The following is a 57,671-nucleotide window of genomic DNA, read 5'->3' on the forward strand; positions in this document are numbered from 1 at the left end:
CTACACACCAGAATGACAGGGTATACAGTTAAAGAAGTATCAGTTAAAAGTGATACACCAGTATATGAGACTACAGCTAATCTCGAATTAGATTTAAGTCATTTATACCCAGTGAGCGAGGGTGGTTTGTTGGTAGCTGATAATCTTGTAATAGCACCTAGAACCATTAATCGCCAGATGTCTAACAAGACCTACCCTATTGGATTGTATGACACTACAGGTGGCTTGGTTAGTTGGGATGACATCAAGCAGTGGGTTGAAGTTAATAACGACCTGAACGCCATTATGAGGCAGTACAACCTAACACCTAAGTCTGAGCCTAAGTCAGAGTTTAGTGGTGAGAAGTGGACGTTTAATGAGGTTCTGATTAACCAATCTGACAGACTTAAACTGAAAGTTGAGCAACTTGGTTTTGGTGGCTGGTATGACTTATTAGAGGGTAAACTGAGAATCATCACTGATGAAGAGATAGCGCAGCGTAGCTTGATTGAAGTGGTCACACTAGAGCTTGAAGATGAATACCCATTGCTATCGAGTACCAGTATTAAGCAGGTGATTCTAACTGTTAATGCTGACCGAGATCGAGCAGCTATTGAGTTAAATGAACTAATGAGTATTCGTTACCCAAGCACACAGGACTGTGGGTGTATGAGCTTAGATTTTCCATTCTGTGCTGGGTATTGTGAACCCTACCAAGTGAGTGAGTATATTGATTTAGGTGTACCATTTTAGAGTTGGGAAGAGTCCAGTTTTGTCCCATAGGAAATCGCTCTACAAGTGTTTAACCATACGGCTTTACATAGATAAATAACAATAACTTTATGGTTACCTATAGAGGGTGTTCTGAAAGTTTTACTACAGTTTTAAAATGGGTCAATTTACCCACTTAATTTACGGAGAATATTAGATAATGAACAACATAATTATACATAGAAACGCCAGCGGTGTTACTACCCAAATCACACCAGATAACGAGGTAGTTAAAGTTAATAGTGACGGTGTAACAACTGGAACAATACAGCCGTACGGTTTAGGCAAGCAAGTTGATTTACGCAGTTTAGGTCTACGACAGATGTCTGCTAAGTCTTATAGAAACTTTTATGATATGGCAGGCGGTGTCTTAAATAAGATTTACACACTGGTGAACACTGACTGTAGTGCCGAGGCTTTAACTAGTTTACTGTGGTTAGGAGCTGCGCCCGAGGTAGTAGCAGAATGTTACGCATTCCATAGTAACAGGCAATACACACAGGGTGCTGTCTATGGCTTTAATAGTCCATCATGTTATTACACGTTAGCAGGCGCACCATTCACCAAGAGTCAGGTTATTCACATACTAGATTGTATTGAGAGTGGGCGTGAGTATGAACACCTATTCCATGAAAACTTGACTAGAGGTGTAATCAATAACTTTGTAAGTATGGTAGAGAAACATAGTGGATTTAGACCACTGAGTCATCTACTTAATTGGAGTCCAGCAGGTTACGTTATGCCTATGCCGACATACGATGAAGCTTTCCCACAAGCAGTAGCTTAGATAATGAATAGGAGTTAACACCAGATGAAACCAATGACTGACTATTGGCGCGGAGTATTGATAGAGCACTTACAATCCCTAGAGGATGAGCAGTGGCGTACCATAAAGCTACTGGATGACGGTACGTAATAAGCTATCAAGTTATGGGGTATGGGTGTGCAATGCGCCCTACCCGTGACACACAATATAAGTAACCACTAACATTAACCACCATTAACCATTGTTCGCTTATTGTTCCGCCACAAGCAGTACAGAATAAATCATCAACAACATCAACGACTTAAAGATGGTCACTATAGTTAACTTATTTTATTCCAAACCCATGATTGAGACAGGAAGTGGGGAGGCAAACCAGTGTTGGAGTATGGGAAAATAAGCTTTTGTGATTTCAGTCTGGGGTATATTTGAGAATTGTATTATTACTAAGTTTTACCACGCCTGCTCTATAATCACAAACCGCTATATAATGGGGTCTGTAGCTAGGTTTACACCAAAAACGGACACTTCAACAACCCATTTAACGCGCTTTCAATTATGCATGGGATAACCATTGGATAGTCGATTAGTACAGACAGTCCCCCGTCACTATTCCAGTGATATAATTAGATAAATTACTGCACACACAGTGCTGCCCTAGGCTCTAAACCCTTTTATTATCAGTTAGTTATATCACTTATCATCTAAGGCATTATCGTTCAACATAGGGGCTGGTAGTGCGCCTTACCGTGGGTGTGTAGGCGTTGGTAGGGCTGGTTATTGGTGGTTGTGGGGATAGTACAATATGCGTTGAGTTATAAGCGGTTATACATACAGAGGTGTAATGGGCAGACAACCTGAAAAGGGTTGATTTTACACGAGTATTAACAGCAATACGTAGTTTGATATCTGTTAGCTGAACTATATCCATAACGACAAGAGGCTGTATAGCAGCCCCTTCGTTGAGTCCAGTTAAGGTTATTTAGCAGTTAGGTATCCGTTAACCATTGCAAGGTCAAAGTATTCAGTTATTGCGGTATACAAATGATGTGCATAGTCTTCTGTTAGGTTTGTAGCCATAGGCATATTCTCAAACCAATCAATACCGAAGCCGTATGTAACGTTATCTATTACACAGTGTGAATCAGCTATGTTTTGTGCAGATATCTCACAAGTTGTATCAATACCAAATATATCTCTTACGTTAAAAGATGTAGTGTCAGAATCAGCATAATAGTATGCACGTAGCTCTATTGAACCCATATATGTTGATGAATGGTGAGAGAATGTATAGTTACCGTTGCTGTAACTGGTGGCATCTGCTCTAGCAAACAAATTACCGTTATCTAAATACACTGCCTTACGAGCAAAAGATGACAGGATGCCCGGAGTATGCTCTTTATGTTCAATAACTACATTACCAATCATTTTAGGGGTAATCTCAATAGCATCCCAGATGGTTTCAGGCGGTACAAAGTACACTGTAGTGCCTAAGCATGTATTGACGATATCTATATGAACAGTGTATTCATCGACATGACTTAAAGTAGGTACTATAAAACAACCACCTTCAATCGGTTCAACGATAACTTCAATTGGGTCAAGATATACATCACAATCAGTTGTACATTCAACTGGTGGTATTGGCTCAATAACTGGTGGTACAACTGGCTCAATAGGGTCTGCTACTGGCGGTTCTGGTGATGGCTCTACAATAGGTGGTAATGGCTCGGGTGTCACGGGGGCAGAATCATCAGATGAGCTACCACAAGCAGTTAAGGTCAATACTAAGACCATAGTTAACAGATATTTCATTACTTATTTCCTATTTAAAATTACATTTGCTTATGTGTGTAATTTTACAGAATTATAATAATGAACACTTTGCATACAGCGACTTTTAGTGTGCAATTTACGCCAAGTTTCCCTTTATTTTGTTTAATCTACGAAAAGGTAATTAGATAGTGGGGTGGTGATGAAATTAGTAGACGTAAACAGACCATTTACTTTTGGAGTGCATGAAGAGGAAGTGATGAAAGATAGGTTGAGTTATAAGCTTACTTACATTACAAAAGCATCATTTACTGAAAGACAAATAATAGCATCTACACCTTTACTCTTAAGTTCATCTGCTAAGGCGACATAACCAGGTAAATGCGCCGCAGAGCATGTTGGTGTAAAGGCGCCGGGAACAGCAAATAACACAACTTTTTTATTAGCAAAAAGTTGTGCGGTATTATGCGTGGTCATTTCGCCATTTTTTAATTCTTGTAATTCGCCTACGGGCATTAAACTATTTATTTTGATCATGAGAATACCTTTGTTTGTTAATTGCAGTAAGTTTTCGAGTAACTTAACCTGATAAATGTTAATTATACCTAGCTTGATGGACTTAACATAATAACTCTTTAGGAGGCCTTTTTGAGCGTAAGTCCGATATCATAGACTTGATTAGTGACATCAACTGAAATGACATTGGATAATTGTTGCGAGTCAGTCACCTCCTTGTCAACATTAGCCATGGCTTGCTCAAAGGCAATGAAGTGTCTGCGTTGACGGGTAATTTGTTCCAGGGTGTCTTGTGCAACGGTGGCTGAAACTTGCGCCTGCCCTGATACGGCTAATGCTGTTTCTTGCAACTCATCCGCAATTATACGTTGCTTATATGACGCCTTCTCAATGTCGTTGATAATACCTTCAATTGAGTTACTAGCACCCTGTAATTGATTTAAGCGTTGCGATATTTGCTTAAGTGATTGTTGTGTTTTCCCTGCCAGTTGCCTAACTTCATCGGCAACAACAGAGAACCCTCGACCATGATCCCCTGCCCTTGCTGCTTCAATTGCGGCATTAAGTGCTAATAAATTGGTTTGATCGGCAATAGCGCTAATAACATCGACAATAGAAGTAACTGATTCAACAGAGTGAAAGAGTGAGGTAATCGCTAGTTTACTTTCCTTGGCCGCTAAGTTAGTTGATTCACTTGCCGCCAATACTTGTGATACATGGTGTTGGCTTACTGCCATAGCTTGTTTGGTTGCTTGAGCATTGTTGACCACTTGACCTGAGAGTGTATTCACTGTTTCAGTTGCCTCACCTAAGGCTTGCATAATTTTTCTCGCTCCTTGCACGTGCTCACTAGTAGTGTGCGATGACCGATAAATGCTTTTCACCTGACTTTCCATAGTCGTTAAAGCTTTTGCTACTAAATCAAGTTGCTCAGCTTTGTCTTTATCATCTTGTGCAAGCTTATTAACCATATGATTAAAGCTGGTAGATATCTCACCAAACTCAGTATTTTTATCAATATTAGTGATGTTATCAACTTTGCCTAACTCCGTTAATTGCACAAAACTATCACGTAAATTACGCAACGGCTGGAGAATAACACTACGCTGCAACCAATAATTTGCGAGTAGAAATACCACTAAAAACACTAACAAGCCGATGACAATAATATAGAGCTGCTTATTTATTTTATCTTGCTCAAGTGTAATATCAGCTTCACCTCGCATAATCGATTTTTCAATATTGCCCACTTGCTCAGCTAATAACCTTAAGCCCACTTGTTGCTGTTGTTGCTGCGTTAAGGTATTTTCTAGCTCTCGCTGATAACGGTTAAACAGTGATTGTAGCTCTCCAATAGCTTCAAGACTTAAATCTTCTGGTGCTTCGCTATCTCCTAATAAATCATCACTTTCATCATATAAGTCACTATCACTTGCAGCATAAATAGCTAAAGCTGGCGATACTGACAAGAATCGACCTAAGCTTTGCAGTTCTTGCAAAAGAGGTATTATCGATTTTACATTCGGCTGTTGCTGCATAAAAACAGCTTCTCTAGCGTTGACTAAGTCGGCCAGTAACTTGCCTATTGTTTGTGTTTTAATCAGATAATTAAACTGTGCCTGCAATGGTAGTACCGATGTATTTTGCGCATAGGTAGCTAAATTATGATTAAGAGCCAACATTTCTTGCTCACCATTACGCAAAATAACCAAAGGGTCACCACTGAGTTTACCCATAGCGCGAAATTTAGTATTGATATTATTGGCGAGTAACTTGGCTTGTGAATCTATTTTCTTGGATAGTTGATCGATATTCAAATGCTGAGTTTGTTTAACAATTTCGGCTAATTGCTTTTGCGCCTTATTCAATAAGCCCGCATCACCAGTTTGTAAGTACTCAACAATAGTACGATTAAACTCAATGGTAGTTAAGGAAATAAGCGCCTGATAACTCTTATATTGTGCTTGGCTTTTACTCAAAGATTCACCAACGTGATACATAGTTGCTAGAAAAATTGCCGCAAAAATACTGATTGCTGAAACAGACAAGCGGGAGAAACTAGAAACGCGCATAACATGAGTACCTTTAAGGTAAATAAAGGTAATAATCGCTCAGGAATATGACATTATGGTTACATAAATGTGATGATTTTATGTAACCATAAATATGGCCATGTTAAGCCGTAGGTTTTGGTATAGCTTGTTTAACATAAACATCAAAACGGTTCTTCTTCATTTTGATACTCATTGAGGGTTTTTTATCTGCTAACGGTGGTGCATAACTTGGTCGCTTTACCACAACCCGGTATTTCGCTAAAGCGAGTGCCGGTTCAAGCAAACCATCAGCATCAAGGTCTTCACCAACAAGAGATTGAAAAATACGCATTTCTTTTTTTACCGCTGCTGATTTTTCACGATGTGGGTACATAGGGTCTAAATACACCACATCTGGAGCGTCAGCTAAATCCATTTCTTCTAGTGATAAACCGTGAAATAACTGCATGTTGTTAGCAATGTCGGCGACTTCATGATTTAATTTAGCACGCTCAATACCATCATCTAAAAGTGCAGCCACCACAGGCATGCGCTCTAATAAAGTAAGTCTACAACCAAGACCAGCTAACACAAAAGCATCGCGACCAAGACCTGCGGTAGCATCTAGTACGTGTGGGGTAAAACCATGTTTTAAGCCCACCGCTTTAGCAATATCTTGACCTCGACCACCACCAAATTTACGTCGATGAGCAACAGCACCCTCAACAAAGTCTACTTTGATGGCGCCCAATTTCGGTTCATCTAATTTGCACAGCTCTAACGCGTGATGATGCATTTGCAAGAGAAATTCTAGCTGTGGCTGTTTATTTGCTGCGGCAACATGCCCTAGGTAATTAAATCGCCATTTTTTGGCAAGTCGTTTAGCATATTCGCTATCAACACTATCTACGTAACCAAGGGCAATGTTGCTTAAGTGTTCGCTGGCAATAGTTGGGCTCATTCGCTTCCTATAGGCTTGTCTAATACCAATCTCATAAATTATTGCCCTATTGTGCTGGTTAAAATACGCCAAAGCGGCGTTGCTCTCAATCCCAATAGCCAGCTATTGGTCAATCGAGCGCCTTGCTTTGATTTATTTTTCCTGTGCACAACAAGATCACAAACTTAATGAAACTAGTATAAGACAGACAAGATTTATAATTTAACGGGTATATATGTTGGCATTATATACCCGTTACCAATCAAAGTGCAGGATTTCAGTGGGAATTAAAATAGCTTTAGGCAAGGGAAATGATTTAAGCACTGTCGTGCTTTGGTTTACTGATTGAACGCGGTATATCGTCATTTTAACCCCATAGAAGAAGCCTTTGAAAAACAGCGTTAACCAGCTGTGTTTTTTACTATCATTCAGGTAGGGCGTTAATTACTGCATTATCACGTTTTTTGAAGTTTATTGCTTATTTTTTATAACAAAGTATTAACAACCACCCTAAATTCATATTAAAATATAAACACTTGCTCCTTTATTATCACAACGTAATAATAGTTAACGAAGTAATTTAGATACTTTTTTGAAGCCACAGGAAAAAATTTTGTCATTATCAGATGCTGTTAATAAACATTTAGAAGCACCAAGCCCGCAGCTTTGTGCCGTGACCTTATTGGGTAATTTAGTAGCAACACCAGATATTCGCTATCGTGCTAATCCGGCTACTGCCGTGACCGAAATAGTATTAGCGACCTCAAGCAAATGGTTAGATAAAAGTACTAATAAATATAAAGAGTGGACTAGCTATCATCATGTAAAGGTAGAAGGTGAATTGGTCGAACAGGCATTATTACATGCCAACAAAGGTGACATTATTCTTCTGCATGGCTACTTGAGCAACATTAAGCCAAACACTGCTGATAAAAACACTAATCATGCTGGCATTGTGCATGCCAATTTTGTACAAAAATTTAGCAAAGGTTATACTCAAGCAATTAACCAAATTCACTGCAGTGCACAACTAATTTCAAAGCCAAAACTGATGTTAACCGAACAAAACAAAAATATAAGCCAAGCAAATATTGTAATTAATCAGCACATTTATAATACCGACAAACAAACATGGCAAATAATTTCAGTAGAGCGTGCCATTCATGCTTGGGGGAAACAAGCCCAATATATAGCTGAACATGGCGATATTGGCGACGAACTGATGTTAGAGGGAAAATTAAGTTACACCAGCGGTGCTAACAAAGATCAGTTCATAGAAATAAAAAATGTACATTTATTTAAGGGCACTTAGGCATACAAAGAAAGACTAAAAATCGTTAGCAAGACACTGAACTATGGATGACTCAACTAAATGCTTACCGTAAACAAAATACACTTTGTACTTTTCTTGCTGTGCCTGCTATTCACGACGAGTAGTAATGCGAGAAATGCTGCTGTTGAAAAAAACAATTACTTGCTCCAAAAAATAGCCCAAGCACCACAATTAGAAAACCAAGAAAACCAAGATAACCAATGGATTCAATTACTTGAGCAACCTGGAAACAGCCAGCATTATTATCTTGCTAGCAAAGAAGGAAAGATTTATCAGCTAGAGCAAGATAATCCTAACGGTTCTTCTTTATTAGTCGATTTACAACAACGTTCGGCTAAAAATGCAATGTTAGTATTGAGCGCTTTTGCTCTACACCCAAATTTTTCACAACGTGATCAAAGCGGCTATGGTACTTTTTATACGGCTCACGTAGAAAAAACGCAAAAAGTCAATACAACTAAGCGTTTACAAGATTCAGCCATCTCCACGCCTCTCAATTATGATGCTATTGTCACTGAATGGAAATTAACCCAAGCTAAGCAAGTTAACATCTCAAGTCAACGTGAAGTATTGAGAATTGCTATCGCCAACATAAGCAATAATATTAGCCAATTGAGCTTTAATCCATACAGTAAGTCTTGGCATGATGATTTTGCTCAGCTCTATATTGCCCTTTCTCAAAGCCCCAAATTAATACAATATCCACTTTATTCTGGGGTTATCTTGCGTATTGATCCACAGGAAATTTCTACTGCTAGTTATAGCGTGCCTCATGGCAATCCTTTTTTCGCGAATAAAAGTATTGATGAAACAATTTATTTGCTTGGTGCTGGACAAATAAGGCAATTTATCTGGCCGGATAAATATTCTAAAGCCTTGCTGATCTCACATATATATAACTTTAAAGACTCAATAAAAAATTGGTTATCTTATAGTTATGGTGGTGAAGATTGGCGGCTCTATCCTCCTAAGAGTTATATATATCAACACAAGAAACTATTGGCTGCCAATAGCTTACTGGTATATCGAGGACAAAATGCGCCAGCTTTACGCAATAAACTATTATTACTCTCGAAAAACAAACATCACTGGCAGCTCAGTTCACTAGCAAAAGACCATGCCACAACCAATATAAACAGACAAAAAGTACAAAAATTAAAATCGTCTCCTGAGTTAGAATGGCCGCTGCAGCAAGCCGCTTTACTCACTAACCAGCTAACACTCTTTCGTGATAATCGTGGTGAATTGCTTTTTTTCAATCGAGATTCCGGTGCAATATATCAATTATTTCAACAGGATATAACTCAAGGACAAGCTTATTTGCAGGCGAATGAAGAAAGTTCCATAAGTGGTTTTATGCTCTTTTTAGTTATTTTTTTTAGCCTACTTGGTGGCTATATTTATTACCAAGTTAACATTCAACAAAATTCCGCTAAATCATTGGTACGTAGAGAGTTCTCAAACCTAACACTCACTGATGACAAATCAGGGTTAAATTTATTTAGACGACATCAACACGAGGCTGAAAAAGTACTAGCCTTGACTGATATCAAGCAGTGTCAATTTTGGCTGGGTGATTTAGCCATCGAAACAATTAACACTACCCTTGGCCATGGCTTTAACGACCAAAAAGAACAAGCACTACGTAAGATTTTTCATAATGAACAAGTTGCTAAAATGGTAGATGGTAAAGTCCGCCGCATTAGCTTAACAATTAAAAGCAGCGAAAAAAATAAACAGGTCATTTGTTTATACCTACGAAAAGGCAGCGATAGAATAACTAAGAAGGGTTACTTTACCGTTGTCGAAGATGTTATTGATTGGTGTTGGCTAATAGCAAATACAATCAATGCTGAGTACACAGGTAAACGTATTTTTAAATCGAGTACTACTCCCGCAGAGATAGCCCAAACAGACCATAAAATCCATGACGATACCCCTTTGCATGCACAAGCCGCTATTATTAGACCGGCTACTCACCCTAAGCCACTTATAAGTTCGTCTGACAACGAAGATAAGCCTGAGATAAAAGTCCCTCAAGATAAAATTGATGGTAAAACATCACATGAACACCATGACAACAGCGCAATCGAGTCAGCCAAAGTGGAAACAGACTTAGTGAATGCCTTAGAAAAATTAGTTAAACTACAGCAACAAGGTTTTTTGACTGCGCAGGAGTTTGAGCAAGCAAAAACTAAACTGCTACACAGTTTAAATGAAACAGACTAATTAATTCACTTGGTATAACCATGCTTTCAAAGTTTTTATCTTTTGCCTCGCACGCACGTACAACTAAAATATTGATGAGCCTCATTATGCTGACCATTATAGTGATAGCTTTGTATCAATGGTTGATTTATACCCCAGCAGACACAGCAACAATTACCAGTGTAGAAAGCAACTTTGATTTAAGTTTATGGACAATAACGCTAGTTGAGCAGTTTACTTGGCAACAAGAAGGCAGTTCAACGTACTTTAACAGCCTGCTACTGTTTGGCTTTTTATCGCTGGCAACCAGTATTGGCTTACCTAGACAAATTGCCGCTTTAGTTGCGGGTATTAACTTAGGTGCTTTGGTCGGTATGATTATAGCAACATTAGCAACAACACTCGGCTGCTTCATCACCTTTAGTATCTCTCGTTATCTATTAAGCGCAAGAATTGCCCGTAAACATCCTAAAAAATTGGCAACATTATCAGCATTTTTGGCAGAACAAACCTTCTTAAAAGCGGTTGTTATTCGCATATTACCCTTGGGCAGTAATTTTATCACCAATATAATTGCAGGAGTTAGCAAGGTCTCAATGCCTGCTTATGTCAGCGGTTCGTTTGTTGGTTTTATTCCACAGATGCTCATTTTTTCTCTGGCGGGCAGTGGTATACGATTAGGAGCACAAAATGAGCTTATAATTAGCGTGACATTATTTGTTATTGCGCTATTAATAAGCGCATATTTAGTTAAAAAACATAAAACTAAACAAGGTTAAATCTAAGCAATGTGCATCTAAGTAAGCTTAACAGCGGCGAGTCATTATTCATCGCTATTTCAATAAGCTCATAACAGTAATTTCTATAGCAGTAAGCTTTGCTCAATTTTATGGTGAACATCAGTCGCATCGATCAAAGATTTAGCAGTGAGTTGCTCAACACTATAAACCTCAGTGCTTACGCCATACTTTTCACGAACTTTACGTAACAATAAATCGAAATCACCGTCTCCTGAAAGTAATATAACGGTATCAACATCCGCGGCGGCTTCCATAATATCTATAGTGATACCTACATCCCAGTCACCTTTGGCCGAGCCATCGCGACGCTGGATAAAAGGTTTTAGTTTTACCTCAAAGCCAATATGTTTTAACGCTTTTTGGAATTTGTGCTGTTGATCATCACTACGTTGAATAGCGTAGGCATTGGCGACAGTAATATCGCCTTGCGCCATCAGCTCTTGCCACAATAAACGATAATTAAACTGCTTAGAAAAAGCATCTCTGGTGGTGTAATAAATGTTTTGTACGTCAACAAATACTGCTATTTTTTTCAAAATTATCCCTTACGCTTTAGCCAATAAAAAAGGCACTAAATAGCACCTTTTATGGAAAATAAATTAACTCCCCCTGTTTACCTAATGTTACCCCATTACGACCCTTAACATAGCTAACAGTCAACACACTATTTATTCACTTATTTAAAGATATACTTTAATATTCGACCATAATTTTCGATAAAACTAATCTGTTGAGTCTACATTATCATCAATGGTTGGCATTGATAAAGCAATAGTGGGTACAACATAATCGAGGGTATCACCGGTAACAGTAAATGATGCTACATTACTCATTGAACAATCTTCATCAATACATACACTGACTTGTAAGTCATGCTGACCAACAGTAAAATTGGCTGTACAACTACTCGACTGACTAATTTGTCCTTGCGGTGTTAAGTTGCCCTTACATACCTCTACCTGATTGTCAGTTAGGTACCATGAGTCCCCATTCATTCCCCACCACATATCCCAATCAATCTTTACTGCTTCTCCATTTTCAACTTGCCCGGGCAGCCATGCGATACTTGCTATACCAGGTGCAGCGTAGCTGGGTGTAGCTATAAAAAAAAACATACAAACTACTAAAATGACTCTAGTAAGATTCATATAATCCCCCTCATTTATTATTATTTTTATAGAGATAAAAGTCATATTTTTTATGATGTAGACAGCATTACGATATGTTCTTTTATTGTACATAAAACCTAACACGCTACAAACAACCATGTCAAACATCCCGGCAATCTCAGCCGCTTGGGGCTGAATTCCACATTGAGTTAGACTGTATTTTAGAGGCTAGCTAAGGTGACTTATTTAGTCCTATTTATTTGATACTTTAAAATACAATTACTTATATTTTTCAATGTGATTTCCTAATAGCAAAGCTCTAAAATGCATTATCTTCAGCCCACTACCTCTTTGCTTACAAACCAAGACAATTTTAAATAATGATGTTAAAATCTCCTTTTATAGCTGTTAATGACTAATCCGAGCAATACAAAATGTTGGCCTTACGTTCTTTTTTCTATTTATTTTTAAAACTCCCGCTTAAGTTACTGGTTCGCTACAAAATCATTACAGACAGCCAAAGCATAACTGAACAACCAAATAAACCAATTTTTTACATTGTTCGCCACAAGTCAGCATCTGACTTACTGACCCTGCAAAATGCTTGTAAAAAGCAAAACCTGCCAGACCCTTTAGGGCAAGTAAGCATAAACGGAAAAATTTTTAATCGCATCTTATGCTTGACGAAACCGACACCAATTTTCTCATGGCGAAAGGCCAGCCAAACAACAGCAACCAACCAAGGTTTAGAGCTTTTAAATCAACATGCTATTGATGAAAATCTAGATGCTAAATTAATTCCCGCCAATCTAATTTGGGGAAGAACGCCAACTAAAGAACGTAAGAATCTTAATATTGGTACCTTAATAGCAGATCAAGAGTCACCAAGTTGGATACGTAAGTTCTTTATCGTACTTTTTTTAGGTCGTGATACCTTAGTGCGTTTTAGTGAAGCTTTCTCTTTTAGAAATATCTCTGATAATCACGGTACAGATGAAATTGCCGCTCATAAATTCTTACGGGTTGCTCGCTTTCATTTTCATCGTCAAACGATTGCGGCTAAAGGCCCGAGACTAATGCATCGAAAGCAAATGTTTACCGCCTTATTTGCCACTCCCTCGATCAAGCGCATGATCTGTGATGAAGCAAAAAGTAAAAAAACATCTGAAGCTGAAGTTAAAAAGCAAGCACTCGCCATCATGAATGAGATTGCTGGCGACTACAGTGTTTCTTGGGTACGTTTTGGTGAGATTATTTTACATTGGTTATGGGCGCGTTTGTACAGCGCCATTAACGTCAGTAATGCCAAAGTATTACGTAAATTAGCGCAAGATGGTCATGAAATCATTTATGTACCATGTCACCGCAGCCACATGGATTATTTATTGCTTTCTTATGTGATTTTGCAAGAAGGCCTAGTTATGCCACGCATTGCTGCGGGTATAAACTTAAACTTTTGGCCTGCTGGCACGGTATTTAGAAAAGGTGGTGCTTTTTTCATTCGCCGTAGTTTTGGTGGTAACCGTTTATATTCCACTATTTTCCGTGAATATTTAGGGCTATTATTTGAACGTGGTTATGGCGTTAAATACTACACTGAAGGCGGTCGTAGCCGTACAGGTAGAGTTTTATCACCGAAAACAGGCATGTTAGCGATGACCATTCAAAGCTTGTTGCGGGGCATTGATAGACCATTAACTTTAGTGCCTGTTTATTTAGGTTATGAACACGTAATGGAAGTAGGTACCTACCACAAAGAATTAAGTGGCGGCGAGAAAAAAGGCGAGTCAATGTTCGGCGTACTAAAAGCCATAAAGAGCCTACGTAACTATGGCAATGGTTATGTAAACTTTGGCGAGCCAATGAACATTAACGAGTTTTTAAATAAACAAGTACCTGACTGGAAAGACGCAATTGATCCTATTGATCCGCAAAAGCCTAGCTGGTTAACCCCTACGGTAAATGTACTTGCTGAACAAGTGATGGAAAACATCAATAAAAGTGCTGCTTTAAACGGCGTAGCTTTAATTGCCTTGATATTACATGCCAGCAAAAATAAAGCATTGTCTAAAGTAGAGTTAGAAAATCAGCTCGATTTTTTCTTAAACTTACAACGCCAGGCACCCTTTAGTGATCAGCTGACCATTCCCGAAGAAACTGGTGCACAACTGCTGACACACGTCATTTCACTTAATAAAGTAACTATCACAGAAGATAGCTTTGGTAGTTTAGTATCACTTTCTGATACAGCAAAACTCGAAATGCGCTATTACCGCAATAATATTTTGCATACTTTTGTGCTACCGGCACTTATTTGTCGTTTACTTGATAGGCACAACAAAATCAATCAGGATGAGTTAGTACTTAAAGTACAAGCATTAATGGCCTTGCTCAAAGAAGATTTATATTTGTATCAAGACGCTGAACAAGTTGCCAAGCAAGTTCATCAGGTATTGGCCGTGTTACAAACAAATGATACAGCTAAACTAAGCAAAGCTGGCTTTTGGTCATTAACCGACGAGGTTGAGCTACTTAGCCAAGTCCATGCCTTAGCAGAATGTGTTGATGAAAGTCTACAACGCTTAGCCATTATCACCTCACTAACTAGCCGTTTAGCCCCCTTAAGTAAGCGTGACTTAGAAACTAAGGTAGTAGCCATTGCCAAGCGATTATCGGTATTAAACAATATTAACGCGCCTGAATTTACCGATAAACGAGCTCAGTCAACGTTAATCGGTAGTATACGTGAGCAAGGTTATATTAAATTGAATGATGATGGTTTACTTATCGCCAGCGATACCATGACTGACATAAAAGCCACCATCATTAATCTAGTTGATATTGAAGTTTTGCAAAGTATTGCCCGCTAAATATTCAAACGCTATTTGAACCATAAAAAACGCCACAGTGTATTGAACCAGTGGTGTTTTTTTTGGTCTATAGTCGTACTAATTAAAACTAAAAGAATAAATACACTGTGTTAAAGGGAACTTACACTACAATTATTGTTTCTGTATTACTGCACTTAATTTTATTATTTGCATTAACTTATGGCTCAATAAATCCCCCTAAGGTTATCAAACGAGATAAACCTAAAGTCACTTCAATTAAGAGCTTCTTGTATTCTGCGCCCAAGAAAACAATAGCTAAGAAATCCGTGCCGAAAATAATTACTACTGAACAAGTTATCGCGGAAATAAAGCCTCCGAAAAAGACTGCTGCTAAACAGGTTGTACCCAAAAAGGAAATAATCACAAAGCCTACCAATGATTCTCAGCCAAAGGTAACAGCTAAAGTAGCATCTACTAAGGTAGTCTCAGAACCTGCAATAGCACCTATAATTAAGCCACCACCAGCACAAGTCACTAATGCTGTAAAAAGCGACACGGTAACCACTAAAAATAAAGTAGCTGGTGCTAGTCGAGGTGGTTTTTCTAGTTATGATCGTTTATCACGGCTTAGGAACAAGCTGGCTAACCAGCAGCGCGATCAAGCTTTTGTCGAGTTAACACAAAAGCGTTCAGCATCAGGCATGGATGGTGATCCTTTCCCTGTACCAAAGACCCTAGTGCCACTGACAATTGATCAACAATACAAACTTAATACCAGTCAATCTCATGTAGGGTCAATCACCAAAAATGATAACGGTACCTGTACAATTCATCGAGAACAGATACTTGGCAGCCCTGTTGAGGCTTCAACATCTTATTTTGCTTGTGGTGAAAGTAAATTTGATAAAAGTTTTAGGCAGCACATGCAGAAGGTACAAGCGAAACTTCCTATTAGGCGTTAAAGTCTAACGCTTATTGGCTCTTTTCTCTCAATAAAGCAATAAAATCTGCTTGGGCAACTGGTTTAGACCAAAAGTAACCCTGCCCCATATCACAACCTAATTCGGCCAAAATATTTGCAGTAGCTTTATCCTCGATGCCTTCTGCTACATTGGTAATGCTTAAACTTTTACTCATACCTATTATCGCTTTAACAATCTGCAGTTCATTACTTGAGTGACAGATATTTTTAACAAAAGAACGGTCTAATTTAAGTGTGCAAACATTAAATTTTGTTAGATAACCTAGATTTGAATAACCAGTACCAAAGTCATCAATCGCAAACGAAATACCAAATGAGCGCAACTCATTTATTTGCTTCTGAATATAATTGATATCATCCATCAGCATTGATTCAGTAAGTTCTAATTCTAAAAAATGTGCCGGTAAGTTAGCTTGATGTAAGGCACTCATGGTGTATGTTGACAGGTTACCGCGTTTAAAATCTTCTGCCGATAAATTTACCGCAATACATAATTTATTGAATCCTAGCTGATGCCACTCTTTGCAGGCAATAACTGATTGATCAATAACCCAATGAGTTATGTCAGTTATTACCCCGGCTTGTTCCGCTAATGGAATAAATACCGTTGGAGGTATGAAGCCGTGTTCTGGACTAATCCAGCGTATTAAAGCTTCTGCACCTGTTATTTGCTCTGTTGCTAAGTCTATTTTAGGCTGAAAATGTAAAACTAATTCATTATTATCAATGGCGCTTTTTAAATCTTTGGTAAGTTGTAGTTTTTCTTGCTCTTGCACTGCCATTGCTTGATCAAAAAAGCTAAAATCAACTTTTTTATCTTCACCTCTTGCATGCATAGCTAAATGCGAATTATGTCTTAACTCTTCCATCGTACTACCGTCAAAAGGCGCAAGCGCAATACCAATATCAGGCTGTAAAGCAACGTCGAAGTCAGTAACATGAAATATTTTTGCGCAAGCTTGATGTACTTTTTCGGTAAATTTACTGATGCCCCTATAATCCTTGGACTGCTTTAAGATAACAAATTCATTTTGTTGAAACCTATATATAACCGCCTTATCGTTGGCAAAAGTCACCAGTCGTTTAGCCATGACTTTAATTGATTCATCACAAATCTTATGGCTATAATTCATTTTAATTGCATGTAAATTACTAATATTCAAGGTAATAAAAGCTAAGATATCCCCTGAAGATCTTTCTTGTTTTAATTTTTTTTCAAGATCAGTTTTACAAGCGTTTTCATTGGGTAGCTGAGTTAACTGATCAAATCGACTACGCTGTCTTAATTGGCTAATAGCTAATTCGAGCGAAGCATTTTTTTGTAATATTCTTTTAAATCGTTCCCTTATATCCGCAAAGATAAAAAATACACCCACCGAAAAAAAAGTCAATATGATGATATAGCTAAAGACACGCCCCCACAGAGAAAACGCTTCAAAGGGTAATGCAGAGATCAATAAATTTTGCTGTTGGGCAAAAGCAAAAAAACATAAAGCACCAACAAGGTAGCTATATAAAGAGATAAAAATTAGCTTACCTGATAAAACTATGGCGAGCATTAATAAGCAGGGAAAGCCAAAAATAATAGTATCAAAAACACCATTACCTAACCAACAAGCGTAAGTAATAAACACCGCGATAGACCACAATACCATGCCGGATATAACACTGCAGGTATCTGGTGAAGCCCAAAAATAAAAAGCCAATAAAATGGCAATCGATAAAGCCATCGCTAAAGCCAATACAGATTGACCACTAAAAAATAATTCACTCATGAGTAACAAACATAAAATAGTAAGCAATATCTTCAATGTTAACCTAAGGCGGTGAACTCGCGCTGTAGCAGAAAATAGCGTGATTGAAGAGCGACTTACTTTACTAGATTGCGCAATCATTACAGTTTACTATCTTTTTTTTCATGGGTAATATCACTGCAGAATTCCAAATAAAGTGCTTCATTTGCAGACTTATTCTTTTTCACTTGGTACATGGCTTTATCAGCCGATCTAATCAGCTCTAGTAGCTCCACTTGATCATCAGGGTAAAAACTCGCCCCCATACTAGCGGTAACAAAAATACTTTTGTTATGTTGAGATAAATGAAGGGGTTTACTTAACTGTGCTGCCAGTTTTTCACAAACATTTTTAACCTCTTGTTTAGTGGCATTAGGCAGAATAACTACAAATTCATCCCCACCCCAGCGAGACAAAACATCAGCTTTTCTCAAGCTTTTCATCATCTGACTCGATACATGAATAAGCAATTCATCACCTGCATCATGGCCAAAAATATCATTTATCGGTTTAAAGTCGTTCAAGTCCATCATTATCAAAGCAAATGATACGCTAGTAAGCGTTAGTTTCTTTAAGTGTTGCTCTGCCGCTTGGCGGTTAAGTAAATTTGTTAAACTGTCATAATTCGCTCTCTTATCCAATAACGATATTTGCTGTTTACGTTTTGAGATATCATGTAAGGTAATTTGATAATTTTCTTGAAAATCATCAGTGATCAACTGTGTCACCACTACTTGTACCCAAATTTTTTCATCTTGATATGATATTAGCTCTAATTCCACCACCGCTGATTCATTATTCGAAAAGGCGATTTGAACCTGTTCATGTAGGTCTTTTTTCATGATAAAAAGGTCTTGCAAATAATTGCCATAATTCTTTTTCAGTGATAATTCCAGCTTTTCAACCAGTCGCTCAAAAGTCTCGTTATACAGTAAGATATCGCCTTGTGGCTCAACTAATACAATTGCTGATGTGGCATTCTCAAATAACATTCTAAATCTTGACTCAAGTACCTGTACCTCACTTCTAAGGCTTTTTTCTCTTAACATTTGCTGCTCAGCTTTAGCCAATAGACTATTAACATCATCAACTAACAAACCTATCTCACTTTTTTGGTGGGATACTGGCTTATCTATGCGCTGATGAGTTCCGGGGCTGATTAAATGCAGAGCTCTACCAATACTCAAAATAGGTCGAGTAATAACATAATAGGTAACTAAAATTGAAATGATGGTAATAATTAACGCTTCAATTGCGACAACAAAAGCATTGGTTGCACTAATATTATCGGCTTTATTAGCAAGAAATTTTTTATTGATTTTAACAAAAAGAACGCCCACTTTTCTTTTTTTTTGAAAAGGAGAAAACAGTGTAAACTCAAGGATATTTGCCGACTTTTGATAATTATCACTTTGCACCATAAGCACATCGGTTTTAATGGCTGCCGCCGTAATCACATCATTACTAATCAAACCGTTTACCACTTCTTTGGCAAGTTCCTCATCACCTAAGTAACTAGCAATTGAGGCCGTCGGTGAAACCGTGTTAAACAATTGATTAATACTTTGCTCACCAAGAGCTTGTTCATTTAGAAAGGTAAAACGATAGAAAAGCTGGGTAGTAATAAGCCCAACAATAACTGCTGTAAAAATAATGACCACTGCTAATCTAATCACTAAGCCAGATTTATTCATTTAAAATATAAACAACCTTTAAGTCTGCTGTGATTTGTGACTCTGGCAAATAACCAATAGCTTGCTCATTAGCTATAATAAATGCAATTAAGTCACTCTCGTTTGACTGAAACACCGCCGACCGCTTTCTGCCAGTAAAACGTAACCTTGACCAATAGGCATTCACCCGTGATAAAGGTAAACCAACGAGGTTTTGATAAAATTCAATTTTGATTTCATGCTCACCTTTAAGTTCTACAGGTATCGCTTTTTCATCATTAGGGAAAGCTACGTACTTGCCCATAAATAGATCAATCAACTCTGATCGAGATAATTCATCTACCGGATTCTCTTTATTAACCACCACAGCCAAAGACTCTTGCGCATGCACTGAAATACTCAACAGAGTACATATTAGAAAGGTAAGAGTCCGTATAAACTTAGTCATCAGAAAACCATACTCATTGTTAGGAAGACTGTATTAATATTTTCTGCGACATCATGATGATCTGAATTATTTAACCATAAGGTACTACCGTTTTCTTTTAACCTAGTGTAGTTCCATTGTAAGGATGAAGCCACAGAGCTAGTTATATCCCAACGCCAACCTAACGAGATAGTCTCTTGGTTAGCCGCATAGAAGTTCATTAAGCCGGTAGTCGCGTGAATTAGTTCCTCTAGTGCCTGTTCATTGACTCCTGACTCATCAAAAATATAATTATTGGAATTTGTAAAAGCATAAATACAGTAAAGCTGGTGAGCATTAAGCTGATAAGACAAAGCAGCATAACCGCTGGTTATTTTTGGGATGACTTCACTAGCCGACTGTATTCGAGATATTTCGGCTGACGCCAGCCAATTTTTCCAAAAATATTGAGCACTTAATGATGAATAATCGACCTCTTGCCCTTTCATTAACAATGACTGGGAAAAATCTTGTGAATTAGACCATAGAAAGTCAGGAACTTGACTGATACTCGATGCTAAAAGAGCATTAGACTGTGGTTCATTAGAAATACTAACTTGGCTATGCTTTACTTGAACGAGCCAGTTAAAGTGGTCAAAAGAGAGTGAAATGCCAATAATGTCTTCAATTTTAATTTCTTCAATGGTCGAACTGGCCGCAACTTCGGCCTCACTTGAACCAGTAAATAGCTTTGTTTGAAAAACTCCACCTAAAGCTCGCTGACTATAGGTAACATCAATACCATCAATACTACGATAGGGGATAATGCCATAAACTTCATTGGGTGCTGTAGCCCAAATATAGGAAAAGTCGACATCTCGATATTCAGTGAGTAAAAAAATGTCGGGTGCTGTCCGGCCTAACCTAAAACTCCAATTAGCATTAACTTCATATCGAAGAAAAGCGAGTGTGGTATACCTATCAAATGAGGGATCGGGTAATTCTCTTAATACTCCTTGATAAACCGCATCAAAGTTTGACGATATATTCCAATCAACTTGTAAACCAAGCAATGAGTGCTGCTTAAAATCAATCTCACCAGCATAAACAGCATCAGCCGAGCCAACACTTTTCCGGTAGCCATGATGATCTGAATCAGAATAAACAGCACCTAATGTGGCGAAGCCACTAAATTGTAAATTGTCATTAGCTGTTTCACTCGCAGCCCCTTGAAATGCAAAAGTAAAAAGAGAAAAGCAGAAGAAACTTTTACATTGTGCTAAGGACATATCAAAAAATAACCTAATGATAAGTGATATATAAAATATATATTAACATTAGCTATTTTTCAATGTGCCTAAAAGGCATGTATTGATAAAACATAATAATAACAATCAGTAACAAGAATATTCATTGCTATTACATAACGTTGTTATCACCGAACTTTTACATTAATCAGCAGTGAACATTGAAATTATGAAATACTAAAGCAGCGTATATAAGCCTTGCTAGCTACAGACTCAAGTTCACTCTCATTCCTATTAGTTAACCTGAACTCTGGATAAGCAGCCTTTGCTCAATACTCCCCTTTATCCAAAGTTCAGATTAGTTAAGAAATTATCAAATGCTCTGGGAAAGATAATACCAAGAGTAATACCAATATTTGCATCAAAATGAAGGGGATAACGCCTTTATAAATAGTGGTGGTTTTCATCCATTTAGGTGCCACACCTTTAAGGTAAAATAAACTAAAACCAAACGGTGGTGTTAAAAATGAAGTTTGTAAGTTCATTGAAATTAAAATGGCAAACCAAACCAAGTTAATATCTAAAGCAATAGCTACCGGTAACAAGATAGGTACCACTAAGAAGGCAATTTCAATAAAGTCGATAAAAAAGCCTAAAATTAAAATAGCCAACATAGCTAAAATAATAAAAGTCCACTTACCGCCAGGTAACCCCATAAAGAAATCTTCTATCAAATATTCACTGCCTGAGTAACTAAATACCATCGAAAATGCCGTTGCGCCAATAAGTACAGCAAATACCATAGAGGTTACTTTCACCGTTTCCTTCGAAACTTCATGCATTTTTCCAAATGAAAAACTGCCATAAAAAATAGACAGCACTATCGCACCTACAGCACCAATAGCTGATGATTCAGTTGGTGTAGCAATACCTGCGAAGATTGACCCTAGTACAGCAAGAATAAGTACTAACGGCGGCACAATGTCTTTTAATGCTTGTACTAATAGCTCTCGTTTACTCTCAGTGACCACAAGTGGCGGCATTAATTCTGGTTTAATTTTACCTAAAATTAAAATATAAACTGTATAAAAAATCACTAACATCATGCCTGGTATTACCGCAGCCCGGAATAAGTCGCCAACTGGTACACCCATAACATCACCTAAGATAATCAAGATGATAGAAGGCGGAATAATTTGTCCCAATGTGCCCGAGGCACAAATAACCCCCGCCGCAGTTGGTTGATGGTAGTTGTTTTTTAACATAACCGGTAAGGAAATAACGCCCATAGCAACTACACTAGCGCCAACCACACCAGTTGATGCAGCCAATAAAGCGCCCACAATAATAGTTGAAACCGCCACACCACCTGCGATACCACCAAAAAGCTTCGCGGCAGACTCTAATAATCGCTCAGCTAGACCTGTTTTTTGTAAGACTATGCCCATAAAAATAAACATAGGCACAGCCATTAAAATAGTATTTTCCATAATTGCCATGATCCGATATGGCATAAAAGCAAAGAGATCTATTCCAAGTACGGCAACACCGACAATCAGTGAGATACCAGCAAAAGTAAATGCAACTGAATAGCCTAAAAACAAGCACACCAGAGCGATAGCAAACAGAACAATACCTGTCATTACTGTTCCCCTATTTCAGGTTTAGCGGGCGTGGTAAGTGTTTTTATCTGAGCAACCAGTACATGGAAAATAGCCAGAATCAAAAACATGGATGAAAGTGGAATAACGCTGCGGACAACCCAACGATGTGGTAATCCTCCGGGGTCGCCACTGCCTTCACCCATTTGGTAGGCCTCAAAAGTGTAATCCCAGCTGTAATAAAGAATAACTAAAGTGATAGGTAGCGCTAAAAATAGTGAGCCAAAAATATTCACTAAGGCTTGTTTTTTTGCAGACATAACATCATAAAAAATATCTACTCGAACATGGCTATCTTCTTTTAGGGTATAAGCAATGCCAAACATAAACATAGCTGCAAATAGGTGCCACTCAAGCTCTTGCATACCAATACTGACATCATTAAAAAAGTAGCGCATGATAACGTCATAAAAAACATTAATGATCATTAACACCATAAGCAAGCTACAAAAATTACCTAAGGCATCGATAATTTTACCCGTTATTCTTAACACTGAATCCATTGAGTTTCTCTATTGATATTACAATTTGTTATGAAAATAAAACTTATTAATTAGCAATAAAAAATCAGTGACTAAGCTTCAGTCACTGATTTATCTATAAGGGTCACCTAAAAATGATGGTAAGGTTACTTGCCATCAAAGTTATCAAGATAAGCTCTGTCAGACAAGTTGGTCCAAGCACGTACTTGATGTTTATAATCATTTAACGATTTCAAAATTTCGGCTGTCAGCGGATCTTTAGCAGCAAACTCTTTTAATAGCTCGTTATTCGCTTTCAAAATGGCATTCATTACTGGTTTAGGGAATGAGCGCATTTGCACATTAGGGTAATCACTTTTTAGTGAGGCTAAGTTAACACCACTGGCATGCATCGATTGTGCGTACATATCATAAGCGGCAGCTTTCATCGCCACAGTTAGAATTTTCTGCAGGTCTTTTGGTAACGAATTATAAGCTTTTTGATTTACCATAAATTGTAATTCAGTACCTGGCTCATGCCAACCAGTGTAATAATATGGCGCTATTTTATGAAAGCCCATACGTAAATCTAGTGATGGTCCAACCCACTCTAAAGCATCGATAGTGTTACGTTCCAATGCAGTATACAGCTCACCCGATGGGATATTTGTCGGTTTAGCACCTAATTCTGCTAAGACTTCGCCAGCAAAACCTGGAATTCGCATTTTCAACCCCTTAAGGTCTTCAACGCTGTTGATTTCTTTTTTAAACCAGCCACCCATTTGGTTGCCAGTATTACCACCTGGGAACGACATAATACCGTATTGGTCATAAACTTTTTTCATTAACTCCATGCCGCCGCCATAATAGAACCAAGCATGTTGCTCAGACGCTATCATGCCAAAAGGAACGGCAGTAAAAAACATGGTATTAAAGTTTTTACCTTTCCAATAATAAGAAGCTGAATGGCCCATTTGATATTGGCCACTTTTTACAAAATCAAAAATTCCTAGTGCCGACTTATGTTTATTAGAGGAGTCTATGCGAATAGTTAGTCGGCCATTGGACATTTCCTTGACCATTTTGGCCATGTTTTTAGTGGCGTCACCAAAAATTGGAAAGTTAGGCCCCCATGTTTCAGCTAAGCGCCAACGATATTTTTTGTCATCATCGGCATGAGCTAATGCTGACAGCCCTAGTGAGGATAACCCAAGCGAGACCACGAGAGCTGCTTTTACGAAAATTGATTTTTTCATCCGTCCTTTCCTTTTAACTTAATGTCATTAATTATTTTTATAATATATAGATTGCTCACTAGTTGTACTGTGCTTGCATTCAACAATGCAACTAGACATAAGTAGTAGCTACCATATTCCTGTGCCTAGCGAACAAAAGACCAGAAATATTTTCTAATAAAAACCGCCCAGCTAGATTACAAAAATTAACACTAGTTTTCTATTAATAACTTAGGCATCATGATAATTGGTAGTAAAACCATAATAATAAAACACCAAGAGATACAATAAGATGAATACCGGATTATTCACTTGGCATACTCATAGTAATGCATTATCTGATTTTAAGTACGGCTTAAGTCTTGCTAAAAGTAGTGGTGCAAAAAGCTTATTGGTATTAACTTGCAGCCAAAATCATTATCCAGAAGATCAACTTTCTGCTCTATTAAGTACCTGCTCTTTGACAGTATTTGGTGGCATTTACCCTATGCTTACCCTGCAAAATACTTTATTAGAGCAAGGAGCGTTGATCATTGGCTTTCATGAATCATTTGATGTCACCCTATTTTCACAATTGCATCAGGTTACCGATGAAGAAAGCTTAGAAGCTCTTATCACCTCAACCCTCGAAGCAAAAGACAATTATTGTGGTCGAAATGATTTTTTGATGTTTTACGACTCATTAATCAATAATATCGAGGATTTTATTGATTGCATGTTTGAATGTTTAGATCACGGAATTAACATTGCCGGTGGTGGTGCTGGTAACTTAGATTTTATTCAGAATCCTTGTATTTTCACTAACCAAGGCCTGCACAAAAATGCAGTATTACTGGTCACCATACCCAATAAAGTCAGTGTCGGTGTAGCCCATGGCTGGAAGATTTTTAAGGGGCCTTTTTTGGTCTCTAATGCGCATGAAAATACAGTATACAGTTTAAATTACCAATCTGCATTTGAGGTTTATTGCCAGGCAATTGAAAGTGCTAGTGACTATAAATTTAATAACAGTAATTTTTTCGATATAGCTAAAAATTTCCCATTAGGTATTGAAGATATTAATCATAACTTGATTGTCCGAGATCCCATTTACGCCCATAAAAGCGATTTAAAATGTGCTGGCAGTATACCTATCAATTCTATGGTGTATTTACTTAAAAGTGATACTGATACTTTAATTGCTTCTGCTGAGCAAGCCGCCATAACGGCATTTTCTACACCAACTGAAATAACATCTACTACAATGATATTTGATTGCATCAGTCGGGTGTTATATATGGAAGATAAATTTGAGCAAGAGCTTGATGTTATCGCTAAGCATTGCACCACCCCTATTTTATTTGGTGTACTTTCATTAGGTGAAATAGCCAACAGCCCAAGTGGCGCTATTCGCCTGCTTAATAAATCAACTGTAATCAGCTCTTGGTAGCAACGGGATAAACAATGAATAAAGCACTGTTTATTATCTCATTACAACATGAACTTGCCATGGCTATTGGTAACAAATTAGATTTAAAAGCCATGTTGAAAGTTTTTTTAAAAGTCTGCTTTAATCGACTCAACTTAACCAGTTCACATATCTATGTATACTGCGATCATAGCGGTATGCCGAAAAAATTAGTGGCGCTTGAAAGTATGGATTACCAGCACTTTATTAGCATACCTAAAAATAAGCGCGGCCAACCTTGGCATAAAAATCCAATACTAACTAACTTTGCCGAGCAACTGAATCATGCTCAACAAAACCTTTCATTGCAATGTGACAATGATCAGTATTTATTTGGCTTTATCATTCCTGATCATGGTTTACTTATCTTCGAAACTCATTACGCTATAGCAGAAGAAGTACAAAAGGCGTTGTCACCCATTTTAAAAAAACTAGCTACTAGCTGTTATACCTCATTAGTACACGACTCCCTTGTTAAAGAAGTACTGTCAAGACAACTCATTGAAGATAAAGTGGCTTATCAAGCGCAACATGACGGTTTAACGGGTCTATTTAATCGTCAGCATATTAATCATTTACTTAAAAGTGCTATTGATGATGCTCATAGTAATAAAAAAATTGGTAGTGTCATCTTTATTGATCTAAATCGCTTTAAACCGATAAATGATGCTATGGGACATAGTGTCGGCGATAAAATATTACTCACTTTAGCCAATCGACTTTATTCGTTAAATAACGAGAATATTGATGTCGGCCGCTTTGGTGGTGATGAATTTATCATTATCATTAAAAACCTTAACCATTGTTATCAAGACACTATTAACCAATTAATTAGCCAGATTAATCAGTTACTGATCATACCCTTCGTTATCGATGCCAACTCATACAAACTCAGCTGTAGTATTGGATATTCACTATTTCCATTACAAAGCAGTACGGTGAATAATTTGATTAAGTTTGCTGACATTGCCATGTATGAAGCGAAACGAGAAAAGTGTCGACTAGGGAAAAAGTACCAAACGGTAATGTCTGAGAAAATAAAAAGACGCCTCGCATACGCTGATGATATGAAGCAAGGTTTAGAAAATGGCGATTTTAAATTATATTATCAGGCGCAATATAGTCATTATGGCGACATTATCGGTGCTGAAGCGTTATTAAGATGGCAACATCCCGTACATGGTATTGAATCACCTGCGGTTTACATACCTATTGCTGAAGAAAGTGATTTAATTCTCGCCATTGGCCAGTGGGTATTAGAACAAGCTTGTCGCGATATTCACCAACTTGAACTATTAACATTGCCAGAGTCCTTTAAAAAAATAGCGATTAACATCAGCGCTAAGCAGCTAAATCAACATGATTTTCAAGATCGGGTACTTAATGCTATCAAGCAAAATGATATTCCAGCAGAGCGTTTAGCCCTAGAGTTAACAGAAAACTTATTAGTAGAAAATATTGAAGATTCAATCAAACTCATTGCTGCACTTAAAGAGCAAGCTATAGATTGTAGTATCGATGATTTTGGCACTGGTTATTCATCACTAACTTATTTAAAGCGTATTCCGGCGAGCCTATTGAAAATAGATCGTTCCTTTGTCGCCAATATAGATCAATGCAAAGAAAGTGCTGCCATTGCCAGTATGATCATCAGCTTAGGCAAGACCCTCAATATGAATATACTGGCTGAAGGTGTTGAAACGGCGGCAGAATTGAACTGTTTAAAAACCCTGGGTTGTTATCAGTACCAAGGTTATTATTTTAGCAAACCATTACCCTTTGAAAAGTTTGTGCAACTGCTCAATTAAGCACTATAAATACTCAATTGCTATACCAACAAAAACAATTAAACCAACCCAGTGATTATGTAAAAAAGCTTGAAAACAAGCATCTCGATCTCTATTAACAATCAATAACTGTTGATAGCTAAATAAGCCTGCTGCAACAATAAGACACAACTGATACGGCCAACCAAAAGCTAATATATCACCCACTGTCCACAATAAAGCCAAGGTGATTAATTGTAAAAAACCGATAATACGCTTATCGTTATCGCCAAATAAAATAGCCGTTGATTTTACCCCAATTTTAACATCATCCTCTCTATCGACCATAGCGTACATAGTATCGTAAGTCACCGTCCAGCATAGGTTAGCTGTAAACAATAACCAAGCAACTAAGGGTATCTGACCTTGTGCCTCTGAAAAGGCCATGATCATGCCCCAACTAAAAGCCGCGCCTAAAAATACTTGTGGCAACTGGGTGTAACGTTTCATAAAGGGATAAAGAGCCGCTAAAAACACCGCGACCACAGATAGGTAAATTGTTGGCCAACTTAGGGTTAACACTAAACCAAGTGCCATACCAATTAACAGACCAAATAAGTTGATGGCCTGCTTAGTTGTAATCATGCCATTTACAAGCGGTCTATTTTTAGTACGCTCAACCTGGCCATCTATTTTCCTGTCAGCTAAATCATTTATTACACAACCAGCACCGCGCATGATAAAAACACCTAAACTAAAAACTAACAGTAAATGCATATTTGGCCAGCCATCACTAGCAATCCATAAAGCCCAGTAGGTAGGCCATAATAATAAATAAGTACCAATGGGCTTATCCATACGGGTAATTAATTTAATTGCTAGCCATTTTTTTTGTAATTTTTTCAGCATTTATTTGTTTCTTTTAAGAGTTTTAAATGTTTTATTACTTTGATGTATTGAAGCCTGACTTTTCTTGATAAGCAAAAGCACCTGGCAGAAAAACCTCGGCCACCATCAAGGGCTTATTATCCAAGACAAATATAGAACGACGACCCCAAAGCTCCTGCTCCAGTGTTGATTCTTCATTGAAAATGGCATTACTTTTTGTCAACTGACTTGCTAATATTGCAACACTTGAATCACTGTTAAAAGAAGATAACTCCAATCGCTGGCGTTGTAATGTTGGGTTGTTAAATATTACTTGCCCTAATGGTTGCTCACCTAAATTAGCAAGGTCCTGTTCGTTACCTGTTAAGCTCGTTAAAGGTAACAAACTTCGAGCGAAAACCTGCGGCACATCATCACAATATAAAAGCACTTCACGCACTAAAATAGCCTCGCCAGCTTTAATAAGGTGACACGCTTCTGCCGCTGAGCATAATTGTTTTTTCTCGCCAATCACCCTCACTTTAAATTTATCACAGTGACTTTTCAAACGTGCGGTGAGTGAGCCTTCATCAAGTAGCCAATCTTTAAGTTCCACTGAAAGTGAGCATAATTTTGCATCACTAGGCGATTGCCATTGCCCTGATAAGGTTACCGGAAAATTTATCGGAAAGTTCACTGTTTTCTGTGTCATGAATCTACTTTATTGAATAATAGCGGGTATAAGATCGACGCTATAATAGCAGACCTAAGAAGTAAACTCATTCATCTCAATCAAGGTATCAGAAAAATGATAAATTAGTAAAAAATAATCAGGCAAAAGAGTAAAATCAGGTTATGATAAGGATAAGTTCAATCATGCCAAACCAACTGCCATTTATGTTTAAATACTTATTTCTCTCTGCTTTCCTACTCACCTTAAGCACCTGTTCATCTTGTGCCAATGCTAGCGATTATGCCTATTACGGCTTTGAACCTGACATTGTCACCAATTATGTCGCGGTGAAAAAGAAAATGGGTTATGTACGTTTAACGGTAGAGTTGATGGTTGCAGGCGATGACTTAACCATAGTAGAACATCATGCACCTTTATTACGTGATGCCATCATCAAGATTATTGGCCAGCAAGCGGAAGCTAAAGTAAAATCAATGAAAGGCCGCGCAGAAATTCAATTACAATGTGAAGAGCAAGTAAAAGAGTTACTCATTAAAGAGACCGGCCAACCTCTGATTAAAAAATTACTCTTTACTCAATGGTTAGATAACTAAAATGAGTAAACAAGCATTTACTCATTAGACCGCTAATTGGACCTAAATGATTAAATTATTTCTTAGCGCTTATACCAAGTACTTTCACTGTAAATAGCGCTAAAAAGCAGCCTGATAGTAAACCAAGTAAATGAGCGGTATTGGCGACATTTACAGGTAATAAATCAACAAAGCCAAGCACTAGCCAGAAAAGTAAAAAGCCCACCAATGGCTTAGAAAGTGATAAACCTCGTTCTGGTGCTAAATAGCCAAACCACCACACAAAACCTACCAAGGCATACACCACACCAGATAAACCACCAAAATTCGCTCCTGACACTAAGTATTGCCCTAAATTAGAAACAATCGCCGAGATAAGTAATAAATTTACTAAAGTCGCTTTACCCAAGGTGTTTTCAATACTGCCACCCAATTGCCACCACCACATGGTATTAAAGACAATATGCAGCCAAGAGAAATGAAAAAAAGCGGGACCAATTAAACGTAGTGGGTCTGCTATAAAAGCATCCAGTGATAATTGCGGATAAAACTGTAAGGTATTGAAAAGTTGTTGCGCCCAACCAAGTTCACTACCAAGAAAAACTAGCCAGCAAAGGCTAAAAACGACTAAGGTAATAAAACCAGCATGGGCTAAAAAGTTTTCTTTGAAGCTCTTTAATAAACTGAAATCATCAGAATTTAAGGTGACTGTTTCACCTCGTTCCCATGCCGCTTGTTGATATTTATCGGCGTAAGGTTGCTTAATAAAGGCTTCAAATTCAACTTTTGCTTGGTTGAGTTTATCTTGTGGACAAAAGATCACATAACCTTGTTCTTGGCTTACTTGAAGTTTTGCGGGAATGTCTAAAGACTGCAAATAATTACTGAATAATAAAGCAATATTATGATCTTTAAGTTGCACCAGCGACTGTAAACTATCCGTATTCTCAGCAGACTCATTTGTCATCAGTAACTATCGCTCAATATTATCGGGAAATTGTATTTGCCATTGAGTGAAACCGCCGTCAAGAGAGTATACATCGGTAAAATCTTGGCTAATGAGAAATTCAGCGGCTTGTTGACTGGAAATACCGTGATAACAACAAACAACAACAGGTGCATCGGGATCAGCTTCACGAATAAAATCAGCCAATGATTCATTAGTTAAATGAATCGCGTCGACAATACGACCATTCACAAAGGAATTAGCATCTCGAATATCAACTACAATATGTGATTTATCCGCCATCACGGCCTGTAGCTCACTGACTGACATATGTTTGAAACTGTTCTCTGACACTATTTAATCCTCATTTAACTGCTGCCTTAATGGCAGTACTTTTATCTTACTAAACCTAATAAAAAACGCCACCTTATTAGGTGGCGTTTTTACAGCAGCTAGTATAGCGGATTTAAGTCCAATCTAAAATTACCTTACCCGATTGACCAGATCGCATCACATCAAAACCCTGCTGAAAATCATCAATATTATAGTGATGGGTAATAATTGGCGTGAGATCTAAGCCAGATTGAATCAAACTTGCCATTTTATACCAAGTCTCAAACATTTCACGGCCATAAATACCTTTAATGGTTAAACCTTTAAAAATAACTTGGCTCCAATCGATGGCCATTTCACCACCAGGAATACCTAACATGGCAATTTTTCCGCCATTATTCATATTTTCTAACATGCTCGTAAACGCCATTGGCACACCTGACATTTCTAAACCAACATCAAAGCCCTCAGTCATGCCCAGCTCTTTCATAACATCAGTTAAGTTTTCTTTGCTGACATCAACAGCACGAGTAGCACCCATTTTTCTAGCAAGATCAAGACGGTATTCATTAATATCGGTGATAACGACATGGCGAGCGCCAACGTGTTTAGCAACAGCAGCAGCCATAATACCGATAGGGCCAGCTCCAGTAATTAATACATCTTCACCAACTAAATCAAATGACAATGCGGTATGTACTGCATTCCCAAACGGGTCGAAAATTGCAGCTAAATCATCAGATATTTCATCCGGCAATTTAAAAGCATTGTAAGCAGGTATCACCAAATATTCTGCAAATGAACCTTCACGGTCAACACCAACACCAACCGTATTACGACATAAATGCGTTTTACCGCCACGGCAATTACGACAATGACCACAAGTGATATGGCCTTCACCGGAAACACGGTCACCTAAACTAAAACCTTTAACTTCTTGGCCAATACCAACCACTTCACCCGCATATTCATGACCAACAACCATAGGAGTAGGAATGGTTTTTTGTGCCCATTCATCCCAATTGTAAATATGAATATCAGTACCACAGATGGCTGTTTTTTTAATTTTTATTAGCAGATCGTTATGGCCTAGTTTTGGCTTTTCTGTATTTGTTAGCCAGATGCCCGGCTCTGCTTTTAATTTACTTAAAGATTTCATTATCGCTCTCTATCTTGGTGATATTCTTCTGCTATAAATTGTATAGCCCACTTCAATTCATTATTTATATCGGGCTATACAACTGGCATTTAGTTCTGGTTAATTAGGTACTTATAATCAGCAACTTTTATGCAGGCTCTGTTAACTAAATAACGGCCATTTCTTTACCAATACGGATGAAGGCTTCAATTGCATGGTCTAACTGAGCTTTAGTGTGCGCAGCAGAAATTTGAGTACGAATTCGTGCTTGCCCTTTAGGCACTACAGGGAAAGAAAAACCGATAACATAAATACCTTCAGCTAATAAGCGATCTGCCATTGCACTAGCAACTTTTGCATCGCCTAACATTACCGGCACAATAGCGTGGTCAGCACCAGCACAAGTAAAGCCAGCAGCTTCTATATTGTTACGAAAATAAGCGGCATTATCTTTTAGTGTTTTACGTAAGGCGTCGCCGTCAGCTAATAGTTCGAGTACTTTTAATGAAGCATTCACAATTGCTGGAGCTAGTGAATTTGAAAATAAATAAGGGCGTGAACGTTGGCGTAACCATTCAACCACTTCTTTTTTAGCTGATGTAAAACCGCCGGAAGCGCCGCCCATGGCTTTACCTAAAGTACCAGTGATGATATCGACACGACCCATCACTTCACAATACTCATGACTACCACGGCCTTGTTCACCAACAAAACCGACCGCATGTGAATCATCAACCATAACCATGGCATTGTATTTGTCAGCTAAATCACACACACCTTTTAAGTTGGCGATAACTCCATCCATTGAAAACACACCATCAGTAGCGATTAACTTAAAACGCGCGCCTGCTGCATCAGCTTCAATTAAACTTTGCTCTAAAGCAGTCATATCATTGTTGGCATAACGGAAGCGTTTAGCTTTACATAAACGCACACCATCAATAATAGAGGCATGGTTTAGGGCATCACTGATAATAGCGTCATCTGGACCTAATAATGTTTCAAATAAACCGGCATTGGCGTCAAAACAAGAAGAGTATAAAATAGTATCTTCCATACCTAAAAACTCGCTGATGCCTTGCTCTAAGGTTTTATGAATATCTTGTGTACCACAAATAAAACGTACCGATGCCATACCAAAACCATGTTCATCCAAACCTGTTTTTGCTGCAGCAATTAATTCAGGGTGATTGGCTAAACCTAAATAGTTATTGGCACAAAAGTTAACTACATTTTCACCCGTATTAACGGCTATTTGTGGTTGCTGAGCAGTAGTAATAATACGCTCAGCCTTGTATAAACCATCTTCTTTTACTTGCGTTATTTGTGCGCTTAAATGCGAGTAAAAACCTTTTGTCGATACAGAGTCAGTCATGTAAGTTCCTTAAATAGTGAGTGTGCTTAATACCAATCGCACTAATTTATGCATTTAGTATATATAATCATATTATCAACTCAGTCAGTACTCGAATAAAGTGACACTACTTAATAATATGACCTTTTTTATAGTTAAATTGACATCTTTACCTGTCAAAGTGTAAGTTAACGACTGTATTATGAATAGTATCACTAGAAAAGGAGTGTAGTTTGTTAACCGAAAAAGATGAAGAATTGCTGTCAATATTACGACTAAATGCTCGAGCCAGCGTTTCAGATATCGCCAGAGCAACAGGAGTTTCGAGAACAGCTATACAAAATAGACTCAACAAGCTTGAAAATAATAATGTCATTAAAGCATATAGTGTAGTGCTTGGCAGCGCCTATACCAGCGGCTTAATTTCTTCTAATGTATCATTAAAAGTAAAGCCCAATTTACGAAAAACTATTTGTCTCGCCTTAAGAAAAGTTCATCAAATTAGTCATATCCATTCGATAAGTGGCGAATATGATTTATTGGTTACCATACAAACCAACACTCTAGAAAAACTTAGCGAGGTACTCAATATGGTATGTTCAACTGAAGGCGTGGAAAGAACTAACTCGGCTATCATTCTTGATACCATTTTTGAACGTTAACTCTAGTATTTTTAACCTAGTCTAAATCTAATCCTTATGAATCGAATTAAATTATAGCCAGCCGTTTTGTTACTTAACCTGAACTTTGGATAATGAGTACTTGATGTTTAAGTAAAAACATCAGCTAGCGGTTATTAAGAATTATACTTGCAAGATTAAGTAGGTATATCTTCTATCAATTTATTCAATTATCAAGGTAAAACGTTTATGAATAACGGGTTATGTCTCGACGTTATAACGCTGAGAATCGGATAAAGGAGAATATAGGGCAGTGATGCTTATCCAGAGCTCAGGTTACTTAACGCAGAGTAAAGGTCAACCAGAGGGAGATATCATTAACCAAGTACTTATTCGCCCTGATGATTTGATAATTTAACTTGTCACCTTTGTATATTTGCAGTTTTGAATACCTAGCGCCACTCCAAGCAAACAATTCCTGTGCCGTAACATAACTCATCGCATGTTGAGCTGAGCTGATAAAGTAACTTGGTATATCAACCAAGTTTTTATAACGCTCTTTATCGGCATAAGACATGTCAGGCGTTAATAACACCATTGAGTTTAAATGTACTTGTTCTGCTAACATTACCGCATAAGCACCCGCACAGCCGCTAGCAACAATTGAAATCCCCTGAGTTTTATCAACTTTTTTGCGTAAGAAATTATAAGCCGCCAATAAATCTTCCGACCAATAGGACATCAACACGGCTATTTCAGTTTGAAAACTAATAATATCCGTGGCATTTTTTTTTACTTCTAATTCAGAATAACCTTGTGCAACACTGCTGCCGTAACCGCGAAAGTCTAGCGATAAAGTATGTAAACCTTGCTGGGCAATACTTGTAGATAAGCTTTTATATTTTTTACGATTACTATGACAGTCATGTAAAACAATAACGCCTGGCATATGTTTAGATGAGGCTTTATTAGGGAAAAACCGATAATCGGCTGATAATAAAAAGTCATGGTCAGGCCGAGCATTAAACTGTACTTGGTATTGCAGAGCTGGATCAATATTTTCTTGCTTGGCTGCCTGTTGACCTTTGGCATTATTTGCCAATACAGAGCTTTGTGCGCTAACAGACATCGCTATGCTATAAACAGATAGAATACACAGATAAGAAAGATATTTTACTTTACAATTCACTAAGATTTTCATTACTTTTTGCTGCATGCTTTTTACTATCATAATTGCTAACGCTTATTTGGAAACCCTTTGGTATAATCTACCGATAAATTTATTATAGAGCAATATTCACCAATATGATTTCCTTGCTAATTTACCGTATTTTACTATTGCTATTACTGCCATTTCTGCTGCTTTTTTTACTTATTCGTTCTAAAAACAATAAAGCTTATCGCCAACGTATATTTGAACGATTAGGTTTGTTTCCAAAACCACATAAGCAAGGCGGCATAGTTGTGCACGCCGCAAGTGTAGGTGAAGTTATCGCGCTGAAAAGCTTTATTGAAAAGTTATTACTTAACTACCCAAATTTACCGATCACCATTACATCTTTTACCCCAACAGGTTCAGCACAAGTAACTAAGCTATTTGGTAATTGTGTGCAACATGGTTATTTACCCTTAGACATATTCCCCTGTACGGCATTATTTTTGCGTCGATTAAAACCAAAAATGATAATTTTTATGGAAACTGAGTTATGGCCGAACTTAATTGCACAATGTGCCCAACAAAATATTAAATTATTACTGATTAATGGTCGATTATCGAAAAAATCTTTAACCAGCTACCGAAAAATTAGTCCACTGATTAGACCCTGCTTAAATCGATTTGATAAAATTCTTACTCAAAGCCAAGAGAATTTAGACCATTTTTTGCAATTAGGTGCACAGGCTAGTCATTGCCTTAATAGTGGTAACTTAAAGTTTGATATTAGTGTTAACGAACAAGTAGTGCAAAAGAAGACCGAGTTAAGCAAATTACTTTTTGCTGATAGTAGCCAGGATAAAAGAACTATTTGGTTAGTAGCCAGTACCCATGAGGGTGATGAATTAATTGCCTTAAGCGCTTTTAAAGAATTATTATCTCACTACCCACAATTATTATTAGTTTTAGTACCACGCCACCCTGAGCGTTTTGCACAAGTGGCCAAGCTTTGCCTTGAACAAGGTTTATCATTAGCAAAGCGTAGTGAAAATACAATAATTAATGATGAGCAAGTATGGTTACTTGATAGCTTAGGTGAATTAATGGCGGCTTTTTCTTTAAGTGACATTGTCACTATGGGAGGCAGCTTCAGCGAAGTAGGTGGTCACAACCCGTTAGAGCCTGCATTATTTAATAAGCCCATCATCGTTGGTGACAATATGAGCAATTTCAACGAAATAATGCAACAGCTTAGACACGAAGATGCCATCGTTGAACTATCCGCCAACGATCCTAGCATGCAACTTGTTAATGAAATTAGCACTTTATTAAAACAGCCAAGTCGACAAAAATCTCTTGGTGAAAATGCCTTTAACGTAGTTAGAGCAAATCAGGGAGCCAGCGACAAAACCTTAATTCAAGTAAAAAAACTGCTAGCCACTGCATCTATTAGTACCCTGTCAAAATCATTAGGAGATAACTCTTGAACCAAACTATAAGCAACGAGAAATTTTCTAAAGTAGAACAAGGTAAAAGCACTTGTTTTTTCAATGAAACACTCATCAATGATTTTAGTGTCGATATGCTTAACCCAAGCTATTGGCAGCAACAAAATGCAGTCACTGGTTCTGCACAAGGGCGTGGTACCACTTGGTTTGTTGCCTATAGTGATAGTAATAATATCAAACATGACTGGGTTTTACGCCATTATTACCGTGGCGGTTTAATAGGTAAAATAATTAATGATTCTTACTGGTTTAGTGGCTTAGAAAAGACCCGTGCGGCATGTGAGTTTGCCTTATTACGGCATATGAATGCTCTTCAACTACCAGCACCTGAGCCTATTGCCTATCGCGTTATTCAACAAGGTCTAACCTATAGAGCAGATTTACTCTCTAGCAGGATTCAACACGCACAAGATTTAGTGGCAGTATTAAGTGAAAATGTTTTAACTAATGATGTGTGGCGACGCATTGGAGCCACGATTAAACGTTTTCATCACCATGGCATTTATCACCATGATTTAAATAGCCATAATATTTTACTCGATGATAAAGATCAGGTTTTTCTAATCGACTTTGATCGCGGTGAATTACGTACTAACCCTGTTAATACGCAATGGAAACAAGAAAACATGGCTCGCTTGCAGCGTTCATTCTTAAAAGAATTGAATAAACTAGCACAGTTTTATTTTACTGATGACAACTGGCAAGCATTAATGAATGGTTATCTCGCCTAAGCTTATACCTATAGTTAAAACGTCTATGTCGAATGAAAGCCCTTTTTATCTTAACAAAAAGACTCAATTATTTTGGAAGTTCAGAGTCTTTTTTTTCCACTATTTTATTAAGGTAACGATCGATTGTAGTTTTAGCTGAAGCGGTTAAACCACCTTTGCCATGTTGCTCTTTTAATAAGGATTCAACTTGAGAAAATAGCTGGTCAACACTTACCTCGGCCTTAGCTTTTGGACTGCCAATATCATTTGAGTTTTCCGCGGCCTTGCTAGAATCGTAGGTATGATTACCAAACAAGTTCAGCCACGAGTCACTTTGTTGACCTAAAGCCATTAATCGATGAAAATAACTTTTGGAAAGAGAGTTTCCTTTAAAAATATCTACCAGCCCGCAGATTATTGATAACGGGCTTAACAACAGATCACGAACGGCATCCATCGCTAGCTTCACTTGAAAAACAAACATGTCCCTGATCAACGTCCAACGTGATATATCCGGTTCGTGCATCCATTTTCTCCCTTATTCATCAAAATGTAGTAACCACTAAGGTTTTTAAAGAATACGCCTTAGCGCTATGTAATGAAATTGGTATTATTCTTTATCTCGGTAAATTAATTTCAACCTGACAGCCACCTTCAGCTCTATTCGATAAGTTTAATTGCCCTTGATGCCCTTCTATGATTTGCTTGCACAATGATAGGCCAATACCCGTGCCTTGGGCTTTCGTGGTAAATAACGGTACAAAAACATTATCTAAGTTTTGTATGCCGGGACCTTTGTCTAAAATATATATAACAACTTGATTAGCTCTATCTTTTATCAATAAATCAATTTCATTATTAGTTCCTGAAGCTTCATGTGCATTCTTTAACAGGTTAATTAGGCATTGCTCTAACTGAGCGATATCTACCCTTAATATTACTTGTGCTGGTATGCTTAACTTCACCGGATAGTTAAGTAATGACACTAGTTGCTCAATAACGGGAATAATATCAACTGACTGCAGTTTAGCTTGTGGTAAATGGGTGAGTACTCGATAACCAGCCAAGAAATGTTTTAAACTAGTCGCTCTATCTCGAATTATCTTTAATCCTGATTGAATATCTTCTTTATCATCCAATTCAATCTCACTTCGCGCTGTTAATTTATCTAAGGTTGAAGCTAACGAGATAATAGGTGCCAATGAGTTATTGATTTCATGACTTAATACTCTAACCAAATTTTTCCAAGCTTCTTGCTCTTGCTGGCTTAATAATAGGTCTAAATCTGAAAAGATATATAAAGTATGTTGTTGAGCCTGCTCTCTAAAGCCGTCTTTAAAAATGTGCCAACGAGCGGTGCGTGAGCCTAGAGTCAGTTTCTTTATTGAATTTGATGTGAGTTCGGTCAATTGCCCCAAATTCACATCAGTTAATGTTTTATGGCGTAATTTTGACTCATTTAACCCCAGTAATAATTCTGTCTCTGGGTTTACCATGGTAATTTTACCCTGCTCATCGCAGGCAATAATGGCTACTTTAATTTGTTTAATAACTTTAGCTAGCAGTAACTGACTCTCTTTAAAGTCATAACGTGCAGTGGTAAGTGAATCAGCTAACTTATTGACTTGTCTTATTAAATCACTATGGCCGCTCTGGCCTTTTTCTGCTTTACCACGCAGTGAAAAGTCACCTACATTTAAGGCTTCGACCAAATTCGCTAAGGAGATAAATTGGTCTTTAATATCATAATAAAAATGATGGCAAGAAAACCCCACAATGGCCGACAAAAAAATAGTTACCAGTGCTTGTAAATAAAATGAGACCTCGATAGACCAAAGTAAAAAAATAGCGAGGGAATAACAGGGTAAAATAGCCCACAATACAGTGGTAAATATTCTTTTTTCAAAAGAGCCATTAGCCATTAATTAAAGTCCAAATTTGTCTAAGCGACGATAAAAAGCACTGCGACTCATCGCCAATGATTTAGCGGCGTCAGATGCATTGCCTTTATTAAGTTTTAATCGTTGCTCAATGACTAATTTTTCAATGTCATCCATAGTCATTTCATCTTCAAAAGCATAATGTTCAACTGACAAAGTTTCTTGAGCTGGCTCGTTAACAGCGTCAACCAACATTAAGTGCTCGGAAAGTATTTCATCGCAAGCTAACAAGGTCGCTCTCTCTATGGTATGACTTAACTCTCGAACATTGCCCGGCCATTGATACGCTAACAACTGCTGCACTGCTTGAGCTGATAATTTAGGTACAGCCTTATTATATCTCGCTGCACATTTCACCATGAATGCTTCAGCCATAGGTAAAATATCATCAAGACGTGCTTTTAATGGCGGAATTTCAACGACAAAGGTATTTAAACGAAACAGTAAATCTTGGCGAAAAATTTTCTCTTTCACCATTTGTTGTAAATCACTATTGGTAGCACTAATCACTCTAATATTTGCTTGTTGGGTTTTACTCGCGCCAACTTTTTCATATTGGTGTTCTTCTAACAACCTCAGTAACTTAGCTTGCTGAGCCAAAGGAATGTTGGCTATCTCATCTAAAAACAAGGTGCCCTGTTCGGCTAACTCAACGCGGCCAATACGATTTTCTTTCGCGTCGGTAAATGCGCCCTTAACATGGCCAAACATTTCACTTTCAAATAGAGAGTCTGTAATCGCGCCCATATTAACCGATACAAAGGTATTCTTAGCCCGAGTACTCAATTGATGAATGTGGCTGGCCAATAAGCTTTTGCCTGTGCCGTTCTCACCCGTAATTAGAATATTAATATCTGCCTTTGAAATTTGCTCAAGCGTATTGAGTAAACTTTTCATCGCTGAAGATTCAGCCACCATATCATTACCGTCTAATACGGCAATTTGTTGCTTTAAATTATTATTTTCTTCAGTCAGTTTTAGATTATTTTTAGTTTGCTGTCTTAACGCTAACTGGTTATTAATCACCGATAATAACCGATCATTTTCCCACGGCTTTTGAATGAAGTCGCCCGCGCCAGACTGCATAACTTGTACTGCGATTTCAACAGTAGCCCAACCGGTCATACAAACTACTGCTATATTGGCATCATACTTTTTCAATTTTTGGGTAAGCTCTACCCCTTCAAGGCCTGAAGTCGTATCTAGCTGATAGTTGAGATCTATTAATGCTAGGTCTATTTCTTTTGATTTGATTAAAAACTCAACTTCAGCGGGACTGGTTGCAGTAGTGACCTGAAAGCCTTCACTTTTTAAAAATAACCGTAAAGCGGCTACTATGCTGGCATCATCATCGGCAATAAGGATATGGGACACAAAATTTTCCTGTTATGGAGTATTGGTAAATAACGATAAGTTACTATGACAAAAAGCCTTTTCTATGAAAAGGCTTTTTGAAACTTAGTTAACTTGATCAGTGATCACGCCTCTACTATTCATGCCTTAGTGCAGCACATGGCTCCATCTTTAATGCTCTTTGCACTGGATAATAAATAGCCAATAACATTACCGCACTAATAAAGGCTGGAATAACAAAGTACAACATTAATGATCCTTGAGCTATTGATGACGCTTCTAACATAGTCACTAGCGCCACTCCCATAGGTAAACCGATAGCTAAACCAATCGCTAACTGCTTAACTCCTTGCTTAATAAAATGTTTATAGATATCACTATTATCAGCACCTAATGCACGCCTGATGCCAATCTCTTGTGTTTTTTGTACAATAGTATTCGACATCACACCATAAATACCGCTAAACGCTAATACCATAGATGCGATAGCAAACACTAAGAACAACTCACTGACAAAATTCATTCCTGCATTACGAGCCGTAATAGAGTTACGTAACGTTTTCACATTATATAAGGGTGCATCGCGCTCAACTTTTAGCGCAATATCAACAACGCGTTCAGATAATCCGGTAACACTTGCCGCATTGTCAGCTTCAGTTTTAATAACGACTGACATAAAGCGCTTCGGTGTTTGTTGAATTGAAATAAATGCCGTCGGTTTTTCAATATTATATGACATTGGCTGACCATGAATAACGTCATTAACTACACCAATAACGGTATACCAGTCTTTATCCGTTTCAACAAACTTAAAACGTTTGCCAAGTACGTCACCATCTTTAAAGAATTTATTAACAAAATTATCAGTAACCACTGCAGTTAGTGGGCTATCAATTTTATCTCGTGAATCAAACAGTCTACCTTCACGTAAATTCATTTCCATCACTGCGAAGTAGTTATGATCTACGCCAACAGAGCTTGAGCTTGGATATTGTGGATTTTTACCATAATCAACATTATCTAACGCAATATTTTCATAGCTAGCACCATTGCCCGGTAATGCTCGAGTGAAGCTTACTGCAGAAATTTCCGCCTCTGTGAGTAAGCTTTCAGCAAGATTTTGATAATATTGTTGTCTTTTTTCATCATTTTCATATGCAACTTCAGGTAAACCAACACTTGCGGTAAAAATATCTTCCACCGTGGTACCATAATCAATAGTATTTTGCTGATTGACTGAATAAACCATACCTGTTGACAGTAATAATAATGCACAAGAAAGTACCACTTCAGAAATAACAATCACTTTACTCAAGCGACCCGAAGCTTTACTTTGTGCACCACGAGTACCATCTCTTAAAGTGGCATTAAAATCACCCGAAGTTGCTTTTAATGCTGGTAAAATACCGGTGATAAATGCTGTTACTAGCGTGATAACAACTGCCGCAATTAAAGAGGTTTGGGTGATTTTGATATTCCACCAAAAAGGCGGATCAAATGGGAAGGACTCTAATACGTCTCTATTAGCCACCTCTAGCCATAAGCCAGCAAATAGTACCGCTAGTACACCTGAAATAAGACAAATAAGCAATGATTCCCACATCATCTGCATAACCAATCTTATTCTAGGCGCGCCTAGTGCAGTACGAATCGCTGTTTCTTTACCTTTCTCAGTTGCTCTTGAGAACAATAAGTTGCCGACATTGATACAGGCTAATAACAAGATAAAGCCAACCGCTAACTCCATTGCCAGTATAATTATTGGGGTATCGCTGCCCATAGCTGCTAACTGTAAAGTCCACACATGTGCTGAAGTATTTGAGTTAAGTTTAGGATAGCTTTCTGCTAACTCAGCCATTAAAATCTGCAACTCAGCATCAGCTTGTTTATCTGTTACTCCACCTTTAAGTACACCATACACTGCAACATAGTGACCATCTTTACGAGCCACACCTTTACCTGTTGTAGTGAAAGGCATCCAAACCCTACCCGCACTGGGAAATTGATAACTATCTGGCATAACCCCAATCACGGTTGTTGGCTTGCTATTGATTCTTAATTTTTTTCCTAAAACATTTTTATCACCGGCAAACATATTTTGCCAAATGGTATGACTAATCACTGCCACAGGCTCTGCACCTGATACGCCATCCTCATTAGTAATCAAACGACCAAATAGTGGTTTTGCTTCTGATATTTCAAAAAAGTTCTCAGTAACATAGTGTCCGGTATATCTAACTGCTCGGTCACTGGTACTTAAATTAACAGTCGCTACATCATAGGCATCAAATACCTCATAACTTTGCACACGTTTTTTTAAATCTTCAAAATCATGGACTCTAAAGCTAGCACCTTGATAATGCATACCATTATGAATAGTACCTACGGCTCTAATACGCTCGCCGTTTTCAAAAGGCAATGGCGCAACAATTGAACCATGGATAAAGCTAAACATGTAAATACATAAGGTTAATCCTGTAGTCATCACAAAAACAGTTAACGCAGTGAATTTAGGGTTTTTAATTAACGTCCGCAGTGCAAAATTTATATCTGATAAAATATCCATTATATTTCCTTAAGCAACCGCTTCTTCAATTTGGCTTGGCATTGTTGGTGAATCTGAGACGATACGACCATCAAAAATTTCAATGACTCGCTCTGCGCGTTTTGCGCCCCTCGGATCATGAGTAACCATACAAATAGTTGCCCCTTCAGCATGTAATTTGTCCAACAAAGCCATAACTAGCTCAGCATTTTTTGAATCAAGGTTACCCGTTGGTTCATCGGCAAGAATGATCGAAGGATTACCGGCAATCGCTCGAGCAACTGCAACACGTTGCTGCTGTCCACCAGAAAGTTGTGAAGGGTAATGTTTAGTGCGATGGTTCATATCGACTTTTTCAAGTGCTGCTGTTACTAGCTCTGCACGCTGACTTTTACTTAAATCTTTTCGATAAGTTAATGGCAGGGCGACATTTTCTGCGACAGTCAGTTCACTGATCAAATTAAAAGATTGAAAAACAAAACCAATTTCTTTATTGCGAATTGCCGCTCTTTGTTTGCCATTAATATCGACCACATCATGGCCGTTCAAGTTATAACTGCCACCCGAACTGGTATCTAACAGACCTAATAACGATAACAAGGTGGATTTTCCACAACCTGATGGGCCAGCAATCGATAAATACTCACCTTGTTTAACCTCTAAATTAATATCACTCAACGCATGGGTTTCGACTTCATCGGTAGAAAATACTTTTTTCAGATTGGTTAACTTAATTAATGTTTTCATCGGTTATTCCTTTCTTATTCATGATGTTGTTAGTTTAATTTTTAGTTGTTTTTGTTATATTTTTTTAAATATCTTTTAATAATTTTTTTTGCCTACTAAGGCTATTTCAAGGTAATGAGTTTATGGCGTTCAAAACTGGTTTGCTCTGAAACAATGATTCTATCCCCTACTTTTAAGCCGTTAACTACTTCAATATCAACGCTTGACGATAAGCCAAATTCCACCGGAGTTTGTTGTGCTGTCGTTTGTTCATTATTAACTAGATATATCGCCATCGTTTGGTTTGCTTGAGAAAAAACAGGACGTCTAACAAACAAGCTACTTTTCTTCTGGGTAATGAATATTTCACCATCGATAGAAAGATCTGGCCTTGCTTCATCTGGCAGCTGGGAAGTGAGCTCAACATCAACCTGCACAGTGCCATTGACAACCGCGGGGTCAATGCGAGTGACCTTACCTTGTATTTGATTAAAGCGCGTATCAATACTAACGTGTTGGCCAATAATGATATCGCCAGCATTGAGTTCTGGAACCTTAAGTTCAGCTATCAAGTCGCCTTTTTTAGCGAATTTAGCAATATTGCCACCAATAGCGACACGTTGGCCAAGCTCTAATGGCATGGCTTGCAAAACACCAGCGAGTGACGCTTTAACATTGAGTGAAGCCAGCTGAAATTGTGCTCTTTCATACTTTTTATTTAACTTATTTAATAAAGCCGTTTGTGCTTCAAATTGAGCAGCTAAATTCAGTACTAATTGCTTTGCTCTCAATTCATTAATTTCAATGGTCTTTGCTAGTTGGTTCACGGTTAATTTTGATGATTCAAAATCTAATTTTGACACGGTTGAATTGCCGACTTTAATTAATTGAGATTCAGCATCCAAACGCATTTTCGCTTTTTCATATTTCATTTGTGTTGCTAAGGTACTTGCTTGCATATCAAGTAACTGAGTATCTTGACTTACTTTTAATGCGCGAGTTTGTGCCTGCATGGCTGCAACTTCCCAGTGCAACTCTTCTACCATTTGGTCTAATTCAGGATTAACCAATTCTACTATCAGTTGGTCCTTTTCGACCTGTGTACCCGGCTTAACAAGAATACGTTCGACTTTACCTGACACAGTACTAGCAACCCAACGAACATCTCTTGGCGCCAAAATACCTGGGCCAGAGATTTTAATGTCAAAATCACCTTGCTCAACTACAGCGGTAATCACCGAGTTGCTTTGCACTGAAAATGCAGAGATGTTCATTTGAGTACTAGCAATAAGAAAAGCAGCAAGCGTTATTACGCCAGCCGTAGTGACGAAACTTTTCTTTTTATAAAATGGCTTGTGAGTTTTTTTAATGATATCCATGCCAGACCTAAATTACTTTTTAATATGGTGTTAACTAAGCGAAACTCGTGCCAAATTATTAATTTATATAAATCAGTTCGTTACATAAGGTGGTAGATGTGATTTAATTTACCATCCCAGTTTTGGGATGACTAAAATAAACATTCATCCCAGATTAGGGATGCAATTTTAAGTACTTGCTCTGGATAAATAATCGGGTTATAGCTTGAGTTGAAGAATTATTCGCTTGTATATTGCTGTCACTAAAATCATCCCACTGTAGATATTTAAATGAAATTTATTATGATATGACTGACAGCAAGCTTAGTCTTAATTTCATTTACTTTGAGCGCAAAAAAAACAATAGTGCAGGATATCAGTCACCTAGTTTCTAAAAAATGGTTTGCCCGCTATAAAGATGTCGCCGGCTTTATTGAACAATCGCCAAAGGTAAAGATTACCGTAAGACCATCACAGGCAGATATAGAAAAACACGCTCAACAAGCTGCCTAATCATTGACTGGCTCTGATTGTAATATAGGTAGAAAGGAGATGGCAAGATGGATGATAGCCACAGCTGTAATGCCGTTTTTATGACTTTTGGCTTAAATATTCCCGTTAAGCGTTAAGGAAATGACCCTCGCCTCTTTCTTTATAATTGCTTTCGCCGTTGCTTATACATATTGATGAAAGGCTACCTGATGAGTAAAGAACTGAACCGCGAAATAAACTTATCAAATGGTAAATCAAATATTTGTTCCACCATAAGCACTTATAAAATATTTCCCAACTCTCTATAAAAAATACCTGTTTAATATACTTAAACAGGTATTCAAAATTGAAAATAAACTCCAACCTAAAAAGTTTTCACAACTTTCACGCTAGCATCAACACTCGCCGCATCAACATAGCCAATAGCTCCAGGGTTAGCTGCGACAAAGGCAAGTACTGCTGCGTCATTTTCTACTTCGGTAGGTGGTTTTCCTTTTCCTGAAAAGACTCTTTTAGACCAATAAGCTTTAATTTGACTCGAGCTTTTGTTAAGTACCTTTTTTTCAAAATCAGCTCGCGCGGCATTACCTGCCTTGGAGTTAACCGGAGTCGCCGAATCGCCCCCGCTAAATTTTTTCAATTTTCCTAAAAACAATCTAGATATTTCAGTATCAGATATAGCACGGCCATTCGCGATATTGACCACTATAGAAATATCCGCAAAGCAGGAATGTGAAAGAGTTAAAGACGTTAATAATAGAATACTAATAATAAATTTCATAATTCCCCCTAAAACACAGTTACAATAGCAGTACGAAATAATCCGGAATCATTAGTACTATCTAAGTCGTCTGAAAAGCTAGTATATTCAAACTTTATTGCGGCTGAATCGTGAAAATCCCAACGCAAACCCATAGTGTAATAAGACTGCTCTTCTGTTAATGAATTAGTAAAAATATTAGTACCTGCTATTAAGCCTGCAAGTTGTGGGCTATCCGGCTGAATCCCTGTAGTAAGAGGGTCTTTAGAATCATCATCTACACCATACGTTACATGAACCATTATATTATCAAAGCGATACCCAGCCATCACATAATAGCTATCCGCGTCCGCTATTGGGGTACTGTCTAGCGTGAGTGAAGTATACTCACCGATGAGAACAACATTCTCATAATCAACTTGGAAACCCAGCTCGATAAAATCCCCCGTATCATCTTCGATGACAAAATTACTCGCCACTTCTGGATAACCAAAAGCTGTCCACCCGGTATACAATGGATTTTCATTTGGATCACCCAAATATATATTCATGTTCGTTTGAATATAACCTGCACGTAAGGTCAACCATTCTCTATTGATAGTTACCGATAACCCCATTAGATCTTCAAAGGCAGCAGGTGCATCAGCCAGCGCAGCTAAATCGTCGTTGTTAGCGCCATAAAGCACTTGCACTGTCGTATCAAACTCCCCAAAACTGGTAGAGTAAATAGCTCCTAAGCCATCAAAGCTATCAAATGGTACACTATAGACACCTTCTGGTGGCGTAATCCAAGGGTAAGCGTACGATACATCTATAAAGTCCGAATACATATAAAATGGAACTCGCTGCCGGCCAACCAAAAGCCTCAATTCGTCTGTGGCATCATAACTGACATATGCCCATTCAAACTCTGGACTCCATTCATTACTGCCTCGAGAGATAATTTGTGCTGTAACTCCTAAGCCATCACCAAGTTCACTTGTTGCCTGCAAAGCAAAAAGGGAACCGTTTTTAAAGTCAAATTTATCATCAAATCCATAGAGAGTTTCATCACTTGAGGTTGTAGCCCCCGCGACAATATTAGCAAAGCCATTAAATACTATTTCAGCCTGAACACTACTTACAACTAAAGCACTAAATAAGCTTAGAATTTTTATCTTGTGTTTCATGTTATCCCACCATTAATTTTGATTGAATTATATAAACTAGTTTAAATATTAGACTTTAAATTGACGAGCGACCTCTTCTAGCTCCGATGATAACTCGGCTAGTTTATTACTTACTTGCGCTATTTCAGTAGACACTGCAGAAGCTTCATCAGCACAGCTTTGAATGTCTTCTACATGCCCAACCATTAATCCTGACACTTGATGCTGCTCCTCTGTAGCTACTGCTATTGCGCCATTCATGTCCATTATGGTATTAACCGTCTCCGTGATAGAAACCAAGCTTTCTCCCGCAACATTAGCGCTTTTAACGCTGGCTTCGACACTAGCTTGAGAACTCTCCATCATTGTTACAGCTTTACTCGCAGCCCCTTGTAATTGCTCCAACATTTGGTTGATTTGCTCAGTAGACTCTTGGGTTCGGGAGGCAAGATTTCTCACCTCGTCAGCAACAACTGCAAATCCACGACCTTGCTCTCCAGCTCTGGCAGCCTCTATAGCAGCATTAAGTGCTAAAAGATTTGTTTGCTCTGCAATACCTCTGATCACTTCAAGTACAACATTTACTTTATTGGTATCTTCTTGGAGTTGTAAAATAGTCTCAGCTGATTGAGTCACACTATCCGCAAGCTCTTTAATTCCACTTACGGTATTCTCAACAACCTGCTTGCCTTTATTGGCTTCTTCACTAGCATTTCTAGCCGATCCCGCTGCTTCCGCTGCATTAGTTGTAATATCTCCGACACTTAGGCTCATTTCTTCAACAGACTGCCTTGATTGTAAAACACTGTCAGATTGACGTTGAAATGTGTCGATTGTTTGTTCAGATAAACGCTGGATAGTTTGAGAGTTTTCAGCCAAAGGTAGAGCGGTATCAACAACCTTCTTTATAACCCCTTGTAATTTTTCTACAAAGCTATTGAACCAAAAAACCAAGTCGCCTATTTCATCTGTACTGTTTGTCGATAGCCTAACGGTTAAATCGCCATTTTCTTGAGCAATGTCTTGCAGCGAGTCGATAACACCTTTCAAATTAGACCTAATAGCTCGCGCAATAGGAATTGCCACAGCAAATAGCAAGATAATAGTGATAGTTCCAACAAGGAGACCGGTAGATGACGTTGACTCAGCTTGTTCTGACATTGATTCAAAAGAAGCGGTAAAAGAGGCATAACGTTGGGATTGAAACTTGTTCAAGTCGTTCTGAATAAGCTTCAATTGCTCAGACATTCCTTTACTGCGCTGTCCTAATGTGGAAAAGTCAGCAGTACCTTCAACCATCTCTTTAGATAATGAATATGCTTCATTGAAATACCTATCAAATTCAATCAAAATCTGACGTAAAAAATCGGCACTTTCATCATCAATAGGTATCGTTGCGTTGATTTTATCTTTAATTTCTTGGGAAAAACCTGTTGCATCATCAAGTAATTCGATTTCTCCCATTGTGGCTGCATTACCCAATGTTTCCTTAATTTTGTCCAGTCTAACTAAGCTATATTCTGAGGTTTGTAATAGTTGATATTCAACTCTATAAGCCCTGTCAACTTGATCTACAATTGTTGACATTGCTATAAGGCTCATCATTAAGTAGATACAAAAACCTAGCGCTCCAACTGTAGGGATCAGTAAAATCTTAAATTCTATAGAAAGTGATTTAAAAGCATTCATAAAGAAATATATCTCATTATTACTGTCCTAATTGGACCAAGACTAAACTGAGTTTAGGAAAAATTAGAATATTTCACAACTTACTGAGATGGTTATTCTTTGTTCTGTAAAACAATAAACAGCGATAAAATAGAGCGATAATGAACTTATTTTTTTGGACACCTAAACGACATAAAAAACTAGAGGTATTTCAGTTTGTTGGTGAAAAATTGTTGCGTGAATAATAGGCTATTTAAAAGCACCTATGAACCTCGCAAGTTGATAATACAGGTGTTTGAAAGAAATGTTTTTAAATGGGGTGAGTAGCTCACTACTAACGACAAACTAGCGAAAGGCTACTGAATAGAAAAATTTATTACCATAAAAATAGATAAAATAGAGTGTATACTGCTGTCATTATAATTATCAGCTAGTAGAGAAAAAATGAAGTTTCTTATGATATTACTAGCGGTAAGCTCAGCCTTAACCTCATTTGTATTAAGCGCAAAGAGCCCAAAGCCGCAGGATATTAGCCACTTAGTTTCTAAAGAAGAGTTTGCAAGCTATAAAGATGTCGCCGATTTTATTGAACAATCACCAAAGGTAACTATTACAGTTACCCCATCGAAGACAGATATAGATAAATATGGTCAACAAGTTGCCAAATCATTGACCGGCTCGGATTGTGATAGAGATGGCAAGATGGACGATAACCCAACCTGTAATGCTGTTTTCTATAAGCTTTGGCTGAAATACTCTCGCTAATGACCAGTTAATTTGTCGCCTTTAAAAACCTACTCATCTCCATAAGCATCTCTTTATAATACGGATTATAAGTTAATCTTTGCATAGGTACATTGCGGTTAAGATTCGCTTCTGTCACTTCCCCTTTAATAACTTGTTTATTATTTTTACAGGCTTGATAACTAGCAGGCTCATTAATGTAATGGCCGCAATTTCTATATTGCCCTTTAATACCATAATGTGGATTATCAGGAGAATTAGTGGTGGCAATGTGAGCCACATCAAAAATGTCACTGCATAAACTTTCAGCTGAGCATTCAGGCACAATAACCTTCATCACATTAGTTAGCTTCGTCGGCAGTTTACTGTTATCGCCATAATAAATCAGCACACTTTTTTTCATCTGTTTTAGAGGTGATTCTAGCTGCCATTCCAGTAACAATTGTAAAGTATGTTCCGTATCAATGGTTTGGTCATGTTCACTAGCAACAACAAATAACGGAATGTTATGCAGTTGTCGACTGGCTGATACTTCCTTACCAACAACAAGTCTCATTATTGCATCGACTTGCGCTGCTGCGTTATAGGGGAATGATTCATATTTGGCAAAATCTATATCGGCGTCTAAATCAATCCAATCAACAAAAGGTATTACATCAATATACTTAGCCAACCAAGCTAAATCATTTTTTGCCTTAGAGGCGGGCGACCACATAAATAGCCCTTTAATTTTTTCATCCACCTGTTTTTGTTGCATTAAATAATCAAAAATAAGAGCGCCGCCAGTCGATAATCCGCCGAGGTAGACTTGTTGATAGTCATTTAGCGTATCTTCAATAGCAAATTTTGCTGCTTGTTGCCACTCACTATACTCAACATTTAACAACTCTGAAGGCGCTATTGCATGTCCTGGTAACAATAAAGTTCGGACCGTAAAACCTTGTTGGAAAAAAAACTGGCTAAGGTCATGAAAAGAAAACGGCGAATCCGTTAAGCCATGAATAAGTATAATTGCCTTGTCATTATTATTTTGGGCAAGCTCAAATGGAGCCACCAACTGGCTTATGTTCGGCGTGTTTGACCATTGATTTTTTATCGCCAGTTGTTGATAGGTATCCGTAACAATAGGACAAGGCATAGCAGCTCTTGGATTTTTAGTAACAATTTCCTGATAGGTTTCTACAAGGTATTGCTGAAAACTCGACAATTTTTCAAAGTTAACATTGCTCGCTGAGCCATTTACTACTTCATTGGCTATTTCCTTAGAAAATCGATACTTGCCAGATTCAATTAGGGATACATAGTCATTCTGAATTGTCAGGCAGTCTTCTCGCCATTGAGCAAAGGACAAGGAACTTACCAAACATAGTAATAACAGCGCGTACTTATTGAGGTTTTTCATTATCATTCCTAATTCATTTGCTGAGCAGTTAACTCATTGAGCTTAAATATATAGTACTCAAAAAAATAACGCCTTTGAAACAATTTGCTTCAAAGGCGTCAAATAATACTAATTTTAATTAACTAATAGCTACTAACGTTTTAAATACCGTAATCTAAACGATATTTTTTAATGCTTGCTAAGTTTTCTGCTAGTCCTGAATTCTCAGTACCTTGCGCTTTTAGCTTATCTTCTAGATATGTAACTACATCTCCTAAAGTAACGATTGCCGCAACTTGGGTACCAAAATCACGTTCAACTTCTTGAATTGCTGATAACTCACCCCGGCCTTTTTCTTGGCGATCAAGGGCAATCAACACACCAGAAAGCTGTGCGCCGTGTGCTTTAATGATTTCCATTGATTCACGAATAGCTGTACCTGCAGTGATAACATCATCAACCAACATGATTTTACCTTCAAGATCAGCGCCTACTAATGAGCCACCTTCGCCGTGAGTTTTGGCTTCTTTACGGTTAAAGCAATAAGGTACATCTAGATTATGGTGATCGTACAGAGCAACTGTCGTTGTCGTTGCAATAGGAATGCCTTTATAAGCAGGACCAAACACTAAATCAAAATCAATTTTTGCATCCACTAGAGTAGCTGCGTAAAAACGACCTAAACGCGCTAAATCTCCACCGGTTTTGAACATACCCGCATTAAAAAAGTAAGGGCTAACTCGGCCTGACTTTAAAGTGAACTCACCGAAACGTAAAACCTGCTTCTCTATAGCAAATTCAATAAACTCGCGTTGATAATCTTTCATGGTTATTTTCCTGTTTGCTTAACTGAACGTAGCTTAGCTTAATGCTGCTTTTTGTAGGTCGAATAATTCATTAATGCCATTTTTAGCTAATTCAAGCATGGCTTGCATTTCTTCAAAGCTAAATGGTTCTTCTTCTGCAGTACCTTGTACTTCAATCAGTTTACCAGTATCTGTCATCACAACATTCATATCAGTATCTGCCGCAGAATCTTCTGGGTAATCTAAATCAGCAACGGCTTCGCCTTTATATATACCAACAGAAACCGCAGCAATCATATGTTTTAGTGGGTTAGTTTTAATAATATCTTTAGCACGCATATAGTTAAGCGCATCAACAAGGGCAACACAAGCACCAGTAATAGCAGCAGTACGTGTACCGCCATCAGCTTGAATAACATCACAATCAACTGAGATAGTATTTTCACCTAAGGCTTTTAAATCAACTGCGGCACGTAGTGCGCGAGCAATCAAGCGAGAAATCTCTAAAGTACGGCCACTTTGTTTGCCTGAAGCGGCTTCACGACGCATACGTGTATGAGTAGAACGAGGTAACATACCGTATTCAGCAGTAACCCAACCTTTACCTTGGCCTTTTAAGAAGCGTGGTACACCTACTTCAACTGACGCAGTACAAATCACTTTAGTATCGCCAAACTCAATAAGTACAGAGCCTTCAGCATGAGTAGTAAATTGACGGGTAATTGTTACGGGGCGAATTTGCCCTAATGTTCTGCCGCTTGGACGCATGATGTGTTCCTTTATGATAATTTAATTGCGGCTATTATAATGCTTATACCCGTTACCAATCAAGATGTGACACTTTGAATGCTATATTTTAAAGTAACATGGCTATATCAGACTTTTTTGAAATATAGTTCAACAAAGCAGGGTCATGTAAATTGTCCCAAGTAACAAAAAGCATTTGAGAGCACCATGAAGATAATCACCACATTAGTGATCAGTTTAAGCTTATTTATATCTAATATCACAATAGCGAATACATCATCAACTGTGATTAACGCTGACTTACCCGCATACAGCAAAGTATACGATGATCAACGCGACCCATTTAAAGATGCCACCGCTGCACTGACCTTAGCGCAAGAGACTAATCGACAGGTATTAATTGAAATTGGCGGCAACTGGTGTACTTGGTGCCATAAAATGGATAACTTCCTTGCTAAAAATCCTGAAGTATATAAAGCGCTGCATAGCCAATATGTACTGTTGAAAATTAATGTCAGTGACAATAATGAAAATAATGACTTTATGAAATCGTTACCGCCAGTATTGGGATACCCGCATATGTATGTTTCAACGGCGCAAGGCAAAATGATTTTATCGAAAGATACCGCAGAACTTCTTGACGATAATAATTACTCAAAATCGCAATGGTTAAGTTTTCTCACCCTGTGGTCGGTAGAAAATAGCTCTGTCAGTGCCAAAGCCACCACTAAAACCAACATCCAACATTCTGGGGAATAATCAACTTGCCAACGCTAACTTCTTTTTTTGATAAAAATTATCAGACACCTGAATTTATCAAAAAGAAACAAACCCAGCAAAATAGACGTCATTTCCTTAAATCAGCCGCAGGTATGGGAGCATTAGCTAGCTTACCCGTATTTAGTATTAGCGCTAAAACTCAAGATTTACTTGATGAATCTATTAAAAAATTAATTAAAACAGATCCCTGGTTAACTTTGGATGCCACGCTAAATCATTTATTGCCCAGTTCAAAAACAGGCCCTAGCGCAAAGGAAATTAAGGCTACAACTTATTTATATCAAGTAATGACAGAACAGCCGACAGAGCAAGATGAAAAAGACTTTATTCTCAAAGGTGTCGGTTGGTTAAATAGTTATGCCCATAGTGAAAAATCAGCAAGTTTTTCCCTATTAAATTTTACCGATAAAGAGCAGTTACTGCGCGGAATCAGCCAGTCAAGCGCAGGACAAAATTGGTTAAACACTTTACTCGGTTATATTTTCCAAGCGATGTTAGCTCCACCAAGTTATGGCGGCAATCCTAACGGTATTGGTTATCAATGGTTAGAACATCAAGCCGGTTTTCCACTCCCCGAAAAAGGCCAACGCTACTTTGAATTACCGACCAGAGCCCGTATTAATTTACTCGGTCAAGTTGACCATACTAATAGACCTGCAGATAAACATCTGGCAAATAGTCGTAAAAAATCCCATCAAGGAACCCGCAAAGCATGAGTTATGATATTTGCATAATCGGAAGTGGTGCTGGCGCCTCCCCTATTGCCCATCAATTAGCCCAAGCTGGCGCCAAGGTATTAGTGCTTGAAAAAGGTCCTTGGTTAACTGAAAAAGAATTTTTTAAAGATGAACTGACCATCAGTATTCATGATGCTTACAACCCCAAACTGAGCGATGAACAGCACGTTATTGAAGAAGAGTACCTTGATGAAAATGACCAGCCTTTTTGGCAAGGCGAAAAAACCAGTGACTCTGGTTGGAGTTGGTGGAATGGCAACGTAGTTGGCGGCTCATCAAACTTTATGAGTGGTTATTTTCATCGCTTAAAGCCTATTGATTTTCGCTTAAAATCTGAATTCGGTAACATAAAAGGCGCTAACGTCGCCGATTGGCCAATAAGTTATGATGAGCTTGAACCTTATTATGCCAAAGTAGAACGTGAAGTGGGCGTCTCTGGTCGTGTGGTTAAACATCCACATCAAGAGCCACGTTCAACCGATTTCCCCTACCCACCTATTGCCGAATTACCCATGTCTTCATGGATAGATCAAGCAGCGAAAAAAATTGGCTATCATGCTATTCCTGTACCTAGAGCAATATTATCGAAACCGGCCATGGGCAGACGTAGTTGTGAGTATTCCGGTTATTGCAGCAGTTATGGTTGCTCTTCCGGCGCTAAAGGTAGTGGTAGAGCCGCATTATTAAACCATGCGATAGCAACAGGTAATTGCACCATTAAAGCCAATGCCAAGGTATACAAAATTGCCAGCGATAAAGATGGCAAAATTACTGGTGTGCACTATTACGATAAAATTGGTCGTAAAAAATCAGTCAGCGCCAAAATTTATGTCGTGGCTTGTCAGGCAGTAGAAACTTCTCGTTTATTATTGACTTCAACAGGTGAAAAATTCCCTAAAGGCCTAGCCAATAATGGCGATCAGGTTGGTAAGAACTTACTATTTAGCGGTGGTGGAACTGGCCAAGGTGATTTTAATTATGCTGATTTATCTGATGAAAAAGTTAATGAATTAAAGCAAGTGGGCCCTTTTATTAATAGAGCGTTACAAGACTGGTATCAAATTTCTGATAAAGCTTTTACCGGTGCCAATAAAAAAGGCCAAGCCAAAGGCGGCACTATCGACTTTTTATTCCACCAAAACCCCATCGCTAGAGCGCGAGGCACACAATGGGGCCTTGATGAAAACGACAATGAGAAACTACTCTGGGGCGAAGATCTAAAACAAAGTTTAAAAACAGAATTTACCAGTTACAAAACCCTGCGCTTTGAAGTGTTTAATGACTGGCTACCAACAGACGATTGCTTTGTCAGCTTAGATGAGCAAGTAACCGACCAATGGGGCGATCCGGTAGCCAAAGTTCGTATTGGTTACCATGATCACGACCTTGAAGTGGGTGAATATCTGTCACAAAAAGCAGAAAAATTGCTTGAAGCTTTAGGGGCCAAAAATGTCTCTTCCTCAGTAAGTGGTTATCCGTCAACAAACTTAATGGCCGGTGGTTGTCGCTTTGGTAACGACCCTAAAACTTCAGTACTGAACAAGAATTGCCAAGCACATGAAGTTGATAATTTATATGTTACCGATGGCTCATTTATGCCAACTGGCGGCAGTGTACCTTACACTTTTACCATTTATGCCAATGCTTTTAGAGTTGCCGATAAAATCAAAGCCCATTGGCTAACACTTAAAAGCTAGCCATAAAAATTAATACTTGAAACTCACTCCTAGAATAAGTTTGTGATACTTTTGTGAATTAATATTGCCATTATCAGGTCATCTTACTATAACTCTTAATTATTGGTGACCGTATATGACCTACAAATTATTATTATCTAGTACATTAGTTATCTTGCTAACCGCTTGTGGATCTGATGACAAGAGTACAGAGCAACAAACTAGCTTACCCCCTACACCATCAGTTACCACTTTAACCGGTGTCTTTTTAGACTCAGCAGTAAAGGGACTAAATTATAAAACCGCTAGCCAAAGTGGCCAAACCAACGAGCTTGGTGAGTTTAGCTTTCAAGCCGATGAGATGATCACCTTCTCTATTGGCGCTATTGAACTGCCCAGCACGCTAGCCGCACTTTATATAACGCCTTTAGAGGTCTATCAAACGAATAACATCAATCAAATTGAAGTGGTTAACTTATTACGTTTATTACAAAGTTTAGATTTGGATGGCGATGCGAGTAATGGAATCGAGATAACAGAATCGGTACATCAATTGGCCGCTAACTTAAGCATTGATTTTTCAGCTACTGATTTTGAACAACAGATAGCAGAACTCATCAGCCTGAGCGGCGCTGCAAACCAAGAACTCGTGCCGGTAACAATGGCCATCGAACATTTTCAACTGACACTGAACCAAATCAGTAATGATAACTTAACGCGTTGTACTACAACGCACGGAAAAATAGGTCATAGTGGCTTCTTTAATACTTTTCATCATAATGTTTCAGGAAAAGCAACAATTATTGATGACTGCACTATTGAAATCACTCAATTTAGTTATGATGGTGGCGGGCCGGATGTTTACTTTTACGGCGCAATCGATCATCAATATGCTGAGTCTGCTGCTTTCGCAATTGGGCAACAAATTAATGGTCAAAGCTATGATAACGCCAGCATCACTTTAAAATTACCACAAAATAAAAGTTTAGATGACCTTAATGGTCTGAGTGTTTGGTGTGTAGATTTTTCCGCCAACTTTGGGCAAATGGAATTTACCCAATAATCATAAAAAGCAGACTAATTATGCCTGATTTTCTAGCTAGATCTATTAAGCTCAGGCATAATCTTCGCTGTTCATTCTTATAAAACAAACTTATATAAAGTAAAAATAGGAAAGATTATGATTTA

At 38.0% G+C, this 57,671-nt stretch carries 51 protein-coding genes and 1 pseudogene (2 of these 52 only partly in view); 20 read left to right on the forward strand and 32 right to left on the reverse strand.

Annotation, left to right across the window (positions count from 1 at the left end):
• A protein-coding gene (locus GAB14E_RS20845) for a hypothetical protein (protein ID WP_033080424.1) crosses the window boundary here: on the forward strand, positions 1 to 732 show its 3' portion. 201 nt of this gene lie to the left of the window's left edge; 732 of the gene's 933 nt are visible here — the last part of the coding sequence; its start codon lies beyond the left edge, outside the window; its stop codon occupies positions 730 to 732.
• A 178-nt stretch (positions 733 to 910) separates the two neighbouring features.
• Positions 911 to 1,537 carry a hypothetical protein gene (locus GAB14E_RS20840; RefSeq protein ID WP_033080425.1) on the forward strand — a complete coding sequence of 209 codons (627 nt, stop codon included), beginning with the start codon at positions 911 to 913 and terminating at the stop codon, positions 1,535 to 1,537.
• A 954-nt stretch (positions 1,538 to 2,491) separates the two neighbouring features.
• Here the strand turns inward: GAB14E_RS20840 and GAB14E_RS20835 are convergent.
• The 4 genes and pseudogenes from GAB14E_RS20835 to GAB14E_RS20820 form a co-directional block, all read right to left on the reverse strand.
• Positions 2,492 to 3,328: a hypothetical protein gene (locus tag GAB14E_RS20835; protein WP_033080426.1), complete on the reverse strand. Its 837-nt coding sequence runs from the start codon at positions 3,326 to 3,328 to the stop codon at positions 2,492 to 2,494.
• A gap of 249 nt (positions 3,329 to 3,577) precedes the next feature.
• Positions 3,578 to 3,823, reverse strand: a pseudogene (locus tag GAB14E_RS20830) (redoxin family protein); the annotation flags it as partial.
• 98 nt (positions 3,824 to 3,921) lie between these two features.
• Complete coding sequence (locus GAB14E_RS20825) at positions 3,922 to 5,874, reverse strand: methyl-accepting chemotaxis protein (protein ID WP_033080427.1); 1,953 nt, start codon at positions 5,872 to 5,874, stop codon at positions 3,922 to 3,924.
• Positions 5,875 to 5,977: 103 nt separating this feature from the next.
• Positions 5,978 to 6,796 (reverse strand): class I SAM-dependent methyltransferase, encoded by an 819-nt coding sequence (locus tag GAB14E_RS20820; RefSeq protein WP_033080428.1) that lies wholly within the window; start codon positions 6,794 to 6,796, stop codon positions 5,978 to 5,980.
• Between the two features lie 592 nt (positions 6,797 to 7,388).
• On the opposite strand from GAB14E_RS20820, the gene GAB14E_RS20815 reads away from it, so the two are divergent.
• The 3 genes from GAB14E_RS20815 to GAB14E_RS20805 are packed head-to-tail and all read left to right on the forward strand — an operon-like array spanning position 7,389 to position 11,095.
• Complete coding sequence (locus GAB14E_RS20815; RefSeq protein WP_033080429.1) at positions 7,389 to 8,087, forward strand: single-stranded DNA-binding protein; 699 nt, start codon at positions 7,389 to 7,391, stop codon at positions 8,085 to 8,087.
• A gap of 60 nt (positions 8,088 to 8,147) precedes the next feature.
• Positions 8,148 to 10,337: an SHOCT domain-containing protein gene (locus tag GAB14E_RS20810; protein ID WP_033080430.1), complete on the forward strand. Its 2,190-nt coding sequence runs from the start codon at positions 8,148 to 8,150 to the stop codon at positions 10,335 to 10,337.
• Positions 10,338 to 10,357: 20 nt separating this feature from the next.
• Complete coding sequence (locus GAB14E_RS20805) at positions 10,358 to 11,095, forward strand: TVP38/TMEM64 family protein (protein ID WP_033080431.1); 738 nt, start codon at positions 10,358 to 10,360, stop codon at positions 11,093 to 11,095.
• A gap of 83 nt (positions 11,096 to 11,178) precedes the next feature.
• Here GAB14E_RS20805 and GAB14E_RS20800 read toward each other — a convergent pair whose 3' ends face one another.
• Together GAB14E_RS20800 and GAB14E_RS0122450 are read right to left on the reverse strand one after the other, a co-directional pair.
• On the reverse strand, positions 11,179 to 11,652 hold the full coding sequence (locus GAB14E_RS20800) for an NYN domain-containing protein (protein WP_033080432.1): 474 nt from the start codon (positions 11,650 to 11,652) through the stop codon (positions 11,179 to 11,181).
• A 186-nt stretch (positions 11,653 to 11,838) separates the two neighbouring features.
• The gene (locus GAB14E_RS0122450; protein ID WP_197061140.1) at positions 11,839 to 12,231 is read right to left on the reverse strand and encodes a chitinase N-terminal domain-containing protein; all 393 of its coding nucleotides are present in this window, start codon (positions 12,229 to 12,231) and stop codon (positions 11,839 to 11,841) included.
• 428 nt (positions 12,232 to 12,659) lie between these two features.
• Here GAB14E_RS0122450 and plsB point away from each other — a divergent pair, with 428 nt between their 5' ends.
• Complete coding sequence (plsB, locus tag GAB14E_RS20795) at positions 12,660 to 15,095, forward strand: glycerol-3-phosphate 1-O-acyltransferase PlsB (protein ID WP_033080434.1); 2,436 nt, start codon at positions 12,660 to 12,662, stop codon at positions 15,093 to 15,095.
• A 107-nt stretch (positions 15,096 to 15,202) separates the two neighbouring features.
• Positions 15,203 to 16,018, forward strand: coding sequence for a hypothetical protein (locus GAB14E_RS20790; RefSeq protein ID WP_033080435.1), 816 nt, complete (start codon positions 15,203 to 15,205; stop codon positions 16,016 to 16,018).
• 10 nt (positions 16,019 to 16,028) lie between these two features.
• Here GAB14E_RS20790 and GAB14E_RS20785 read toward each other — a convergent pair whose 3' ends face one another.
• From GAB14E_RS20785 to GAB14E_RS20755, 7 genes are all read right to left on the reverse strand, one after another.
• On the reverse strand, positions 16,029 to 17,933 hold the full coding sequence (locus GAB14E_RS20785; protein ID WP_033080436.1) for a putative bifunctional diguanylate cyclase/phosphodiesterase: 1,905 nt from the start codon (positions 17,931 to 17,933) through the stop codon (positions 16,029 to 16,031).
• The gene (locus GAB14E_RS20780) at positions 17,933 to 19,525 is read right to left on the reverse strand and encodes a sensor domain-containing diguanylate cyclase (protein WP_033080437.1); all 1,593 of its coding nucleotides are present in this window, start codon (positions 19,523 to 19,525) and stop codon (positions 17,933 to 17,935) included. The genes GAB14E_RS20785 and GAB14E_RS20780 overlap by 1 nt, the downstream gene beginning before the upstream one ends.
• Positions 19,518 to 19,952: a type 2 periplasmic-binding domain-containing protein gene (locus tag GAB14E_RS20775; protein WP_033080438.1), complete on the reverse strand. Its 435-nt coding sequence runs from the start codon at positions 19,950 to 19,952 to the stop codon at positions 19,518 to 19,520. The genes GAB14E_RS20780 and GAB14E_RS20775 overlap by 8 nt, the downstream gene beginning before the upstream one ends.
• Entirely contained in the window at positions 19,952 to 21,199 is a 1,248-nt protein-coding gene (locus GAB14E_RS20770; RefSeq protein WP_033080439.1) for a hypothetical protein, read from the reverse strand. Before GAB14E_RS20770 ends, GAB14E_RS20775 begins: the two co-directional genes overlap by 1 nt.
• Before the next feature lie 320 nt (positions 21,200 to 21,519).
• A complete protein-coding gene (locus GAB14E_RS20765) occupies positions 21,520 to 22,800 on the reverse strand; it encodes a TRAP transporter large permease (RefSeq protein ID WP_033080440.1) in 1,281 nt (426 codons plus the stop codon).
• Positions 22,800 to 23,321: a TRAP transporter small permease subunit gene (locus GAB14E_RS20760; RefSeq protein ID WP_081967674.1), complete on the reverse strand. Its 522-nt coding sequence runs from the start codon at positions 23,319 to 23,321 to the stop codon at positions 22,800 to 22,802. The genes GAB14E_RS20765 and GAB14E_RS20760 overlap by 1 nt, the downstream gene beginning before the upstream one ends.
• A 125-nt stretch (positions 23,322 to 23,446) precedes the next feature.
• Positions 23,447 to 24,535: a TRAP transporter substrate-binding protein gene (locus GAB14E_RS20755; protein ID WP_033080441.1), complete on the reverse strand. Its 1,089-nt coding sequence runs from the start codon at positions 24,533 to 24,535 to the stop codon at positions 23,447 to 23,449.
• 271 nt (positions 24,536 to 24,806) lie between these two features.
• Between GAB14E_RS20755 and GAB14E_RS20750 the strand changes: the two genes are divergently transcribed.
• Positions 24,807 to 25,943, forward strand: a complete 1,137-nt coding sequence (locus GAB14E_RS20750) for an FIST signal transduction protein (protein WP_033080442.1) — start codon at positions 24,807 to 24,809, stop codon at positions 25,941 to 25,943.
• Between the two features lie 14 nt (positions 25,944 to 25,957).
• A complete protein-coding gene (locus GAB14E_RS0122455; RefSeq protein ID WP_052093403.1) occupies positions 25,958 to 27,769 on the forward strand; it encodes a putative bifunctional diguanylate cyclase/phosphodiesterase in 1,812 nt (603 codons plus the stop codon).
• A 3-nt stretch (positions 27,770 to 27,772) separates the two neighbouring features.
• Here GAB14E_RS0122455 and ubiA read toward each other — a convergent pair whose 3' ends face one another.
• Entirely contained in the window at positions 27,773 to 28,636 is an 864-nt protein-coding gene (ubiA, locus tag GAB14E_RS20745; RefSeq protein ID WP_033080443.1) for a 4-hydroxybenzoate octaprenyltransferase, read from the reverse strand.
• Positions 28,637 to 28,670: 34 nt separating this feature from the next.
• Entirely contained in the window at positions 28,671 to 29,306 is a 636-nt protein-coding gene (locus GAB14E_RS20740; RefSeq protein ID WP_033080444.1) for a chorismate--pyruvate lyase family protein, read from the reverse strand.
• A gap of 185 nt (positions 29,307 to 29,491) precedes the next feature.
• Here GAB14E_RS20740 and GAB14E_RS20735 point away from each other — a divergent pair, with 185 nt between their 5' ends.
• Positions 29,492 to 29,881, forward strand: coding sequence for a flagellar basal body-associated protein FliL (locus GAB14E_RS20735; RefSeq protein ID WP_033080591.1), 390 nt, complete (start codon positions 29,492 to 29,494; stop codon positions 29,879 to 29,881).
• Positions 29,882 to 29,936: 55 nt separating this feature from the next.
• On the opposite strand, the gene glpG is transcribed toward GAB14E_RS20735, so the two are convergent.
• From glpG to GAB14E_RS20715, 4 genes are all read right to left on the reverse strand, one after another.
• Positions 29,937 to 30,827 (reverse strand): rhomboid family intramembrane serine protease GlpG, encoded by an 891-nt coding sequence (glpG, locus tag GAB14E_RS20730; RefSeq protein WP_052093404.1) that lies wholly within the window; start codon positions 30,825 to 30,827, stop codon positions 29,937 to 29,939.
• Positions 30,828 to 30,833: 6 nt separating this feature from the next.
• On the reverse strand, positions 30,834 to 31,160 hold the full coding sequence (gene glpE / locus GAB14E_RS20725) for a thiosulfate sulfurtransferase GlpE (RefSeq protein WP_033080445.1): 327 nt from the start codon (positions 31,158 to 31,160) through the stop codon (positions 30,834 to 30,836).
• A gap of 112 nt (positions 31,161 to 31,272) precedes the next feature.
• Positions 31,273 to 32,298 carry an L-threonine 3-dehydrogenase gene (gene tdh / locus GAB14E_RS20720; protein ID WP_033080446.1) on the reverse strand — a complete coding sequence of 342 codons (1,026 nt, stop codon included), beginning with the start codon at positions 32,296 to 32,298 and terminating at the stop codon, positions 31,273 to 31,275.
• 145 nt (positions 32,299 to 32,443) lie between these two features.
• Positions 32,444 to 33,652 (reverse strand): glycine C-acetyltransferase, encoded by a 1,209-nt coding sequence (locus GAB14E_RS20715; RefSeq protein ID WP_033080447.1) that lies wholly within the window; start codon positions 33,650 to 33,652, stop codon positions 32,444 to 32,446.
• Positions 33,653 to 33,864: 212 nt separating this feature from the next.
• Between GAB14E_RS20715 and GAB14E_RS20710 the strand changes: the two genes are divergently transcribed.
• Complete coding sequence (locus tag GAB14E_RS20710) at positions 33,865 to 34,293, forward strand: Lrp/AsnC family transcriptional regulator (protein ID WP_033080448.1); 429 nt, start codon at positions 33,865 to 33,867, stop codon at positions 34,291 to 34,293.
• Positions 34,294 to 34,591: 298 nt separating this feature from the next.
• Here GAB14E_RS20710 and GAB14E_RS20705 read toward each other — a convergent pair whose 3' ends face one another.
• The gene (locus GAB14E_RS20705; RefSeq protein ID WP_156115638.1) at positions 34,592 to 35,467 is read right to left on the reverse strand and encodes an alpha/beta hydrolase family protein; all 876 of its coding nucleotides are present in this window, start codon (positions 35,465 to 35,467) and stop codon (positions 34,592 to 34,594) included.
• Positions 35,468 to 35,556: 89 nt separating this feature from the next.
• Between GAB14E_RS20705 and waaA the strand changes: the two genes are divergently transcribed.
• Positions 35,557 to 36,891: a lipid IV(A) 3-deoxy-D-manno-octulosonic acid transferase gene (gene waaA, locus GAB14E_RS20700; protein WP_033080450.1), complete on the forward strand. Its 1,335-nt coding sequence runs from the start codon at positions 35,557 to 35,559 to the stop codon at positions 36,889 to 36,891.
• A complete protein-coding gene (locus GAB14E_RS20695) occupies positions 36,888 to 37,643 on the forward strand; it encodes a 3-deoxy-D-manno-octulosonic acid kinase (RefSeq protein WP_033080451.1) in 756 nt (251 codons plus the stop codon). Before waaA ends, GAB14E_RS20695 begins: the two co-directional genes overlap by 4 nt.
• A 67-nt stretch (positions 37,644 to 37,710) precedes the next feature.
• Here GAB14E_RS20695 and GAB14E_RS24685 read toward each other — a convergent pair whose 3' ends face one another.
• The 6 genes from GAB14E_RS24685 to GAB14E_RS20670 all read right to left on the reverse strand — a co-directional run bounded on the left by GAB14E_RS24685 (position 37,711) and on the right by GAB14E_RS20670 (position 45,565).
• The gene (locus tag GAB14E_RS24685) at positions 37,711 to 38,148 is read right to left on the reverse strand and encodes a hypothetical protein (RefSeq protein ID WP_156115639.1); all 438 of its coding nucleotides are present in this window, start codon (positions 38,146 to 38,148) and stop codon (positions 37,711 to 37,713) included.
• 91 nt (positions 38,149 to 38,239) lie between these two features.
• Positions 38,240 to 39,544: a sensor histidine kinase gene (locus GAB14E_RS20690; RefSeq protein ID WP_033080453.1), complete on the reverse strand. Its 1,305-nt coding sequence runs from the start codon at positions 39,542 to 39,544 to the stop codon at positions 38,240 to 38,242.
• A gap of 3 nt (positions 39,545 to 39,547) precedes the next feature.
• The gene (locus tag GAB14E_RS20685) at positions 39,548 to 40,936 is read right to left on the reverse strand and encodes a sigma-54-dependent transcriptional regulator (protein WP_033080454.1); all 1,389 of its coding nucleotides are present in this window, start codon (positions 40,934 to 40,936) and stop codon (positions 39,548 to 39,550) included.
• A 115-nt stretch (positions 40,937 to 41,051) separates the two neighbouring features.
• Positions 41,052 to 43,481, reverse strand: coding sequence for an ADOP family duplicated permease (locus GAB14E_RS20680; protein ID WP_033080455.1), 2,430 nt, complete (start codon positions 43,479 to 43,481; stop codon positions 41,052 to 41,054).
• Between the two features lie 9 nt (positions 43,482 to 43,490).
• Positions 43,491 to 44,207, reverse strand: coding sequence for an ABC transporter ATP-binding protein (locus tag GAB14E_RS20675; protein ID WP_033080456.1), 717 nt, complete (start codon positions 44,205 to 44,207; stop codon positions 43,491 to 43,493).
• Between the two features lie 101 nt (positions 44,208 to 44,308).
• Entirely contained in the window at positions 44,309 to 45,565 is a 1,257-nt protein-coding gene (locus GAB14E_RS20670) for an efflux RND transporter periplasmic adaptor subunit (RefSeq protein WP_033080457.1), read from the reverse strand.
• A 345-nt stretch (positions 45,566 to 45,910) separates the two neighbouring features.
• Here GAB14E_RS20670 and GAB14E_RS24690 point away from each other — a divergent pair, with 345 nt between their 5' ends.
• The gene (locus tag GAB14E_RS24690) at positions 45,911 to 46,057 is read left to right on the forward strand and encodes a hypothetical protein (RefSeq protein ID WP_156115640.1); all 147 of its coding nucleotides are present in this window, start codon (positions 45,911 to 45,913) and stop codon (positions 46,055 to 46,057) included.
• A 343-nt stretch (positions 46,058 to 46,400) separates the two neighbouring features.
• Here GAB14E_RS24690 and GAB14E_RS20665 read toward each other — a convergent pair whose 3' ends face one another.
• From GAB14E_RS20665 to GAB14E_RS20655, 3 genes are read right to left on the reverse strand one after another with little or no spacing between them, the layout of a single operon-like run.
• Entirely contained in the window at positions 46,401 to 46,817 is a 417-nt protein-coding gene (locus GAB14E_RS20665) for a type 2 periplasmic-binding domain-containing protein (RefSeq protein WP_033080458.1), read from the reverse strand.
• A gap of 8 nt (positions 46,818 to 46,825) precedes the next feature.
• Positions 46,826 to 47,965: a porin gene (locus GAB14E_RS20660; protein ID WP_033080459.1), complete on the reverse strand. Its 1,140-nt coding sequence runs from the start codon at positions 47,963 to 47,965 to the stop codon at positions 46,826 to 46,828.
• A 48-nt stretch (positions 47,966 to 48,013) separates the two neighbouring features.
• A complete protein-coding gene (locus GAB14E_RS20655) occupies positions 48,014 to 49,531 on the reverse strand; it encodes a methyl-accepting chemotaxis protein (protein ID WP_197061141.1) in 1,518 nt (505 codons plus the stop codon).
• Between the two features lie 525 nt (positions 49,532 to 50,056).
• Between GAB14E_RS20655 and GAB14E_RS20650 the strand changes: the two genes are divergently transcribed.
• Positions 50,057 to 50,377, forward strand: coding sequence for a hypothetical protein (locus GAB14E_RS20650; protein WP_033080461.1), 321 nt, complete (start codon positions 50,057 to 50,059; stop codon positions 50,375 to 50,377).
• A gap of 7 nt (positions 50,378 to 50,384) precedes the next feature.
• Here GAB14E_RS20650 and GAB14E_RS20645 read toward each other — a convergent pair whose 3' ends face one another.
• The 3 genes from GAB14E_RS20645 to rph all read right to left on the reverse strand — a co-directional run bounded on the left by GAB14E_RS20645 (position 50,385) and on the right by rph (position 53,311).
• On the reverse strand, positions 50,385 to 51,758 hold the full coding sequence (locus tag GAB14E_RS20645; RefSeq protein WP_033080462.1) for an alpha/beta hydrolase: 1,374 nt from the start codon (positions 51,756 to 51,758) through the stop codon (positions 50,385 to 50,387).
• A gap of 140 nt (positions 51,759 to 51,898) precedes the next feature.
• Positions 51,899 to 52,564 carry an orotate phosphoribosyltransferase gene (gene pyrE / locus GAB14E_RS20640; RefSeq protein WP_033080463.1) on the reverse strand — a complete coding sequence of 222 codons (666 nt, stop codon included), beginning with the start codon at positions 52,562 to 52,564 and terminating at the stop codon, positions 51,899 to 51,901.
• A gap of 33 nt (positions 52,565 to 52,597) precedes the next feature.
• Positions 52,598 to 53,311 carry a ribonuclease PH gene (rph, locus tag GAB14E_RS20635; RefSeq protein WP_033080464.1) on the reverse strand — a complete coding sequence of 238 codons (714 nt, stop codon included), beginning with the start codon at positions 53,309 to 53,311 and terminating at the stop codon, positions 52,598 to 52,600.
• 186 nt (positions 53,312 to 53,497) lie between these two features.
• Here rph and GAB14E_RS20630 point away from each other — a divergent pair, with 186 nt between their 5' ends.
• From GAB14E_RS20630 to GAB14E_RS20615, 5 genes are all read left to right on the forward strand, one after another.
• The gene (locus GAB14E_RS20630; protein ID WP_033080465.1) at positions 53,498 to 54,049 is read left to right on the forward strand and encodes a thioredoxin family protein; all 552 of its coding nucleotides are present in this window, start codon (positions 53,498 to 53,500) and stop codon (positions 54,047 to 54,049) included.
• 5 nt (positions 54,050 to 54,054) lie between these two features.
• On the forward strand, positions 54,055 to 54,786 hold the full coding sequence (locus GAB14E_RS20625) for a twin-arginine translocation signal domain-containing protein (RefSeq protein ID WP_033080466.1): 732 nt from the start codon (positions 54,055 to 54,057) through the stop codon (positions 54,784 to 54,786).
• On the forward strand, positions 54,783 to 56,504 hold the full coding sequence (locus tag GAB14E_RS20620) for a GMC family oxidoreductase (protein WP_033080467.1): 1,722 nt from the start codon (positions 54,783 to 54,785) through the stop codon (positions 56,502 to 56,504). Before GAB14E_RS20625 ends, GAB14E_RS20620 begins: the two co-directional genes overlap by 4 nt.
• A gap of 115 nt (positions 56,505 to 56,619) precedes the next feature.
• Positions 56,620 to 57,546: a DM13 domain-containing protein gene (locus GAB14E_RS23845; protein ID WP_052093405.1), complete on the forward strand. Its 927-nt coding sequence runs from the start codon at positions 56,620 to 56,622 to the stop codon at positions 57,544 to 57,546.
• Between the two features lie 117 nt (positions 57,547 to 57,663).
• Positions 57,664 to 57,671, forward strand: partial view of a YicC/YloC family endoribonuclease gene (locus GAB14E_RS20615; protein WP_033080468.1) — the beginning only. It continues 856 nt past the right edge of the window; the window shows 8 of its 864 coding nt (coding positions 1–8); its start codon is at positions 57,664 to 57,666; its stop codon lies off the right edge, out of view.

Source organism: Colwellia psychrerythraea (assembly GCF_000764185.1).
Taxonomy (GTDB): domain Bacteria; phylum Pseudomonadota; class Gammaproteobacteria; order Enterobacterales; family Alteromonadaceae; genus Colwellia; species Colwellia psychrerythraea_B.

Bases quoted from the DNA above. Each gene is read 5' to 3' on its own strand.
- GAB14E_RS20840 (WP_033080425.1), top strand. From the start codon at position 911: ATGAACAACATAATTATACATAGAAACGCCAGCGGTGTTACTACCCAA.
- GAB14E_RS20835 (WP_033080426.1), bottom strand. From the start codon at position 3,328: ATGAAATATCTGTTAACTATGGTCTTAGTATTGACCTTAACTGCTTGT.
- GAB14E_RS20825 (WP_033080427.1), bottom strand. From the start codon at position 5,874: ATGCGCGTTTCTAGTTTCTCCCGCTTGTCTGTTTCAGCAATCAGTATT.
- GAB14E_RS20820 (WP_033080428.1), bottom strand. From the start codon at position 6,796: ATGAGCCCAACTATTGCCAGCGAACACTTAAGCAACATTGCCCTTGGT.
- GAB14E_RS20810 (WP_033080430.1), top strand. From the start codon at position 8,148: ATGCTTACCGTAAACAAAATACACTTTGTACTTTTCTTGCTGTGCCTG.
- GAB14E_RS20805 (WP_033080431.1), top strand. From the start codon at position 10,358: ATGCTTTCAAAGTTTTTATCTTTTGCCTCGCACGCACGTACAACTAAA.
- GAB14E_RS0122450 (WP_197061140.1), bottom strand. From the start codon at position 12,231: ATGTTTTTTTTTATAGCTACACCCAGCTACGCTGCACCTGGTATAGCA.
- plsB (WP_033080434.1), top strand. From the start codon at position 12,660: ATGTTGGCCTTACGTTCTTTTTTCTATTTATTTTTAAAACTCCCGCTT.
- GAB14E_RS20785 (WP_033080436.1), bottom strand. From the start codon at position 17,933: ATGATTGCGCAATCTAGTAAAGTAAGTCGCTCTTCAATCACGCTATTT.
- GAB14E_RS20780 (WP_033080437.1), bottom strand. From the start codon at position 19,525: ATGAATAAATCTGGCTTAGTGATTAGATTAGCAGTGGTCATTATTTTT.
- GAB14E_RS20775 (WP_033080438.1), bottom strand. From the start codon at position 19,952: ATGACTAAGTTTATACGGACTCTTACCTTTCTAATATGTACTCTGTTG.
- GAB14E_RS20770 (WP_033080439.1), bottom strand. From the start codon at position 21,199: ATGTCCTTAGCACAATGTAAAAGTTTCTTCTGCTTTTCTCTTTTTACT.
- GAB14E_RS20765 (WP_033080440.1), bottom strand. From the start codon at position 22,800: ATGACAGGTATTGTTCTGTTTGCTATCGCTCTGGTGTGCTTGTTTTTA.
- GAB14E_RS20760 (WP_081967674.1), bottom strand. From the start codon at position 23,321: ATGGATTCAGTGTTAAGAATAACGGGTAAAATTATCGATGCCTTAGGT.
- GAB14E_RS20755 (WP_033080441.1), bottom strand. From the start codon at position 24,535: ATGAAAAAATCAATTTTCGTAAAAGCAGCTCTCGTGGTCTCGCTTGGG.
- GAB14E_RS20750 (WP_033080442.1), top strand. From the start codon at position 24,807: ATGAATACCGGATTATTCACTTGGCATACTCATAGTAATGCATTATCT.
- GAB14E_RS0122455 (WP_052093403.1), top strand. From the start codon at position 25,958: ATGAATAAAGCACTGTTTATTATCTCATTACAACATGAACTTGCCATG.
- ubiA (WP_033080443.1), bottom strand. From the start codon at position 28,636: ATGCTGAAAAAATTACAAAAAAAATGGCTAGCAATTAAATTAATTACC.
- GAB14E_RS20740 (WP_033080444.1), bottom strand. From the start codon at position 29,306: ATGACACAGAAAACAGTGAACTTTCCGATAAATTTTCCGGTAACCTTA.
- GAB14E_RS20735 (WP_033080591.1), top strand. From the start codon at position 29,492: ATGTTTAAATACTTATTTCTCTCTGCTTTCCTACTCACCTTAAGCACC.
- glpG (WP_052093404.1), bottom strand. From the start codon at position 30,827: ATGACAAATGAGTCTGCTGAGAATACGGATAGTTTACAGTCGCTGGTG.
- tdh (WP_033080446.1), bottom strand. From the start codon at position 32,298: ATGAAATCTTTAAGTAAATTAAAAGCAGAGCCGGGCATCTGGCTAACA.
- GAB14E_RS20715 (WP_033080447.1), bottom strand. From the start codon at position 33,652: ATGACTGACTCTGTATCGACAAAAGGTTTTTACTCGCATTTAAGCGCA.
- GAB14E_RS20705 (WP_156115638.1), bottom strand. From the start codon at position 35,467: ATGCAGCAAAAAGTAATGAAAATCTTAGTGAATTGTAAAGTAAAATAT.
- waaA (WP_033080450.1), top strand. From the start codon at position 35,557: ATGATTTCCTTGCTAATTTACCGTATTTTACTATTGCTATTACTGCCA.
- GAB14E_RS24685 (WP_156115639.1), bottom strand. From the start codon at position 38,148: ATGCACGAACCGGATATATCACGTTGGACGTTGATCAGGGACATGTTT.
- GAB14E_RS20690 (WP_033080453.1), bottom strand. From the start codon at position 39,544: ATGGCTAATGGCTCTTTTGAAAAAAGAATATTTACCACTGTATTGTGG.
- GAB14E_RS20680 (WP_033080455.1), bottom strand. From the start codon at position 43,481: ATGGATATTTTATCAGATATAAATTTTGCACTGCGGACGTTAATTAAA.
- GAB14E_RS20675 (WP_033080456.1), bottom strand. From the start codon at position 44,207: ATGAAAACATTAATTAAGTTAACCAATCTGAAAAAAGTATTTTCTACC.
- GAB14E_RS20670 (WP_033080457.1), bottom strand. From the start codon at position 45,565: ATGGATATCATTAAAAAAACTCACAAGCCATTTTATAAAAAGAAAAGT.
- GAB14E_RS20665 (WP_033080458.1), bottom strand. From the start codon at position 46,817: ATGAAATTTATTATTAGTATTCTATTATTAACGTCTTTAACTCTTTCA.
- GAB14E_RS20660 (WP_033080459.1), bottom strand. From the start codon at position 47,965: ATGAAACACAAGATAAAAATTCTAAGCTTATTTAGTGCTTTAGTTGTA.
- GAB14E_RS20655 (WP_197061141.1), bottom strand. From the start codon at position 49,531: ATGTCAACAATTGTAGATCAAGTTGACAGGGCTTATAGAGTTGAATAT.
- GAB14E_RS20650 (WP_033080461.1), top strand. From the start codon at position 50,057: ATGAAGTTTCTTATGATATTACTAGCGGTAAGCTCAGCCTTAACCTCA.
- GAB14E_RS20645 (WP_033080462.1), bottom strand. From the start codon at position 51,758: ATGAAAAACCTCAATAAGTACGCGCTGTTATTACTATGTTTGGTAAGT.
- pyrE (WP_033080463.1), bottom strand. From the start codon at position 52,564: ATGAAAGATTATCAACGCGAGTTTATTGAATTTGCTATAGAGAAGCAG.
- rph (WP_033080464.1), bottom strand. From the start codon at position 53,311: ATGCGTCCAAGCGGCAGAACATTAGGGCAAATTCGCCCCGTAACAATT.
- GAB14E_RS20630 (WP_033080465.1), top strand. From the start codon at position 53,498: ATGAAGATAATCACCACATTAGTGATCAGTTTAAGCTTATTTATATCT.
- GAB14E_RS20620 (WP_033080467.1), top strand. From the start codon at position 54,783: ATGAGTTATGATATTTGCATAATCGGAAGTGGTGCTGGCGCCTCCCCT.
- GAB14E_RS23845 (WP_052093405.1), top strand. From the start codon at position 56,620: ATGACCTACAAATTATTATTATCTAGTACATTAGTTATCTTGCTAACC.